Origin of the sequence: Chachezhania antarctica (assembly GCF_003646465.1) — a bacterium.
GTDB lineage: Bacteria > Pseudomonadota > Alphaproteobacteria > Rhodobacterales > Rhodobacteraceae > Chachezhania > Chachezhania antarctica.
Window position 1 is genome coordinate 1 of sequence record NZ_QZEX01000007.1, and the last position, 57671, is coordinate 57671.

The window sequence follows — 57671 nt, forward strand, 5'->3', positions numbered from 1 at the left end:
ATCGCGGCGCAGCGCGGCTTTGCCGAGACCGGGGTCGCGGTTCCGGGCGCGCTCGGGGTCGGCTTCACGGGCCGGGGCGATAGCCTCCTCTTTTGCCCCGCGCCTGACGAATGGGTGGCGAAATCGCGCCGCGGATATGCAGGCGGCTTCACGCCGGAAAGGGCATGGATATGGGAACCGCAGTAGCGGCCGCGCTGGTGACCGCCGGTGTCGGACAGGCCGCGGCCGCCGTGCTGGGTCCGGCGCTCGCGAACCTGGCCGGCGGGCTTCTCCTGAGTACCGCGTCGCGCGCGCTAGGCGCGGGCGGAAGCCGGACGCAATCGCCGATCGAAGTTCAGGAGCAGGAGCTGCGCCAACCGACAAGCCTGCCGGCAAAGCGGCACGTCTACGGCGAGACGGAAGCCGTTGGCACGCCGGCGCCGGTCAACGTGGTGAAGGACGGCAAGCTCTATGGCGTCTGGCTGGTCAACAGCCGGCCGTCTGCCGGTCCCTTCACGCTCCGGCTCGACAAGCGGCCGGTGGATCTGGACGGGGATCCCTACGATTTCGACGGGGCCGGCGCGACGGCGACGAACGAGCCTTTCGCGGGCTATATCCGGGTGTGGATCGGCCGGGGCGAGCAGACCGCGCCGCCGGCGGCCGTGACCGCGGCCGTTCCCTATTCCGAGGGCAACCCGACATGGTTCAAGGAAACGGACGCCTGGCGCGGCTGCACCGTGGTCTGGATGGAAATCGACGTGGGCAAAACGGCCGAGCGCGCGAACCGCTGGCCGTCTCTGCCGCCGGATCTCGCGCTGCGCGGGCCCTGGTCTTACGTCTGGGATCCGCGCGATCCGGCGCAAAGCCTGGACGATCCCGCAACTTGGCTCGCGAGCGACAATCAGGCGCTTTGCACGCTCGACGCGCTGACGCAGAGCCCGGTCGCGCCGCTGGTGCTGGATGATCTTATCCTCGATCTGTGCAAATGGGCCGCGGACGTGGCCGACGAGGACGCGGCGAAGAAAGGCGGCGATACGGAAAAACGCTACCGGGTGCAGGGGACGCTTGTCTATTCGGCCGATAGTGAGCTCGAGGATCAGATCGAGCCGCTTCTCGCCGCCGGCGCGACGGAGCTGGTGCAGATCGGCGGGCGGCGCGGTCTGCTGCCGGCCGCGCCGATCCCGGCGGCCTACACGCTGTCCGAGATCCTGGACAGTTACGAGTTCGAACGCTTCGCCGCGGGCGATGGCGGTTTCGGCCAGGTTCGCACGACCTATGTCTCGGCCGATCGGGATTATGAGACCGCGGATCTCGGCCCCTGGCCCGTGCCCGACGCGCCGGCCGCCGCAACCCGCGTGTTCGATCATCCGCTGACGATGGTGCAAAGTGGCACGCAAGCGCAGCGGCTGCGCTGGATCGAGGGCCAGCGCCTGTTGCTGCAAAAGCGGTTTTCCTCGGTCGGGCCGCCGGAGATGATCCAGCTCCTGCCCGGCGCCAGGGTGACGGGTGCCCTGCCGGACCGGCCGCGGTTCAACGGGTCATGGCAGGCGGTTTCGTTGCGATCGGCCGCGTCGCTGACAGGAGATGACGAGGGCGTGGCCCTGCGGACGCCGTTTGTCCTGCGGGAATATTCCGACGCGGTGTTCGCCTATGATGCGGAGCTGCATGAACAGGAGCTGACGACGCTGCCGACCGACTTCGCCTATCCGCAGGTCGAACCGCCGGGCGAGATCGAGATCACGGCCGGGCCGGGTGTGGATTTCGACGCGGGCAGCGCGATCGTCTCGCGCCTGCGGTTCGCCGCGCCGCCATCGCCTACGGCCTCAGTGACGCATTACGAGCTGCAGATGACCAACGTCACGGCCGATGAGCCCGGCGCCTGGATCTCGGGCGGGGTGATCGACGCGGATCTGCGCGACTCGAGCGGCAAGGTCTATGGCTGGATCCACAACCCGCCGATAGATCCCGAGTTCGATATGCGGTTGCGCGCCATGGTCGGAAGCTCTGCATCCGCCTGGGTGGTCAAGGAAAGCGTTTCTGTCGATTTCGAGATCACGGTCAACAGCGCGACGGCCGGCGCGGGCGAGGCCACTTTCAACGTGACCATGCCGGGAAGCCTGATCGGCCAGGGCGCGCGGATCTGGCGGGCCGAGACCGGCGACGGGTTCGGCGCGGCCGAGGATATCGGCGGCGTGCTGGCCGTGGGGCCGGGTGAAACGGCCGATATTGCCGCCGGGGCCGATCCTGGCGAGGCCGATTTCTTCGTCACGGCGGTTTCGCGCACCGGGTCCGATGGCCCGGCCGCCGGCCCGTTCACGCTGACCATTACCTGACATTGCCCCTGCGGGGGCATCGGCGGCCTGTCGATCGACGGGGCCGGCTAAACGCGCGCGCCTGGCGCGCCTTCTCAAGAGCGAGGTTTCTCATGAACGCGCCAACCGTCAAGATCCCGACGACCGCCGCTGCGGCCGGAACAAGACAAACCCGGAAGGACCTGGCCGAGGCGGCATTCAATGCGCCGCTCAAGATCCTGTCGGACAGGATCGCCGCCATGGGGCTCGGGGTCACTATTCAGGCCGAACCGTGGGATGCCTCGGGGGGCGCCTTCCCTGCCGGGGCGTCGAAGGGTGACGGCTGGTTTATCGGAACGGCCGGCGCGATCGACGGGGTGGCCCTGCGGCCCGGGGATCTGATCGTTGCCGCGGTGGGTGATGCGGCAACGGATGACGCCGGTGATTGGGCGTTCAACACGCTGAGCCAGTTTTTCCCGGCCGGGATCGCGCGGCGGTTCTGGGACAACTTCGCCGGTTTCGAAGTTGACGGCGCGGCCTACAACGATGGCGATGAGATCTTTGTGGAAGATTTCAAGCTGCAGGCGAAAGCGGTGCCTGGCGCGGATGAGCCGTTCGTCGCGAACGGCGGCGGGCAACCGTTCATTGTTCCGTCCTACATCAAGACGCCGACGCTGCGGGCCTTCAATCCGGTCGGCGACGGCGATCCGGGGAACATGGCGCAGGACACGGCGGCCTTCGTGAGCCTCTTCAAGTGGATGATCGCCAACCGGCCCGAGGGCGGGACCGTGGAAATCACGCCGAGCTGGCGCGGTGGCCCCTACGTGGTCGATGATCTGCCGGAGCTGTCGATGCGGGCCGGTTACGCCGGCGGTTACGCCGCGCCGCTCATGGGCAGCCTGCATATCGCGGCCGAGGGCGCGAAGGTTCTGCACGGGGGTGCGGGCACGTTTTTCACGTATCACGGGCAGACGGGCGGCCGCCGGCTGGTACTGCGGGGCGGTGAATGGTCCACCACGCAAACCGTTGCCCCGTTCTGGAAGATGCGGGACGCGGCGCAGCTCGGCTTTCATCCTGCCGGGATCGCGGGCGTCACGAACACGCCGATCCTGATCCTGATCCAGAATTGGCGCAACTGGTCGGAAAACGTGATGATCTCCGGCGGTGCCAACGGGAAACTGCGCCTGACAAGCGGGCTTGTGCAGGTCGAGCTGCAGAGCACGGCTCAAGCCATGATTTACGAGGGCGTGGTCGAAAATCCGGGCGGCACGTCAAGTTTCTCGCGCTTCCATTTCTCGAACATCTTCACGCAAGGATGCGGCGGCGACGAAACGGGGCACGGCATCGTCCTGAAAATGGACGGCGGCGCCTATGATAGCCTCGCGACCAAGATCGACGGCAACAAGAGGTCTGATGGCCCCGTGGTGGTCGGCCTGGGCGTGCATGCCGACATGGTGATCCATGCGATCAAGATGGAGGGCGCCAGCGACCTTCCCGATCAGTACGCGATCGACATGAGCGATGCCGTCACGATCGCCTCTTGCTTCGGGAACAGTTGGGGCGGCTCCAAGGGCGAGTTTGCGCCTGGTTCGGGCACGACCGGGCGCAGGGTGCGGTTCAACACGGTCGTTCAGGCCGAGCAATTCGTCTCGGATCGGTTCGAGCTGACGGACNATCAGCGCCGAGCAGCTCTCGGAATGGGGCGGCAACACGACGATTATCGTCAGTTGCTCGGGCGTCGCGAACGAGATCGACGGCACCTGCAAGATCAAGCGCAAGCAGGGCGAGAGCGGGCTCATACTGGATACCCTGGGAACGCCTTTGAACCTGGCGTTCTCGGTCGTGTCCGGCGGCCTGACCGTGACCCAGACCTCCGGCGCTGACGTTGCCGCGCAGGTGTCCGGCGTCTTCCTGAACGGCTGATAGCCGGCTTCACTCCTCAACCGCCAGAAAGGAATTTCCCATGGCAAGTCTTGCCCAACTCTGCACCTTCGACATGAATGAATGGATCAACCATATCCGGACGGACATGAATGTCGTCCTGGACGACCGCACACGGCTTTGCATGTTCTACTCGCAGGATCCGCGCGAAATCGGCCTGTTCGTGGATGGTCACCGGGTGGCAACCTTTCGCGAAGAGGGCGCGCCGATCCGCCATGAGCCGAACATTGCCGCGGGCGTGCCCGAGTATCCCGATCATGCGGAGGTGTCCGAGGCCAGGATCGCCGAAGCCTCGGCCAGTTTCGCGAGCTGAGCCTGTCGAGGTCGGCATGTCCCAACGCATAGCTTTCGCCATAATCGAGCACGGCCGCGCGACCGAGTGGCTGACCAGCTGCGTGCTGCTGGTCTTCGCGATCACCCTGATGGTGCCCGGCGACACGATGGGACGGGCCGGGTTCGCGCCCTTCCGCAGCATGGGGTTCGACGAGGCCATGCTGTCGACGCCATTGGCGCTGATAGCTTCGGCTCGGCTTGCGGCGCTCTACATCAATGGGCAGTGGCGTCGTTCGCCTGTCATGAGAGCCACGGGTGCTGTCGTGGGGGCCACGGTGTTCACGATGCTGGCGGTCACCTTCGGCTGGGCCTGGCTAACGGCCGGCGCCGTCTTCCAGAACGCGGTGGCTTTGACCACGGGGTTCGGCACGTACCTGGTCCTGGCAGCCTTCGATGTACTTGCAGCATACAGGAGCGGCGCTGATGTCCGAATTGCTCGGCCTCGGGCCTGAAGAAGTTGCGATCGTCGGGGCAGGGCTGGGCGCCTTTATCGGAACGATCGTCGTCACGATCCGTGGCGTGAAGAAGGGCAAACCGACCAGCGCCGCGGTGGCCGCCGCGGTCTCGGGGGCGTCCTGCCGGGCCGGCGACATCGCACCGGCCCTGGCTGTCATCCAGCGCGACCTGCAGGAAATGAGCGAAAAGCAAGACGAGCACGGCCGCGTCCTTGCGGTCCTGGAAGATCGCACCCGATCGCGTTGAAACCCGATCGGATCAGAACAACAGGCGAGCGTACCACAGAGCCTTGTCCACGCTGATCGCCAATCCGATTGCGCAGGCCAGTATGTCGAAGGTCATCGAGCGGATCTTGGGTCCCATCGGTCATGTTTGGCATCGAGACCCTGAATAAGGGTTAAGAGTCCAACCCTTAGCCCGCTCGCACCAGAAAACCCGTACCAAATGCCCCGCTTTCACGCGGGGTTTTCTGCATTGGAGAACCATCATGCCTATCTGGAAAGGAGCCGCCGCGCCGATGTCGGCCGGTGCATTCGCTTCGGCCGCGATGCTGCTGAACTGCGAGGAAGCCGCGATCCGCGCGCTGTGGGATGTCGAAAGCGCCGGGAGGGGCTTCCGCGCCGACGGCAGCCTGACACGCCGGTTCGAGCCGCATCACATGCCACGCTCTCTCTGGCCCAAGATCGGGTTCCGGCCCGGCGCGCTGGCGCCGTGGAAGGCATCGTACCGGCTCAAGACCTCCGCACGCGAGGCGATGTTCGGCAAGGCAGAGGCGCTGGACGCCGAAGCCGCGTATCAGGCGACCAGCTGGGGCGGGCCGCAGATCATGGGCTTCAACTGCGAAGCGGCCGGGTTCGACACCGCGACCGCCATGGTCAAGGCCATGGCCGCGTCCGAAGGCGACCACCTGTCGGCCTTCGTGGCGCTGGTCACGTCCTGGGGGCTGGCATCGGCCATCCGGGCACACGACTGGCAGACAATCGAAACCCGCTACAACGGGGGCGGGCAGGGCGGCGCCTACGCCCGCAAGATGGAAGCGGCCTACCGACGCCACAGCGGCGGCGTGGCGTCGCCTGCCGTGCTTCGCCTCGGATCCTCGGGGCCAGCGGTCAAGCGGCTGCAGACCGCGCTTCAGATCGAGGCGGATGGCAGCTTTGGCCCTCAGACGGACACGGCTGTCCGCCGATTCCAGAGCGCGGCTGGCCTGCAGGTGGACGGCGTTGTCGGTCAAGTTACCTGGGCGGCCCTGGAAGCGCGGACATCGGCTGAGCCGGTCAAACAGGCCACGCCCGTCGACCGGGTGTCCGAGATGGTGGGGAAGGGCGCGGCGACGGTCGGCACGATCACCACGGCAGCCGCCGGGCTTCAGGCTGTCGTGCCGGAGCATGCCTATGACCTGATGATCTATGCCGCCATCGGCATGGCCGTGGTCGCCGGTGGGATCATCCTGTCACGCCGGGTGCTGGCATGAGGCTGGCGCTTGTCGGCATCGGGGCGGCGATCATCGTCGCTGCCTTCACGGCCGGGGCGGTGTTCTGGGCCCGGGGTGACCGGGTCCAGGACCTGCAAGACCGTATCGACACCAGAGAGAGGATAGACAATGCGCTGGATCGCCCTGTCGGCTGCGCTTGGTATGAGCGCCTGCACGACTCCTGTTGAGACATCGGGCCTGTGTGACGGCCTGCAGCGCCCTGTCGCCGCCCTGCGGTCCGCTTTGGCCTACGAAACATCCACCACGCCGCAATCCGTCGGGGAAGCCGGCACAGACGTTGTGCTGGCGTCGGAAGCCGGTTGCGCGTGGTGAACGGAGATCCGTCCGGCTGCGCGTTCGCACGCGTCCCGGGCGGTCAGCCGGAGGGCATGACAGTCCTCCGCCGAACGGCCTCAACGGTCCCAGGCGTCTTCCCGCGTCGGGCCCTTGCGGCACCCGCCACACGGGCGGGGGCGGTGATTGCTCACCGCCACGCAGCCCTGCTTCCAACACAGCTGCGCCGACATGAAGTCAGATAATGTCGCCCGACTCCCGCGAGAGTGGCGCGACTAAATCTGGACCAACTCCCCATGACAATGACGAAAGTTGCCGCTGCAGCACCCGTGGCCCCGTGGATGGGCGGCAAGAAGGCCCTTCACCAGGCCATCATCGCGCGGATCGAGCGCATCGACCATTCCACCTATGTCGAGCCGTTCGCCGGGATGGGAGGCGTGTTCCTCCGCCGGAAATGGCGCCCCAGGCTCGAGGTCATGAACGACCTGAACGGCGAGATCGTGAACCTTTTCCGGATCCTGCAACGCCACTATCCGCAATTCCTGGAAATCCTGCGCTTCCAGGTCGCTTCGCGAAAGGAGTTCGAACGCTTGCGGAAAACCGATCCGGCCACATTGACCGATCTCGAGCGCGCCGCCCGGTTCCTCTACCTGCAGCGCCTGGCGTTCGGCGGGCAGGTGTCGGGTGTCTTCGGGGTCGCGAAAGATCGATCCCGATTCCGGCTGTCCGCGCTGGAGCCGCTTCTCGATGCCGCGCATTCGCGGCTCGAAGCCGTCGTGTTCGAAAACCTCGACTGGGCAGACGTCGTACGCCGCTATGACGGGCCGGGGACGCTCTTCTACCTGGATCCGCCGTACTACGGCGGCGAGAGCGACTATGGGAAAGGTCTGTTCGATCGCAACCAATTCGAAGCGATCAGGGCTGCCCTGGACGATGCGGCCGGCGCCTTTATCCTCTCGATCAACGACACGCCGAAAACCCGGGAACTGTTCGGCGCGTTCCACCTGAGCGAAGTCGAGCTGAAGTATACTGTGGCCAAGGACGGTGCGACCGTGGCGAATGAATTGTTGGTGTCGAACCGGCAGGTGGAGGCAACGTTGCTTTGAACGGTTAGTGTTGAATGGGCGGGGGCGACCGATGGAGGTCCTCCCCAACCTTCTCGCGGCAGGGAGCGTACGGCGGAAGAACATTTTCTTGCTTCGAAGCGTTCACGCCAACTTGGGCGACGCGGAGGGCGGTGAGCGGACTTGCGGCGGTGCGGCACGGCAGCTGCAGCAAGCTGGAAAAGCAGACGATCAGGCACACCGCGTGGGAAACTCGCTGGATCAGTTGGAAGACCGCGTAAAGACGGATCGCCGTGATGCCTCACTGCGGGCGAAGTTGCATCGGACCGGGGAATTGACGGCCGTTTAGGATGGTCCTGTCTGTGGATAGAACCTCAGCGCAACGAGAAAAGGAGTGTGCGCAATTTAGGACTATGCGGACGATACCTCGAGCCCCTAGCCTAAGGTTCATTATATTTTACGTCGAACATCGTGGCTTTAGCTAGTCTTTGAGGAGCAATCGGGTAGAGGAAGAAATGGTATCCAGGCGAGATAAGCTGGCGAAAATCGACGGCAGGGTGAATTCGAAATGGCAGAGATAGCTGTTGCTAGCGAAAGACAGACAGCCATTCGCTTGCTTGCCTGCATTCAGGCGGCAGGAGATAAAAATAATGCGATCCGTTGGGGGGACGATGTTGTTTCCGTCCTGCACTCCCAGTCGCGCTTGCAGGCGCTGGACTTCTGGATGCGCAATCCCGACTATCTCGCCAACGAACTCCTAACTGAGTTCGAGGCGTCCGGCGAACGTGATCTGGTGATGATCGCTCAGGGCATATTCGATGATCGCGAACCCGATCTCCGGCGCTTACCGATGGTCCGCTATCTGTTCGGGGCGTTTGAACCGCTCGACAACGCGCTGGCGATCCTGCGGGCAGCTGACCTCATTCGGATCAAGCGCGACGGTGTTCCCGGCGGCAAGATCCGCGAACATCTCTATCTTTTGACCACCGCAGGCGAAGACGCGCTGGTGCGGATCACCGCCGCAGCATCCGAACTTGGCTGGTATCGCGACCGTGCTGGTATCGTGGCTCGGGTGGCAGGCGCACAGGGTGGCAAGGCACTGAAGGACCGACAGTATCTACAGGCCGAATATGCTGGAACAGAACTTAGCCATGTAATCCAGCCGATCACCGATCAGGTGCTGGCACGGCTCGCAGCAATCTTGGAAAGGCTGGACAAATGACCGGTAGCTGGCTGGAGATGGTCGCGGAAAAGGCAGGTATGAGCCCCACAGTAGCGGAACTGGCTCTGCGCAAGAGAGGAATTGTGGCAGACCGGCCGTTGCGACCCGCGCCCACGTTGACGATACGCCGTATCGCGTTCAGGGGTGAAAAGCGCGGAACCGCTCAGGGTGCGATCGACTTTGACTGGTCGGAACTGACCGCCGGCGTCTGGGCAGTGACGAGCCAGAGGAACCTCCGGGGCAAATCAACAGTGCTGGAAATCCTGCTGTGGGCGCTGCGAGGCAGGCCGAAGGGCCTGCAGGACGACGTGCGCCGGTGGTTGTCCTCGGTGTGCGTCGAATTTGATGTCGATGATCAGCGTTACGTGGTGGAGTTCGCGGTCGACGAGCGTGTTCCGCGCGGCAGCTTGGCGCGCCGCCGCCCGTCAGGAGAGACGGACGAACTCGATCGCTTCATGTCGGACGAGGGCTTCGAGGCCGCGATGTCGCGCTTCATGATGAATACACTCGATCTCGACCCGGTCACGGCGATGCAGGGCAAAGAGGACGAGCGCAAAGTTGTTGAGCATGGCTGGGCCGCGCTTTCGGGCGGCCTCTACTTCGGCGGCGACCACAAGCAGTTACTAGGTGACGTCCAGATGGGGGGTCTGCCAGCACGCATGTTGCAGATGTATATTGGTATACCTTGGGCGACAACGGTGATGCAGGCGAGCACCGTCAAGCGCGAGCTTGAACAAGAAGCCGAGAAAGCGTCCAAGGCTGCGACGGCAGCGGCGAAGGACGCGGAGATTGCCCGCACGCGGATCGACGGTGAACTTCAGGCGGCGAAGAAGATTCTGGACGGCTTCGCACAAGTGACCGGAACAGCCTCCGAAATCGAGCGCTTGGCCGGCGAAGTCGCTCGCCTTTCGCCAATTGCGCTCGATCTCGCGCAGCGCCTAGCCCGTGCCGAGGCCGAAACGACCGAACTGGAACGCCTCGCGACCGGGGACGAGCGTGCTGTGCGTGATCTGCGCGAGAACATCGTTGCGACGCAGTTCTTCAACGGCCTGAAACCTGTTTGTTGCCCGCGCTGCGAGACGCGGGTGTCGAGCGAACGGCTGAAGCGCGAAAGTGCTGATCTGAGTTGTTCGCTCTGCGCTGAGGAGATCCCGATCGATGAGATGGAGGGCGCGGACGACGGGTTGGACGCGATCGAACAGCGTTTCGCGGCCGCCAAAGCTGCCGCCGATCGTGCGCGCGCCAACACCAATGCGCTGAGTGTGAAGACGAAGTCGAGCAGCGACGAGCTCGAGCATGCACGGCGGGAACTGACCAAGGCGGCAACGAGTGCCACATTCGAAGAGCGTCGAAAGGCAGAACTTGAAGTTGCGCGACTGGAGGGCGCACTGAAGGAGCGCCAGACACCGGCGACACCCGTTATTGTTTCTTCCGATGTTACGCTTATCAACGCGGCTCATGCCGAGGCAGATAAAGCCTACAACGCTGGTCGCGGCGACATACTCGAGCGCTTGAACACGGAGATTCTCGCGCTGGGGCAACGGCTCGGTGTGCAGATGCTCGAGGAGGTAAAGCTCAATACCAACGCCTCTCTCCGGCTTACCAAGGGTGGCGAGTCGACCAGCTTCAGCAAGGTGACTGCAGGCGAGCGGCTGCGGCTACGGATCGCGACTGCGGTGGCTTTGATTCGGGTTGGACAAGAACGGGGCCTCGGTCGTCATCCCGGCCTCCTCATAGTTGACTCTCCTGCCGCTGAAGAAGTGAGCCCCGATGATCTGACCGCCGTATTGAGCGAGCTTCAGGCGATTTCGTGTGAAACCGTGGGACTGCAGATCATCATCGGGAGCGCCAATGCCAGTGCGATTGTCGATCAGCTTGGCGAGCAATGGTGCCGCTCCGCGACGGGAGACGATTATCTATGGTAGCGCAGCCGCCAGCGCATTCTTCAGCATGAGCGCGCTTGATCTTCTCGAGTCGCGTCTGGCTAGCAACCAGCCGATCACGATCGACGATCTCGGCGGCGTGGATGAAATCCTCGCTGACGCTGATCGACTCTATGCGGCACCTTTCCTCGACATTCTCGCCGACATGATCAGTGCGGCCCCGCCCACGGAAGGTGCGCGCCTGCATAATTTCTTGGTTGACGGCTTTGATGCGGCACGCGACCCGCAATCGTTTCGCGACGCGATTGACCAACTCATTAGGAGTGCAACGCTGCGTGCTGCCATGGCGCAGGCGGTCGCCGCGATATTCACGCGACGGATTCGGGAACACGCTACCGAGCGCGAGGCGCTGATCGCTGCCTATTCGTTCGAAGGCCTTTTCCGTCTCGCGCTGGAAGGCGATGTGAGCCGTCACCGGCCCCTGCTCGAACTCGCCGAAGTCGCACCCAATGCGCCAGGTCCCTTCGCCCAGCATGTCGCGAAGATTGGCGGAGCTGCCTTCCATGCATGGGGCGATGACGATCTGCTGACTATGCTCCACCGGCTGCTCGACAATGAGGAAGCAGAAGGCGAGGCGGCGTTCGAACTCGGCCTCGCGCATCTGGCGCGCGCGTTCGATGGCAGAGATGTAGTAACAGTCCTTGCCGGCTTGGATACGGCGAGGCTGCTTTTCGAACGGGCGTGCGAGGCCGATGATGATAGGTCGGACGCGCGCGCCTATCGGTTGGCGATTGATCTCGTTCTTGGCTTTGCGGCGAACCGAAGTGCCGCTGATATGCAAGATACGTTGGCTGATCTGGTCACCGCGGCGCGGGATCGTGCCACAGTGCTGCGCACTGGCTGCGTGACGCCATGGCTCGCGCCGCGTCAGGACGTGGATGTTGAATGGTTCGAACTCGCGCGCACGGTCCAGCGTGCGGCCAACGATCTTTCCCGTCCGAGCTGGATCAATGCCGCCACGACCATGGATCGCATCTTCGCCGTCTATGACGCAAGTTGCACAATCGCGCACGGCGACGGCCTGCGGTTCGTGCTGCGCCCCCGGGTCGAGGCTTCATTCCTACGCGAACGCGGCCTCGCCGCCCATCTCGACGATCTACTTAGCGACGGCCAATGGCCCGATGTACAGCGAATGATCGCGCAGAATCTCCGCACCAGATTGGATGAGGCTTACCGCGCCGGTGCCGGACCGGGAAAAGCTGGGGAGAATGAGCAATATCCGCTGCTCGCGCGCATTCTCCCTGAGGGCACCTCGACCGAGCAGATTCCCTCCGATATGGCACGATCTCTCGAGGCCGGTCTCGCCAGCCGTGTCGCGCATGACCGCGAGCTTGCCAACCCGGTCCTGCAACGTGTGCTGGCGTCGCTGCGTGATCAGTTGTCCGCCAGCAGCGAGTATACAGGCGAGGTCCAGCAGGCGTTCGACGCCGTCCTCCAACAGATATTGATTTTCTGTAGTGACCGGCAAAATGCTGGGAGACGCGATCTCGGTTCGCGAGGTGCCTATCTGCGCGCTCACGATCCGAGCGAGGCCGACCTCCAGTCAGACCTCCGCGACTTCCTTAAGGGCAATCTGGTGGGCGCCGAGGTCCTGTCCGAGGTGAGCGGTATAGCGACCGGAAGGACAGATCTCTACATCAGCCTAGGCGGCCCGTCTTTCGTTATCGAACTCAAAAAGCATGAGGGCGCGTTCTCACCTGACGCTGCCAATCGCTATCGGGCGCAGGCAATCAGTTATCAGGCGGCCAATGTCCGGATCGGATTTCTCGGTGCGCTCGAACTTGTTGATCGGCTTGGGCCGGTGCCAAGCATCGAGGAATGTCTATGGCACAGTGCCTATGTTCCTGAAGGCGGCTCGCTCGCCCGACACCTTATCGTCTTCAGGGTTCCCGGCCGCCTCAAATCCCCGTCTGCGCTCCGCTAGAGCGCCTAAATCCCAAGACGGCGACAGTTAGTCCCTGATGATCTTCGATAGTGCGTGCGCCTCGAACCGCTCTCCGAACGTCTGCATCACGCGTCTCCAGCCCTGTATCGAATTGAGGGTGAGCGCATAGGGCTGCCCATCAACCAAGATATCCTGACCGTGAGCAATTTTGTTTCTGACCTGATTGATGGTCTTCAGCTTCTTCTTCAACGCTGTGGTTGACTGTCCTTGCCAAGACAGGCCGTTGAACACGTCATTTATACCGAGACGCCTGAAAAGAGCGATGATATTTTCATCGCTTGGGTTTCCCCATCTCGACCACGTCTTGGCGTAGTCCTTCCGCTCATCTTCGGTCAGCTGCCGGCCGAACGCCTTCTCGGAACATGCAAGGAACACATCGCCGACGTAGGCCTGCAACGTGGAGGTCAGCATCACAACGCAAGCTCGGTTCAATGCACGCCCCTCGTGATTTCCGTCTTCGAGCCTCCTTGGGGCTCCCCTCCCACCGCCGTGAAGGTTTCTTCTGGCAGCAATAAGTTCATCGACAAGTCCAAGTTCTAAAGGCAAATCCGCTTCCTCATTGCAATAATATCAAAACAGAAGCGCACAATGCCGCTCCGAAGCAAGTTCCTTTGATTAGCCCAGTGAAACTTAGTCAATCTCGTCCTTGAACAACCCTAAGCGTCGATCTTTTTTCCGATCATCGTGTCACGCGTATCCCCATCACCATCAAATCGTCTCAACGTCAGCAGCACCCGTAGCGCGTAGGGCGTGAGGATCCGACGATCAGCGCCCGCGCCGTTCGTCTATGATCCGATCAATCTCAGCTTCAACTTGACCCGCCGTCTCCTGCATGATGTCGCGAAGTGTTTCCGTTTCCTTCATGAAGTTCACGTAGCTAGACAGAGCTGAATGGGGGTTTCTACCGGAGCGGACCTTCTTGGCTCTGGACTCCCAGGACCCAACAGGATCGGAGCGAACCTTCATGGGGAAGTGAGCTTCCATCCATTTTTCCAAGTCTGCCATATTATTTACGCTCGTCGGCCTGACATGTTTCTTGATGAACGCTCGGCCTTCATCCGAGAAGATCGCCCTCCAAGCCTGGGCGCTGATGATCGACTGGTCGCGACTTACCTTTGAATCGTTGTATGGTCCATTAGCAGCCGTTTGCACGCAGTAATCAAACATCTCGATGATCTCATCGAGATAGTCGGCAATCGAGGCTATCATGGCAACATGGTCGAAGTCCAACCGATTTCGGATATCGCTACACCCACGATTGAAATCCTTACCGTTCGGTATGAGCCTGCCGGTCTTTGACGAGGTCGAGATGTATTTTCGAGCCCTGTACGGGACACTTGTTTTTGATCCGTGTGACCAGTGGCTTACGCGATAATCGGCGAGGATCCGACAAACCACATCCAGGTAGAATGCAGACAGGCTAGGCAGAACCTGCTCGTGATGCAGGCCAGCGTGGTGAAGCTGGTTGCGGAACCCGTGGAGACTAAGGACCGTCGCCTTGTCTTCAGTCGAGATCATCCCCTCCGTGTGGGCGAACTTGACCTTCCGATCGAAGTGCTGGCCCTGCGCTGCCAGCAGCTCATCCTTGTGCGGATAGGCGTCCCACTTTCGATCCCAAGCCTTCAGCTCACCAAGTTTGTCGCGAGCGAAGCGATGAAGGGTCAGCTCAAGGGCATTGTCCGTCATCATTAGGCTGAAGCGAGCGTTGTGAACGTCTCCCTTTGAGATGTGCTCTAGAGCGACGTCCAGTTGCTCCAGAACGCCCGCGATGAATTTGACCACCTCAGTCCCCCTTGATGATAGGCTTGCGGGGTGTCTATAGCTTGGCTTTCACCGTATCAACGCGCCTGTGGACTTTGAAGTGCGCCTCAAGCTAGCAAGGGGTTCCACGGTTATCCGGCGTCACTACCTTCGCATTTCCGCACAACAGTCAGACCGCTTCCTGCCCGCAAATCGGTCGTGGGGTAATGTCGCGCGCCTGCAAACGGCGGCTTCGTCCCGCATCACTACCAGCCCCCCGCGTGTTTTGCGACGTCGTTCCTCGAAGGGCGGCTTTGGAGGATGCGGCAATGCAGCATCCCCGGAAGCTGAGTGGCGGCAAAGGGCCGACTCCGGCGGGCAGGCCAACTCCCCTAGACGAGGAGACTGCCGCGCTGCCGCAGGTCGACCTGAGCCCTTCCGTCCTACCCATGCAAGTGCAGCATCTCAGGGACGTAGCGTAGCGATGCCGTCAAGGACGGCCCACACCGGACCTTCGAGCCTGGCGCAGCGGAGGGCCGGTCTCAGCCCGAAACTGCCAAGCAGTCCAAGTCCAGCGGAGCAGCCCAAATAGGTATCACCTGCAGCTAATTCTCGAAGCGCCTGAAAAATGGCCCATACCTGGCCTACTTGGAAATCCCTGAAGCACATTGCCTTGCCGACCGTACAGTTACCTCACCCTTCTTGACTCAACCTCAGCAAAACATCGGTTTCATTCGTCATGGTGCGTTCCGCGCAACGCGCTGGTGCGGAAAATCTGGAGCGTCGATTGGCTTCTCAACAGCTTTGCGCTTAAATGTCTCATGGACCGGCTATCAGGTCAGACAAGTCGAATCGCGAAGTGTATTGGCGCATAAAAGGTTGAAATTCATTGGCTAGCATCTCAGATGAAGAAATTCATATCCGTATCAATGCCTTAAGCGCTACTAGGTTTGAAAATCTGACTCTGGACCTGGTTCGGGCGGTGGGGTTTCGCAATGTCGTTTGGCGCACCCCAGGTGCGGACGGAGGGCGCGACATTCAAGCGGAGCAGACTTTTTCGGACTTAACTAATTCTGATGTCAAGCACAAGTGGTACATAGAATGTAAGCATTATGCGACGTCAATAGATTGGGCGACACTCTGGAAAAAGATTGCCTTCGCTGATGTTCAGGGCGCTGACTATCTGCTGTTGGCGACAAACTCGCAGCCTTCACCCCAATGTGAAACGGAAATTGAAAGATGGAACGCAGAGAGGCGGCGTCCAGGAATTCGAATCTGGCGAGGTTACGATCTACCCATGTACATGAGGATTCATCAAGAAGTTGCATTTGCGCATGGCATTTTCGATTTCACCAATGAAATTTCATCTCCCGGTGTCGAGATCGCGTTAACACTGTCGAAACTAGTTCAGTCAGCTTACGGCGCGTGGTGCTTTGAAGGCAAATCTGAATTCCCGCTGACAGCAGCTTCAGCGCTATCAGAGTTGTTAAACAAGAGAATGGATGATCTTCAAACTTACGGATTCTTTTCCAAAGGCGACCCAATGATTAGTGCTTCAGATTGGCCATGGCTAAGTCTAAATGGTGACCCGAGTGGGGCTGAAGAAGTTGGCTTTCGCGCCATAGTGTCGATTATCCGGCATCTATTACAGGCGGAGGTAGTCGAGTGCCATTTCGCGGAAGACCAAATTCAGGTTCACTCATCGTGCGCAGGTTTAAAGTTTGACGAACAAGCCTATAAATTTCTTGAGCCTGTTCTTCTTCTCGCTAGATGCGACGCTTTTGAAGCAAAGAGCGATTCATTTTTTTCATTCCAGTTAAGAGGGTAGTATGAGCGAAGAAGATGAGTCCCAATATGAAATCGACCTAACCCTGCTTGCAAACTTCACGCACCAAGTCATCAATCCTCTGAACGGTGTTGCCGGAACGCTAGACAACCTAGTTGATGGAACAATCGGTGAGAATCGGCGGGAACAGCGCATGAAAGCTGCACGAGCTCAGCTTGAGGGCGTAATTACTCTGGTGAGAAATCTTGCTTATCTTTCTTCCGCGCAATACGAGGCAGGCCAGCCGAATAGGAGGATCGCTCTCCCTCAAGTTATCATTGAAGCTGCAATGTACTATCAGGAGGAGGGTAGTGCCAAGAGGGTTTCAATCGACTTGTTGGATAAGCGAGCGAACAATCGTGTTCCAGGACACCCAGAAGCCTTAAGGCAAGTTCTCATGAACTTGTTCGATAACGCGGTTAAATACAGTGCGACGGATAGTCAAATAGTGGTCAGGCAGTGGATACAGACCAGTACTGGTGATGCTGTAATTACCGTGAGAAATACCCCCAGAAATTTGATCTCAGGAGCCGAAATTAGAAAGGTCTTCGATCTTGGATTTCGAGGAGAGAACGCTCGAAGAAGCATCGCTTCCGGAACCGGTTTAGGTCTATACATTTGCAAACTCCTTATGGAGGATCGCCTGCATGGATCAATTTCCGTTCAGCGGGATGGTGACGGAATACTATTTACCTTGAAGATACCAAACGGGGAGGCCGACAATGGCCGCAACAACTAAAGAGAAAACAATTCTCCTGATGGATGATGAAGTCTTCAATATCCAATGGCTCATTGATTTCCTTGAGGCCAAAGGATTTGACGTCATCGCACTACCCGACGCCGAAGGCGCGATACAAGAGATCTCTAAGGAGATTTATCGAGCTTTAGTCTTGGATCTCAACGTGCCCATCTCATCTTCACTAACGAATGGCCCCGGCGTCAAGAAGGCCGTCTATCAAAAATACCCTGGTCTACAGGTCGCTTGGCATGCCCGCAATGCAGGCTACAGAGGTCGACAGGTAATTATCTACACAGTTCATCGCGATCCTGAAGTGGAGCATGAAGCACGGATTATGGATTGCACCTACATTCTGAAAGGCAGACCAAAAGATCTGAAAGAAGAGATAATGGCAGTCATCTCCTTTGATCCAACTACGCCCCCTAGTAACTGACTCGCAGAGGCCACAAGTCTTGGTCTTGCAGTGCCAATGTGGCGATCAGTGCTTCAAGTTCCGGGTTCTGCGTCGCACGACGCTGAATAACGCGATCTTTGAGGCGACAGGTTGGCCACCGTGATTGATCAAGCCGTGGCTAACTGCGACTTGCGGTAGTCCCAGCTGGCTTCAGATGGCCGCTTCGTTGCGCCCAGCTGCCGTTTGTCCAGGACTCAGCGAACGACCGCTCCCCGCTCTCCCTGCCCATGAACCTCATGTCAGTGTCTACTAAATGTAGGTAGCACACGGGCTGCTCGGAACCGTTGGGCAACGCGGAAATCGCGACTGTTTTAGCACAGGTCGTCTCCGAGCTGAGAACATCGTATCAACGTGCGGCAAAGGAGTGGGCAAAACTGCGAAGTGCGCCGTGGTTCATTGAACCTGACTGAACCGGAAAAGGTGGGTGAATGGCGCATCTGGTCGCTTTTAAGAACAGTGCCTTGGCCAAAAGATCAGTAGCTTGGCGACCTGTCGCTTCGTTCACATCGAAGATGTCAGGAGTTCAAATCTCTTATCACCCACCATTCTTCTACCGCAGGCCGTTGCCGGGCACCAAGTTGCCCCTCGCCCGCGGTACCCTGTTCCCGGCCCTATTGAACGAATGACCCGCCCAGGAGGCTCTGCCCCCGTCCGGGCCTGCAGCCCGGTCTCCCCCGGAGTATTTCCGAAAAGAAGAAATGGAAGAGTTCCCGGCTTCTTCTTTCTTCAAATTCTCCTGCCGGAGGCATCCGACAGTGAAGCCGGGCGCATGCAGTCGCAGTTGCAATGGCGGTGGGACGCGGGGGCCGGGTGTGGCGGAGCCATGCGCAGGCATCATGGCCGGTTTCCGCAACTGACTTCTCAAGATTTGGTGCAGGCTCTTCCGTATGCCGACTATCCGTGCGATAGGCTACGCGCCAAACGCTATTCTGCCTGCGGAGACCAATATGCAGATTCGTGAGGCTCTCACATTCGATGATGTCCTGCTCGTTCCGGCCGCCTCTTCGGTGCTGCCATCCGATGCAGATGTGCGCACCCAGGTGACCCGTGACATCGCCATGAACATCCCCCTTCTGTCCAGCGCGATGGATACGGTGACGGAATCCCAGATGGCGATCACCATGGCCCAGGCCGGGGGGATCGGGGTGATCCACCGCAATCTGGATATCGAGGCCCAGGCGCAGGAAGTGCGTCGGGTCAAGCGGTTCGAAAGCGGGATCGTCTACAACCCGATCACGCTGCATCCCGACCAGACGCTGGCCGACGCGCAGGCGCTGCGCGAACGCTACAAGGTCACGGGTTTTCCCGTGGTCGACGATCACAACCGCGTCGTGGGCATCGTGACCAACCGCGACATGCGCTTCGCCTCGGACGAACGGACGCCGGTGCGGGTGATGATGTCGTCGACCGACCTCGCGATCCTGCACGAACCCGCCGACCGGGACGAGGCGATCAGCCTGATGAAATCCCGCCGGATCGAGAAGCTGCTGGTCACCGACGGCAAGGGCAAGCTGACGGGGCTTCTGACGCTGAAGGATACCGAACAGGCCGTGCTGAACCCGACCGCCTGCAAGGACGCGCTTGGCCGTCTGCGGGTCGCCGCGGCCTCGACCGTGGGCGATGCCGGCTTCGAGCGGGCCCAAGCGCTGGTGGATGCCGGTGTCGACCTGATCGTGATCGACACGGCGCATGGCCATTCCGAAGGTGTGGCGCGGGCCGTGGAGCGCGCGAAGCGGCTGTCGAACGAGGTCCAGGTGATCGCGGGCAATGTCGCCACGGGCGAGGCCACGCGCGCACTTATCGGTGCGGGCGCCGATGCGATCAAGGTGGGGATCGGGCCCGGCTCGATCTGCACGACGCGGGTCGTGGCAGGCGTGGGCGTGCCGCAACTGACCGCGATCATGGATTGTGCGGCCGCGGCCGGTGACGTGCCGGTGATCGCGGATGGCGGCATCAAGTTTTCAGGCGATTTCGCCAAGGCCATCGCGGCGGGCGCATCCTGTGCGATGGTGGGGTCGATGATCGCGGGCACCGATGAAAGCCCGGGCGAGGTGATCCTGTACCAGGGCCGCAGCTTCAAGAGCTACCGCGGCATGGGCAGCCTTGGCGCGATGGCACGCGGGTCGGCCGACCGGTATTTCCAGAAAGACGCGGCGTCGGACAAGCTCGTGCCCGAAGGGATCGAAGGCCAGGTGCCCTACAAGGGCGCGGCCAGCGCGGTGATCCACCAGCTGGTGGGCGGTCTGCGCGCGGCGATGGGCTATACCGGCTGCGCCACGGTGGAAGAGATGCGCCGAAACTGCGAATTCGTGCGGATCTCGAACGCCGGGCTGAGCGAAAGCCATGTGCACGACGTGCAGATCACCCGCGAAAGCCCCAACTACCGGGCGATGTAGGCCGCTTATGACCCCTGGCGCGCGGGCCCAGACGGCAATCGAGATCCTCGACCAGGTGCTGACAGGGGCGCCAGCGGAACAATCGCTGACCGCTTGGGCGCGCCGCAGCCGCTTTGCAGGCTCGGGCGACCGGGCGGCCGTCCGCGATCATGTGTTCGACGCGCTGCGCTGCCTGCGATCCTGCGCGGCGGCGGGCGGGCAACCGACCTCCGGGCTGGCAGAAGATCCGGCAACGTCCGGACGCGCGCTGATCCTTGGGCTGATGCGACTGTCGGGGGAGGATCCTGATCGGATCTTCACCGGGGAAGGCTATGCCCCGCCGCCCCTGACGGATGCCGAGAGGGCAGGGGGCGCTTCAACGCTGGATGCCCTGTCGCCCGAGGATCAACGGGATCTTCCCGACTGGCTCTGGCCCCTGTTCCGCGACAGCCTGGGCGACGATGCCGAAGCGGCGGCGCGGGCCTTGCGGCAGCGCGCCCAGGTCCATCTGCGGGTCAACACGCGCAAGACGGACCGCGCCGGGGCCATTGCCCGTCTGGCCGGCGACGGGATTGAGGCCGAACCTCACCCGGCCGCAGACACCGCGCTGCGGGTGACCGAAGGCGCGAGGCGGATCCGCAATGCAGCCGCGTTCACCGACGGGCTGGTCGAACTGCAGGACGCCGCCAGCCAGGCGGTCTGCGCCGCCTTGCCATTGAGCGACGGACTGCGCGTGCTGGACTATTGCGCCGGCGGCGGGGGCAAGACGCTGGCGATGGCGGGGCGCGCCAATCTGAAGCTCTTTGCCCATGACGCCGATCCTCGACGCATGCGCGACCTGCCAAAACGCGCGGCGCGCGCGGGGGTGGAGGTGACGTGTCTTGAAAGCGCGGACCTTGCCGCTGCGGGACCGTTCGATCTTGTGCTGTGCGATGCGCCCTGTTCGGGCAGCGGGGCGTGGCGGCGATCGCCCGAAGCGAAGTGGCGGCTGACGCCGGACCGGTTGGAAAAGCTGCAAGCGACCCAGTCGGAGATTCTCTGCGACGCCGCGAATCTGGTCGCAAGGGGCGGCCATCTGGCCTATGCGACCTGCTCCGTTCTTTCAGCGGAGAATAATAATAAAGTTCATGAATTTGTCGAAGAAAATTTTGACTGGAAGATCAATTTTTCCAGATCTTGGGGTTTGATTGCTTCTGATGGCACCCCGGATTCCGCAAGTGCCGACGGATTTCATCTTTCTACAGTTGAGTACTGTTGACGCACCCAGCGGAAACGAAGACATTTCAATGACAGAATATGATGTCGAGTTGCCGCGCTGCTCCAAGCGTAGTTCACCACCCCTTAACGGGTGATGCGCGAAATGTCCGTAAATCCTCATCGGACGGAGGAAATGGTGTACAACGATGCTGCCTTAACGGTTCCGGACTTGCGGGTGGACACGCCATCGCTTGCGCGGGTTGCGCTTGCGGCGATCGTGTCGCTTTCGTGCATCATTGCCGGTTTTCTGGGAGCGCTTCCGCCCTTTCTGGCCTTCGCCCTGTTTGCCGTCGGTGCGACGGGGCTGCTGACCGTCGCCCTTGTCGCGATTCGATTGCGTATACGATTGCGCGAACAGCAGGTCGCCCTTGGCGCGCTGAGCGGGTTCATCGAACGGGACACCGCACCGGCCTTCATCACCGACGATGACGGGGTGATCTTCGCCCAGAACGAAGCAGCCACCCGCCAGTTCGACAGCGCCGACGAAGACGCGATGTCGGCGGTCCTGCGCGGATTGTTCGCCAATCCCTCGGCCGTGCTTTTCCGGTTAAGGACCCGCGCCGGCGCCGAAGGCATGGCGTACGAGGACCTTATGACCCGCCGCGGCCACATGCGCCTGACCGCCCACGCGATCGGGCAGGGCGGTTTCCTGTGGCGGTTGCAGGATGTCGCGTCCTCGGGGCAGGCGGTGGGGCTGGAACATTACCCGTTCCCTGCGCTGACGCTCAGCCGCTCGGGCCGGATCCTGGGGCTGAACCTGCCCGCGCAGAAGATCCTGGGATCGGAATCCGACAGGGTCGATCACGTGTTCCGGAAATGGCCGCCGCGCAGCGGTTCGCTGAACCGGATCGACGGAATCAACGGCCCGATGGACGTGGCCATTGCCTATCTGGGCGGATCGGCCGGGCGCGAGAACTGGATGCTGGTGCCCGTGGGCGAAGGTGCGCCGGGCGCGGGGAACATCGATTCGCTGCCGGTGCCGCTGGTGGAAATTGCCGCCGACGGACGCATCCTGCAGTCCAACTGGGCCGCCGCGTCGCTTCTGATGATCGAACCGGGAGAAGAGCTGCGCGCCGAGGACCTGATGCAGGGGCTGGGCCGCCCGGTCAGCGAATGGGTGCGTGATGCGGCCTCCGGGCTGACCGGCAAGAATTCCGAATTCCTTAAGCTGCGCCGTCCGGAGCGCGAGGTCTTCGTCCAGGCATCGCTGAACCGCGTGGGCGAGGGCGACGACATCCACCTGATGGCGGTCCTGAACGACGCGACCGAGCTGAAGACCCTGGAAGCGCAGTTCGTGCAAAGCCAGAAGATGCAGGCGATCGGGCAGCTCGCGGGCGGCGTGGCGCACGATTTCAACAACCTGCTCACGGCGATCTCCGGCCATTGTGACCTGCTGCTGTTGCGTCATGACCCGGGCGATCAGGATTACGGCGATCTTGTGCAGATCGTTCAGAACGCGAACCGCGCCGCCTCGCTTGTCGGGCAGTTGCTGGCGTTCTCGCGCAAGCAGACGCTGCGGCCCGAACTGCTGGATCTGCGCGACACGCTGGCCGATCTGACCCATCTGCTGAACCGGCTGGTGGGAGAGCGGGTGACGCTGACGCTCAGCCACGATCCGGTGCTGAAATCGATCCGCGCCGACAAACGGCAGCTGGAACAGGTGCTGATGAACCTTGTCGTCAACGCCCGCGACGCGATGCCCGACGGGGGCGAGATCCGGATAGAAACCGAAGTCGTGATGCTGACCGAACCGCTGAAACGAGACCGGGCCACCGTGCCGCCGGGCGAATTCGTGATGCTGCGCGTGGCCGACGAAGGCAAGGGCATCCCGTCGGACAAGCTGACCAAGGTGTTCGAGCCATTCTACACCACCAAGCGCACGGGCGAGGGCACCGGCCTGGGCCTGTCGACGGCCTACGGGATCGTCAAGCAGTCGGGCGCGTTCATCTTCGTCGACAGTGTCGAGGGCAAGGGCACCGTCTTCACGCTGTACTTCCCGGCCTTCGATGCCAATGCCGACATGCCAGAGGTGCCCGATCAGGAAGAAGTGAAGGCCCCGGCGCGGCAGGGCGAAGGCGTCGTCCTGCTGGTGGAAGACGAACCGCCCGTGCGCGCCTTCGCCTCGCGCGCCCTGCGCCTGCGCGGCTACACGGTGCTGGAGGCCGAGTCGGGCGAAGACGCGCTGCGACAGCTGGAGGACCTGTCGCTGAACGTCGATATCTTCGTGACCGACGTTGTCATGCCGGGGCTCGACGGGCCAAGCTGGGTGCGCAAGGCGCTGGAGGAGCGTCCCGACGTCCGCGTCGTCTTCGTGTCGGGCTACGCCGAGGATGCGTTCGGGGACAGCGGGCCCACGGTGCCCAATTCCGTTTTCCTGCCGAAACCGTTCTCGCTCAACCAGCTGACCGAAACGGTCTACCAGCAGCTCGCCTGAACTGGCGCGCTGCAGCGGTACGGTAACCTTACATTAACCAATATCTTCAAAAGTGAATCGCAGGGCCGGGGTTCAGCCCCCGGACCTCACGGTCCCCCAGCCGTGCTTGGTGCACATGGCGCCAGATCGCGACCGGCTCGCCCCCCTCTGAGCCGGCGCGATCAGCGCCGTGGTGTTCAACGGTTCGGCTTGGGGAGGCAGATGATCGGGTGGGTTTCGCGCGAGTTCTCCACGGCGCTGTTGGCGCTTTGTGGATAATTCGATTGAAATGTTCTCCTTTTGGTCTTATTTAGAACAAGAGGTGAACGAAGCATCAATTGTCGCCCCCTTGCGAGTGTGACAATAAGGAAAGGACCGAAACAGGCTATGGCGGATCTCCTGACAATGGGCAGCAAAACGAACCCTGACAAGCAGAAGGCGCTCGACAGCGCGCTGGCACAGATCGAACGGCAGTTCGGCAAGGGCTCGATCATGAAGCTGGGCGGCGACAATCCGGTAAAGGAGATCGCGTCGTCTTCGACCGGGTCGCTTGGGCTCGACATCGCACTGGGAATCGGCGGCTTGCCGATGGGCCGGATCATCGAAATTTACGGGCCGGAAAGCTCGGGCAAGACGACTCTGACGCTGCACTGCATCGCCGAACAGCAGAAAAGCGGCGGCATCTGCGCCTTTGTCGATGCGGAACATGCGCTCGACCCGCAATATGCCCGCAAGCTGGGCGTCGACCTGGACGAGCTTCTGATCTCCCAGCCCGACACCGGCGAACAGGCGCTCGAGATCACCGACACGCTGGTCCGTTCGGGCGCGGTGAACATGGTGGTGGTCGATTCCGTGGCCGCGCTGACGCCAAAATCCGAACTTGAAGGCGACATGGGCGATTCGAGCGTCGGCGTGCAGGCCCGCCTGATGAGCCAGGCGATGCGCAAGCTGACCGGCTCGATCAGCCGGTCGAAATGCATGGTGATCTTCATCAACCAGATCCGGATGAAGATCGGCGTCATGTTCGGGTCGCCGGAAACGACGACCGGCGGCAACGCGCTGAAATTCTATTCCTCGGTCCGGCTCGACATCCGCCGCATCGGCGCGGTCAAGGATCGCGACGAGATCGTGGGCAATGCCACGCGCGTGAAGGTCGTCAAGAACAAGGTCGCGCCGCCGTTCAAGCAGGTGGAATTCGACATCATGTATGGCGAAGGCATTTCCAAGACCGGCGAATTGCTGGATCTGGGGGTGCTGGCCGGCGTAGTGCAGAAATCGGGTGCCTGGTTCAGTTACGGCGACGAACGGATCGGGCAGGGGCGCGAGAACGCCAAGCAATACCTGAAGGACAACAAGCGCATCGCCTTCGAGATCGAGGACAAGATCCGTGCCGCGCATGGGCTTGAATTCGACATGCCCGAAGGCGGCGGCGACAGCGACGACGGCGATATCCTGGAGGCCTAACCGGCCTTGCGGGGGCCGGCCTCTTCGGTCGGCTCCCACCCCATGTCATGCGACAGCCAGCTTTCGAGCGATTCAGGCTTGATGAATTCGTGCAGGACTCCCGATCCCGCAAGATCCGCCATGAACGTGCCGGCCGCATCGGCCGTTCGGAAGTCGTGGAGCACCATGATCTCGTTCCGGTCGGCCACGCCGTAGTGGACGGATTCCGACAACACGCCCCAGTTCTGACGAAACTCGGCATTTGCGCCATACTCTCTGCGGAATGCATCGAAATCCGTGGTGGTGAAACGAATGAAAAGACGGGCCATGATGTCCCCTGTGTGCGGTGATGAAGCGGCCTGTTAGCCGATGCTCTGCGTGATCCAGACGTCCGATGCCTCCGGCACGGTGACTTCGGAGGCCACGCCCGAGGCTTTCAGATCGGCCAGAAAGATGCCCGCAGCGTCCATTGTGTCGAAGTCGTGGAACATCGTGATGTCCTGCGGATCCACGCAATGGCGATAGGCCCCGTGATCACGCACGCCCCAGGTCTGCCGGAATTCGGCGTTTTCCTGGTACAGGTTCTGCCACTGGACCGGGTCGGCCACCCTGAAACGAAAATAGACGCGGATCATCCTATCTCTCCGATATGGGACGAGCCTAGGCGGAACCCCTTAGAAACCGGTAAACGGGCGGCTGCGAGACGCCCCCGGTGGACAGGCTTCGCGCAGGTGGGTATGTGGAACGGCACCCTGAATTCCGCGTCGAAGGCCCGCCCCCATGCCCACCGTTAACGATATCCGGTCTACCTTTCTGAACTACTTCCAGAAGAACGGCCACGCGGTCGTCCAATCCAGCCCGCTTGTCCCGCGGAACGATCCCACGCTGATGTTCGTCAACTCGGGCATGGTGCAGTTCAAGAACGTCTTCACCGGTGTCGAGCACCGCGATTATTCGCGCGCCACGACGGCGCAGAAATGCGTCCGCGCCGGGGGCAAGCACAACGATCTTGATAACGTGGGCTATACCGCCCGCCATCATACCTTCTTCGAAATGATGGGGAATTTTTCGTTCGGGGATTACTTCAAGGAACAGGCCATTCCCTTCGCGTGGGAGATGGTGACCAAGGAACTCGACATCCCCGCCGACAAACTGCTGGTCACGGTCTACCACACCGATGACGAAGCCGCCGATCTTTGGAAGAAGGTCGCGGGCCTGCCCGACGACCGCATCATCCGCATCGCGACGGATGACAATTTCTGGATGATGGGCCCGACCGGCCCCTGCGGCCCGTCGTCGGAGATCTTCTTCGATCACGGCGATCACATCTGGGGTGGGCCTCCGGGCAGTCCGGACGAAGACGGCGACCGTTTCGTCGAGATCTGGAACATCGTCTTCATGCAGCACGAACGGTTCGAGGACGGTTCCCAATCCGACCTCCCGCACCCGTCGATTGATACCGGCATGGGGATCGAGCGCGTGGCGGCGCTACTGCAGGGGACCAACGACAACTACGCGACCGACCTGATGCGTTCGCTGATCCTGGCGAGCGCGGAGGCCACGAGTTCCGACCCCGACGGCCCGGGCAGCGTGCATCACCGGGTGATCGCGGATCACCTGCGGTCGACATCTTTCCTTATGGCCGATGGCGTGATGCCATCGAACGATGGCCGCGGCTACGTGCTGCGCCGGATCATGCGGCGCGCGATGCGTCATGCGCATCTGCTGGGGGCCAAGGATCCGGTGATGTACCGGCTGGTGCCCGCGCTGGTCCGCCAGATGGGCGCGGCCTACCCGGAGCTCGGCCGCGCCCAGGCGCTGATCGAGGAAACCCTCCGGCTGGAAGAAACCCGCTTCAAGCAGACGCTCGACCGCGGGCTGAAACTGCTGGACGATGAACTGGCCGGCCTGCCCGGGGACGCGAACCTGCCGGGCGAGGCGGCGTTCAAGCTTTACGATACCTACGGCTTCCCGCTCGACCTCACGCAGGACGCGCTGCGCGAAAAGGGCAGGGCGGTCGATACCGATGGCTTCGACAAGGCCATGGCCGAACAGAAGGCCAAGGCCCGCGCGGCGTGGTCCGGTTCGGGCGAGACGGCGGATGCGACCGTCTGGTTCGACGTGGCCGACGAACACGGCGCCACCGATTTCCTGGGGTACGAGACCGAGACGGCCGAGGGCCAGATCGTGGCCATCGTGGAAGGCGGCGCGCTGATCGACAAGGCGGGCAAGGGCGCCACGGTCCAGATCGCCCTGAACCAGACGCCGTTTTACGGTGAATCCGGCGGGCAGGTCGGCGATACCGGCGTGCTGAAGACCGATACCGGCACGGCCACGATCACCGACACCAAGAAGACGGCGGGCGTTTTCATCCACATGGCCGAAGTGACCGAGGGCGAAATTGCCAGCGGCGAACCGGCCATGCTGGAGGTCGATCACACCCGCCGTACCGCCATCCGCGCCAACCATTCGGCCACGCACCTGCTGCACGAAGCGCTTCGCGAAACGCTGGGCGATCACGTGGCGCAGCGCGGCTCGCTGAATGCGCAGGACCGTCTGCGGTTCGATTTCTCCCACGCCAAGGCGCTGACGGTCGAGGAGATGGCCAAGGTCGAACGCGACGTGAATGCCTTCATCCGGCAGAACGCCCCTGTCGAGACGCGGATCATGGCGCCCGACGACGCGCGTGAGATCGGCGCGCAGGCTCTGTTCGGAGAGAAGTACGGGGACGAGGTCCGCGTGGTGTCGATGGGCATGCAGCCGGGCTCGGGCAAGGGCGCAGACAAGGCGACCTATTCGCTGGAACTGTGTGGCGGCACCCATGTGAAACAGACGGGCGATATCGGCGCCTTCGTGACGGTGGCCGACAGCGCGTCCTCCGCCGGTGTGCGCCGGATCGAGGCGCTGACCGGGCAGGCGGCCCTGGATTACCTGGCCGGTCAGGGCGAGAGGCTGGCCGAAGCGGCATCGGTCCTGAAATCCGGCGTGGCCGAGGTGCCCGAGCGTGTGAAGGCCCTGCTGGAGGAACGCAAAGCGCTGCAGGCCGAGGTCGCGCAATTGCGTCGCGAGGTGGCGATGTCGGGCGGCGGTCAGGCCGCGCCCGAAGCGAAGGACGTGAACGGCGTGCCGTTCCTCGCCCAGGTGCTGACCGGCGTCACGGGCAAGGACCTTCCGCCGCTCGTCGACGAACACAAGACGCGGTTGGGCACGGGCGCGGTGCTGCTGATCGCCGATACCGGCGGCAAGGCGGCTGTTGCGGCGGGCGTCACGGATGACCTGAAAGACAGGATCTCGGCCGTCGACCTCGTCCGTGCGGCGGTCGAAAAGCTGGGCGGCAAGGGCGGCGGTGGCCGGCCCGACATGGCGCAGGGCGGCGGGCCGGATGCAACGGCCGCCGATGCGGCGATCGCGGCCGCGGAAATAGTACTGGGAGAGAAATGATGGGCGCTCTTTGGATCACCAATGTCCACGTGACGGACGAAGAAAGCTACGGCAAATACGCGAAACTGGCGGGCCCCGCCATCGCCAAGCATGGCGGGACGTTCCTTGTCCGCGGCGGGCGCTACGTGCAGCTTGAGGGTCGCGAGCGCGCCCGCAATGTCGTGGCGCAGTTCCCCAGTGTCGAGGCGGCGGTGGATTGCTACAACTCCCCCGAATACCAGGAGGCTCTTTCGCACGCGAAGAACGCCTCCGAACGCGACCTCGTGGTCGTGGAAATGGTCGAATAAGTCAGTACGGGTTCTTCGGGGCCCGGTCTTCCGACAACGACCCTTGCCGGCGCAGAACCAGCAGTTCGATCGCGTCGGCGAGGTGGCTTTCCTGAATGTTGTAATCGCCGGCCTCCACCCGCTTGCGGTGCGCCTCGATCATGACATCGGCATGGGTGCAGCCCACGGGCGGCTCGAACCGGTAGCTGGCCAGTTCGATCAAGAGGCCCATCGGGTCCTTGAAGTAGATCGAATCCATGAAACCGCGGTCTTTCACGCCGGAATGCCCGATCCCGCGTTCGTCGAGCCGCGTTACGGCCTGGCTGAACGTGGCCTTCGAGACGTTGAAGGCCAGGTGGTGGACACAGCCCGGATCGGTCGGCGTGCGGCGCTTGTCGGGCGTCCGGGTCTCGTTCGTGAAGACGGTGATCAGCCGCCCGTCGCCCGGGTCGAAATACAGGTGCCCCTCGTCGGGATTGTCGAGGTTGGGCTGGTCGAAGATGAAGGGCATGCCCAGAAGGCCTTCCCAGAAATCGATGCTCGTCTGACGGTCGGCCCCGGTCAGCGTGATGTGATGGACGCCTTGTGCCTGCAATTTTCGCATGTCTGTTCCTCCCGTTTGGCCCTTGGAAGGTAGCACGAAGCGCTGTCCGAGAAACCGATCGTCGCGCGCAGGTAACGTGCGTGGCAGAACAGCTCGGGTTCACCACAGAGATGGGCCCGCCATCCCTGCAGACCCACCATCGTCTGGTTTGGGCCTGAGCGCTCACGCCCCTCCCGTCAAGGGCAAGCCGCGCTGGCGCGCGGGGCTGCGCCGCCTTGACGGGAGGGCCGCGACCGCTCCTGCTGGCCCCAGGCGACGGTGGCTCCGCAGGGATGGCTTTGGGTGATCCATGTGGACCGGGCAGGCGCGCGCCCCTGTTCTTCTTTTCCCAAATACTCCCGCCGGAGGCATCCGCCCATGGGCCGCGTCCGACCGGCCCGGAACAATTGCCGTAGGGTGCGTGGTCCCCACGCACCGCCACTGGCCTTCAGGGGCGCACGATCCGGTTGATGAGCGTGCCGATCTTCTCGATCTCCAGTTCGAACGTGTCGCCCGGTGCCAGTTTGCGGCCCTGTTCCAGCCCGCAGCCGGTGCCGACGGTGCCGGAGCCGATGACCTCGCCGGGGTAGAGCGTCTCGGACGCTGAGATATGCGCAAGGATCGCGCCGAAATCGTGCTGCATCGCGCGGGAATTGCCGCCGCCCCAGCGCTCGCCGTTCACCCGCAGGTCCATGTCGAGCGCTATCGGATGGTCGACCTCGTCTGCCGTCAGGATGTAGGGGCCCAGGATGTTGCCGGTGTCGAAATCCTTGCCCTTGGCGGGGCCCAGCTGGCCCGGCATCTCCTTCGATTGCGCGTCGCGGGCCGAGACGTCGTTCAGGATGGTGTAGCCGAAGATGTGGCGGGCGGCGTCGTTTTCCGGGATGTCCTTGCCCTGTTTCCCCAGCACGATGGCCAGCTCCAGTTCGACGTCCAGGAACTCGGCGTAGGCGGGCCAGATCACGTCCTGTCCGTGGCCGATGAAGGACATGCGGTTGCCCTTGTAATAGATCGGCTGATCGTACCAGACGGGCGGGATCGCGCCCTTGGGGCCGCCCATCGTCTCGAACGCGGCCAGGCAATTGGCGAGGTGCTCTTCGAAGACCAGGCAATCGCGGTACTGGACGGGAAGTATCGGCGGCAGGTAGCGGACGGCGTTGGGGTCCAGCAGATCGCTTTGCGGGGCGTCCTCCAGCAGGCCCCGGGCTTGGTCCAGCCCGACATCGCCGGTTTCGATCAGGGTCAGCATGTCCTTGAACGCCGCAGCCCCTTCGCCGCGGGCGTGGGCCTCGGCCGTGAGGTCCAGAAGCCAGTTGTCGGCGGTCAGGGCGATCAGGCGGGGCACGCCCGCGACCTCTACTGTTCCAAGGCGCATGGGGTCACTCCTCGATGATGGCGACGGCGCGGACGAATCCGGCCGAGGCGCCCTTGATCTTGAACGGGAAGCACGAGACGGTGAAGCCCGTGTCGGGCAGCTGGTCGAGGTTCGTCAGCTTCTCGATGTGGCTGTACCCGATCTCCATCGAGGCGCGGTGGCCTTCCCAGATGATCGACGGGTCCTTTTCCTCCGCGAACTTCTGGGCGGTGTGGAGGAAGGGGGCATCCCAGCTCCATGCGTCCGTGCCGGTCACGCGGACCCCGCGTTCCAGCAGGTAGAGCGTCGCCTCGCGCCCCATCCCGCATCCGCGGGCGACGTAATCGTCATGGCCGTACCGGGCGCCGGCGGCGGTGTTGACGACGACGATGTCGAGCGGCTGCAGCTCGTGCCCGATGCGCTTCAGCTCGGCTTCGACATCGGCGGCGGTGCAGACATATCCGTCGGCCAGGTGGCGGAAATCCAGCTTCACGCCGGGGTTGAAGCACCATTCCAGCGGCACCTCGTCGATGGTCCAGGCGCGTTCACCGCCATTCATGGTGGAATGATGGTGATAGGGCGCGTCCAGATGCGTGCCGTTGTGGGTCGAGACGCGCAGTTGTTCTACCGCCCAGCCTTCGCCTCCCGGCAGGTCGTCGCGGGTCAGCCCCGGGAAGAAGGACAGGATCTGGTCGGCGGACTGGTCGTGGGCGATGTAGTCGATCTCGGGCAGGGCCATCGGCGGGTCCGAGGCGATGCCAGACTCGAGCGCGACAGAGATGTCGATGAATTTACGGGGCATTGGGAACCCTCCTACAGAAGACCGGTGGCAATAACGGGGAACGCGAGGACGAGGCCCAGGACCATGAGCATCATCAGCGCGAAGGGGGCGGCGCCGGCGAAGATATCGCCGAGCGTGATCGTGGGGTCGTCGAGCGTCGACTTGATGACATAGACCGAGAGGCCGAACGGGGGCGTCAGCAGGCCGATCTCGATCGCGATGACGGTGACGATGCCGAACCAGATCAGGTCGACATTCATGGGCGCCAGCACCGGCAGCATGATCGGCACGAGGATCAGCATGATCGAGGAGCTGTCGAGGATCATTCCCAGCGCCACGACGATCAGGATATAAAGCAGCATCAGCCCCATCAGCCCAAGGTCGGCATGGGCGGCGAGTTCGCCGAACCCCGCGGGGATGCCGGAGAACGCGAGCATGCGGGCATACATCTGGGCCGCGATGATCAGGAAGCAGACGGCGGCGGTGACAAGGCCGGTTTCGACCAGCACGCGCCAGAGGCCCGCGAGCGTCAGGGACCGTTTGGCGAAGCCTATGACCAGAGCGCCGATGGCGCCCATGGCACCGGCTTCGACCGGGGTGAACCAGCCGCCGTAGATGCCGCCCAACACGTAGACGATCAGGATGGCGATGGGCAGGCCCTTCACCAGCATCTGGCGTGCGGTGAGGCCGGGGATTTCGTCCCCCGCCTCGCGATTGGGCTGCACGTGGCCCGGCAGGAAGATCGCGCCCAGCACCACGCCGATGCCGAAGACGCAGGCCAAAAGCAGGCCTGGGCCGATGCCGGCAAGGAAAAGGTGGCCGATGCTCTGTTCCGTGATGACGCCGTAGAGGATCAGCAGGAGCGACGGCGGGATCAGCATGCCCAGCACGCTTGAACCTGCAACCACGCCCACGGCGAAGCGCGCGGTGTAGCCGTGGCGCAGCATCTGCGGCACGGCGATGCGGGTGAAAACGGCGGCCGACGCGATGGAGATTCCCGTGATCGCGGCAAAGATCGCGTTGGCGCCCACGGTGCCCACGCCCAGCCCGCCGCGCAGCCGTCGGAAGAGCGTGTTGGCCACGTCATAGGCATCGCGCCCCATGCCGGATTCCGAGACCACGAAGCCCATCAGCACGAAGAGCGGCACGACCCCGAAATAATAGCTTTGCAGCGTGTCATTGGCCGACAGCGCCAGCAGCTTTCCGGCCAGTTCGGGTGAGCCCTTGATCGCCCAGACGCCGCCGAAGGAACAGGCCATCAGCGCGATGGGCACCCAGAGGCCGAACAGCACAAGGACCCCCATGGCGGCAAGTGCGATCAGTCCGATCTCGAACGGGGTCATGCCTGCGCCTCCGCGGGCGCCAGGAATCGGCGGAGAATACGCACCACGAATTGCAGGATCAGGACGGAACAGCCCACCATGATGATGCCCTTCACCGGCCACGTGGGCGCGGTAAAATCACCGATGGCGCCCACGAAATCGCCTCGGCGCCACGAGCGTTCGAAAAGCGGCCAGGTGGACGACACGATCATCCAGATGATGAAGATGGCGATCAGGTCGAATACGGTCTCCAGCCACCGCGCGACGCCGGGCCAGCGCGCGGTGATGCGGTCCAGCACGGCGTCCGACCGGGTCAGGCGCCCGGCGCGCATCGCGGCCGGGATCTGCAGGAAGACGATGGCCACGATGGACAGGCTCACCATTTCCGGCACGCCGGGCAGGGGCGCGCCCAGAAGGCCGCGCCCCGCCACGTCGGCACCGATCATCACCATCAGCCCGACGATCAGGATCGAGCCTGCGATGTTCAAGCCTTGCGTGACGACGTCGAGGAGTTTCCCCGCTGCCGTCATTCCTTGTCCCAGTCGCGCAGCGGGACAGCCCCGGCGGCGCGCATTTCTTCCATGTAGAGGCTCAGCATCTCGGTCGCTGGAAGTCCCTGGCCGTCAAGCTGGGTGGCCCAGGCCTTGGCGACGTTGTCCATGTTGTCGGCCCATTGCTGGCGCATCTCGGGCGGTGCGTCCTGGATCGTGGCACCGGCTTCGCCCATCTTGTCGAAGGCTATGGCCACGAATTTCTCAAGATCCGAAATGTACCATTCGGCCGCCGCATCCGCGCCTTCATGCAAAGCTTGCTGGACCTCGGTCGGCAGGCCCTCGTACCAGTCCAGGTTGGCCCCCAGGACGCCCGCGAATTGTGCGCCAAGGCCCAGCTTGGTGATGTGTGGCGCGACCTCGTGCAGCTTGCCGGGCAGGGCGGCGGAGGCGAAGACCAGCACGCCGTCATACACGCCGGTCTGGATCTCGTTGTAATAGGTCGTCAGGTTGCCCGACACGCCCACCGCGCCCGTGCCCGACAGCCAGTTGACGGCAGCGCCGGGCGCGGCGATCCGGCGGCCTTCCAGATCGGCCATGGAATTGACCGGAAAATTCGTCATCAGCAGGTAATCGTCGATGACGGTGGGCGAGCCCAGGTAGACGATGTTCTCGTCCTCGTAGGCTTGCTGCATGCCTTCTTCCTCGGTGTGCAGTTTGGCCATCAGCGTCTGGATCGCGCGCGGGTCGTCGGTGACGAAAGGCGTGTAGTAGGTGACGTTCTGCACCGCCAGCTTCGCGGGATCGAAGAGCGACTGGATCGTCCCGATTTCGGCCAGCCCTTCGCCCACGGTCTCCAGTTCCTCTCCCACCTTGGCGATGGAGCCGCCGAACTGGTTGTCGAAGTCGACCGTGTAGTCGGTGCCTTCAAGGGCCGCGTTGACGGCGGGCTCGAACACCTCGGGCAGAACACGGACCCAGCGGAAGACGGGCGGATGGCCCGCGACGACGGTGGCAGTGATGGTTTCGGCCATGGCCGATACGGGGGCAAGCGCCATGGCGCCGGCCAGAAGGCAGTGTTTCAACACGGGGTATCCCCTCCCAATTGGCGGCCGGATGAAGGTCCGGCCTGATCTTCGCGCATCGCGGCCCCCCGGCACGTGCGGCCGGTTCAAGGCGGAGAGGCGGGTACATCGATTTGCGGACTCCTCTTCCCGCGGATCGACTCAGGACCGTTGCCTACCAGCGAAACGCCCGGCAACGATACAGACGCCGGTGGCCCGATCAAGCGTCGGAGTCGGAGTGCTCCGTCGCGTCACGGGTTCGCGGCGTGTCGTCTTTCTGCGGATCTTCGGCCAGGATATCGGTGACCGTGGTCTGCAGTTTTTCGCGCAGGTCGGGGTCGACTTCCGTCAGGTTGATCACCAGCCGCGTGCCGCCGTCGGTCAGGTCATAGGGGGCGCGCTTGACGTGCAACAGGTCCATCTCCACCCGGTAGGGCCGGACCTTGCGGGTGATGCCCTTGATGTCGAATTCCGCCATCGACGCGGCGGGCACGAAATCGCGGACATGGCCGTAGGTTTCCGAACTCATCACGATGCCGCCGGGCTCGGCCAGGCTTTCCAGCCGCGCGGCCAGGTTCACCTCGGCCCCGATGATGGTGTAATCCATCCGGTCGTTGGATCCGAAATTGCCCACGTTGCAATAGCCCGTATTGATCCCGATGCGGATCCGGAAGGGCCGGGTGAAGCCGGCATCGTGCCACTTATGCTCCAGTTCCAGCATGCGGGCCTGCATCTCCAGCCCCATGCGCACGCAGGCGCGGGCGTCTTCCGCCACGCCCATCGTCGTGGGATCGCCGAAGAAGGCCACGATGGCGTCGCCGATGAACTTGTCGATGGTCGCCCCGTGCTTTGCCGCGATCCGGGTCATTTCCGTGAAGTATTCGTTCAGGACCTGCGTCAGATCCTCGGGCTGCATGCCTTCGGTGGTCGAGGTGAAATCCTTGATGTCCGAGAAGAAGACCGTCAGCTTCTTCCGCTCGGTCGAGATCGAGGCATCCCGTTCGCCCGCGAAGATCGACCGGTAGACCTGCGGCGGCAGGTATTTCGAGATGCTGGTCGAGATCTGCGCAAGGAACGCGTTCTTGTCGGCCAGCTGCGCGTTCATGCCGGAATAGGTCTTGGCCAGCCGGTATTGCAGCGTGGCCACGATGGCGCCCAGGGTGCCGGCGACAAGGATGTAGATCAGGATGAACCGGAACGACCATATGCCCAGCGTCACGGGCTGAGTGACCGAGATCACCTGAAGCCCCCTTACATCGCCAACCTTCCAGTCGTGCTTGGGGCTTTCGGGGTGGCTGTTGTGGCAGGTAACGCACGGCCCTTCCATCAGGACCGGGGTCGCCATGACGACGCCATGGTCCAGCAGGTTACCGGTATGTTCGACCATCACGACATGGTCTTCCGGGTCTTCGCGGAAATGCGCCAGCGCGCGTTCCTCGAAATCGGTCAGCTTGTGCGAGGTCCGGTGGCCGAAATGTTCGTCCGACACGAAGCGGAAATCGGCGCCGCCTTCCATCGCGCTGATGATCTTGCCCAGTTCGATCGCCATGGTCTGCGGGATGGGGATCGCGTTGGGGACATCGCGGAAATTATGGACGGACAGGACCTGCCCGGTGGCGGTGTCGACGCGGGAGATCACGTTGTCGGTGTAGTACTCCTGCATCGCGTCCACGATGCGGTGAATGCCCTGCGCCTGATGGTAGAGCGAGGTTTCGGACATCTCCTCGAGATCGAGCCAGACGACCAGCGGCAGCCCCAGAACCGAAACGATGACGACGGCGGCCAGCCAGAGCGGCCGCTCGAGCAGGGCCCGTCCGATGTTGTCCAGTTTGCTCATGTACCGACTGCCCCTGAACCTTCTACGCATCGACGAAAAATACCGCCGACGTGCTGCGCAGTTTACGCAGTTCCGCCGACGCCGCCAATGGGTGTCGGCGCGCGCGGGGCTTCCGTGGATATCCAGGGACCGGAGAGGCCCACTGCCGTAGGGTGCGTGGTCTCCACACACCGTAACCCGGCCTCCGATCCTCCACGTCTTGACGGCGTCCGTCCCCCGATGCCTTCTGACGCCATCGCCGCCGGGCTCCGGTGCGGACACATTTGGTGCAGGCCAGTACGGGAGACGGGACCATGACGACAGCAACCGGGCCGAAACCGCTGCCGCCTGTGCCGTCGTTCAGGATGGACGGAAAAGTGGCGATGGTGACCGGCGCGTCGTCGGGCATAGGCGAGGGCGCGGCCGTGGCGCTCGCCGCCGCCGGGGCCCATGTCGTCTGCCTTGCCCGGCGGAAGGACACGCTGGAGGAGACCGTGACCGCGCTGAAAGCAGCTGGCGGGTCGGCCGAGGCGCTGGCCGTGGACATGGCCGATCTGGATGCGCTGGAGGCGGCCTTGCAAGGCCGGGTTTTCGACGTTGTGGTCAATTCGGCCGGCACCGCGCGGCTGGGCCCGGCAGAGACGATGTCGGCCGCGGATTTCGATGCGGTCATCGGGCTGAACCTGCGGGCGGCGTTCTTCCTGTCGACGCTCTGCGCGCGCGCCCTGATGGCCGCGGGGCGGCCGGGATCGATCGTGCATGTCTCGAGCCAGATGGGCCATGTCGGCGGCGTGGATCGCGCGGTCTACTGCGCGTCGAAATGGGGGCTGGAAGGCATGATCCGCGCTATGGCGCTGGACTGGGGCGCGAAGGGCATCCGGGTGAACGCGGTGGCGCCGACCTTCGTGCGGACCCCGCTGACCGAGCCGACCTTCCGCGACCCGGCGAAACGCGCCTGGATCGACGCCAACATCCGGCTGGACCGGGTGGCCGAGGTCGGCGACGTCGCGGCGGCGATCCTGTACCTCGCCTCGGACGCGGCGACGATGGTGACGGGCACCTCGCTGCTGGTGGATGGCGGTTGGACCGCGGGGTAGGGGAGTGTTCCGCAATCGGGGACGGCTCGGCGGGGCATCGAACCCTGCCGCCCCGTGCCGCGGTGCCCGCGGCGGCCCCGGGTTGGCGGGTGTTTCGATCGTATCGCCGCCGGGACCCGCGTGCTGCAGGCGCAGGATATCGCAGACGTCACGCCGGACCGCAGGTCCGGGCGGGGGCAGAGCCCCCACACGCCGGGGCGGCCGGAGAATCCGTTGCAGGGATGAAGACGCGTCGGGCCCGCGTGCTGCCCGTCATGCCAACCGTCTTGACCTGCGCATTCCGCCCTTGGCAGTGTCGTGGCCATGCGTCCGGAAAGGGCGATGTGGTATAAACGGGGGAATGGTATGGACACGCGGATCTCGGGCGGGGAACGTCGCCGGGCATTGATGCTGAGCAGTCTGGGCGGCGGGCTGGAATTCTATGATTTCGTGATCTACGCCGTCTTTGCCGACGTGATCGGGCAGACGTTCTTTCCCAGCGGCAACGCGGTCGCGAACCTCCTGGCGGCCTTTACCGTCTTTGCCATCGGCTACCTGGCGCGGCCCTTCGGCGGCATCGTGTTCTCGCATTTCGGGGACCGGTTCGGGCGCAAGAACATGCTGCGGATCTCGATCGCCGGGATGGCGGGGGCCACGATTCTTATGGGGCTGATGCCGGGCTATGCCCAGATCGGGATCGCGGCGAGTATCCTGTTCGTGCTGCTGCGGATCGTCCAGGGCCTGTCGCTGGGAGGCGAGATCCCCGGCGCGATGGTCCTGATCACCGAGACCATGCCCGAACGCCGCGGGCTGGCCTGTGGCGTGCTGTTCCTGATGATCAATATCGGGCTTCTGTTGGCCCATGTCGTCCAATGGGCGCTGGTGTCAACCCTCGATCCAGCGCAGATCCTGTCCTACGGCTGGCGGATCGGTTTTCTTGTCGGTGGCGCCATCGCCTTCCTGGGATTCGTGATGCGGGCGCAGCTGTCGGAATCGCCGGCCTTTGCCGAGATGGAGTCCGACGCCCACAAGGTTCCTCTGGCCATGCTTTTGCAGAACAACATGCGCGGCGTGATCGCGGGCGTCTTCATCACCGGGATGGGGGCGGTCATCGTGTCGATGTTCTATCTCTATTTCGACACCTACGTGACGACGCTGCTGAAATACCCCCATGCCTCTGTCGCGGCGGCGAGCATCGTGGGGATCATCATCTTTTCCCTGCCGATGCCGCTGGCGGGGTGGCTTGCCGACCGGACGGGACGTCTGCGGCTGCCGACCTTCATCGGCGCGGGCCTGCTGTTGGTGACCTGCCTGCCGCTTTATATCTGGCTGGGCAAGGGGCCGGGCAACGTGATGGCGGTGATGGCGATCCTGTCGATCCTCGCGGCTTTCGCCTGGGGGCCGACGCCGGCGGTGCTGACCGCGATCTTTCCCACCGACGTGCGGTTTTCCGGCGTGGCCTTCACCTACAACATCGGCTTCGCGGTGATCGGAGGCCTGACGCCTTTGGTCTCGACCGCGCTCATTCACTGGAGCGGGAACATGCTCTGGCCGGCCTATATCCTCCTGGTCTTCCTGGCGCTGGGGCTGGTGGCGACGGCGGTCGTGAAGCTTAAGGGGCGGTGAGGGGTTTGCTGTGAGATTGAGGCTTTGCCCCGTCCGGACCTGCGGTCCGGCCTCGCCTGAGGTATTTGAAGACCAAAGAAGGTCCGGGATGTCGATTGGCCCGTCACCACAAAGGCCATCCGTCACCGTGAACAGGGTGAGGAGCGTCTGCGGAAGCGGTGCGCTGCGGCGGTGGCTTTGATCGTGGCGCCCGTTGCCGGTCGGACCGTCTGGTCACGTTCTGCGGCCACTCTTGGCGACACGTGCTGTCGGCTGGCAGGCGATCATGTCGATTGGTGGCCCCGGTCGTCTCTCCCGGGTTCGGCCAGATCGCTGGAGAACAGTGCGATCTTGTTGCCTTGAGGGTCGCGCAGGTAGCCGACAAAGAAATGAGGCCCGTAGGACGGGCGGAACCCCGGTTTGCCTTCGTCGGAGCCGCCTGCGGCGAGGGCTTCGGCATGAAGGATGCGGACCTGGCTCTGGCTGCCGGCCTCGAACGCGACCATGGCGCCGTTGCCGGCCGAGGCACCCCGGCCATCGAAGGGTGCCTTGACGTAGAAATCCGGCAGCACCGGAGACTGGCCCGATTCAACGGGCAGCGCGTAGCTCAGGCCTTCGGGACCTTCCGTAAGCCGGTAGCCCAACGCGGGCAGGAAGGCGGAATAGAACCGCTTCGCGCGAGCCATGTCATCTGCACCGACGGTGACGTAGGCAATCATGCTGCGGAATCCCTAATGCTGAGCCCGGGCCTTGCAGCACGCGGTGCGGCCGGTCGACATGGAGTGTGCCCTGCCATCCGCGGCGCGCAAGGGCATTCGGTCGATCATCCGCGTATGACGTCAGGGATCTTGCGCGTTGTCGCGGAGACGCGCGGTTGCCTCGCATGCGCGCCGCCGGGGGCGACGCGACAGTCTACGGCGTCCGCGCCTGTTCCGCGATGCGGGCGAAGACAATGTCGAGTTCGCGGGCCAGCGCCTGCAACGCCTCGCCGCCCTCATCCATGTAGGGCGCGAAGACGTGGCTGGGCGTCTTGTAGGACAGCGTTCCGGTCCCGTCGGCGTTCTCGGTCAGGTAAAAGCGGATCGGAGCCTCGATACCGGCGGCAAGGCTGGCCTTCAGCATGCGCCGCGCGTAATCGTTGCGGTAGACGCCGATGACGCGGTTACCGGGGATCTCGATCCCCTGCATCCGCGCCCCGTCCGAAGCGCTGGCCTGCGTGACAAGACCCATCTTCCGGGCCGCGATCGCCTCTTTCAGCGACTGGTAGAGCGTCGCGAACGGCATGTCGGTCGGATGCACCTTCCATCCGGGGCGTTCGGCCATATTTCCGGCGGCGAGCGGCCCGCCCAGGGCCAGCGAGAGCAGCAGGGTGGAGAACAGTCGGGTCATCGGAACACCTTTCGCGATTACGGCCATTATCGCAAGGCACAGGTCCCGGCGCAATCCGGGCGCGATCCCCTGCGCGCGAGGCTACCGCGGGGGATGTCTCGCAATAAGGGTGCGGGAAGGCCTTTCCAACCGGCGCGGGACTGAATAGCCTCGCGCGCATAAACACCAAAAGGGAGTCTGAAATGAAAAAGTTCCTGACAGCCACGGCTGCGGCGGCGCTGATGACGGCGGCCGGTAGCGTTGCGGCCGAAGACGTCAAGATCGGTGTGCTGCTGGGCTATACCGGCCCCATCGAAAGCCTTGCCGGCAACATGGCCCAGGGCGCCGAACTGGCGATGGAAGAAATAAATTCCGCCGGCGGCATCCTCGACGGCGACATGCTGGTCCCGGTGCGCGCCGACACGGGCTGCATCGACAACGGCCTGGCCACGTCGAACGCGGAACGCCTGATCGCCGAGGGCGTGAAGGGCATCGTGGGCGGTGACTGTTCCGGCGTGACCGGCGCTATCCTGCAGAACGTGGCGCGTGCCAACGGCATGGTCATGATCTCGCCCTCCGCCACGTCGCCGGCGCTGTCGACGGCCGAAGACGATGACCTGTTCTTCCGCACCGCGCCGTCGGACGCGCGCGAAGGCGAAGTGATGGCCGAGATCCTGAAGGAACGCGGGATCGAAAGCATCGCGCTGACCTACACCAACAACGACTACGGCAAGGGCCTGGCCGACGCGATCGAAAGCTCGTTCAAGGCAGCCGGCGGCGAAGTGACCATCGTGGCGGCCCACGAAGACGGGCGCGGCGATTATTCGTCGGAAGTGGCGGCACTGGCAGCGGCTGGCGGCGATATCCTCGTCGTGGCGGGCTATCTTGACCAGGGCGGCCTGGGCGTCATCCGGTCGGCCATGGATGCAGGTGCATGGGACACGTTCGGCATGCCGGGCGGCATGATCGGCGATTCGATCACCGAGGCCCTGGGCGATGACCTGAACGGGTCCTTCGGCCAGATCGCGGGCTCGGGCGGCGAAGGCACCACGCTGATCGCCGACATGAGCGAGAAGAAGGGCTTCGACGGCACCTCGGCCTATGCGCCGGAAAGCTATGACGCCGCGGCGCTCTTCGCGCTGGCGATGCAGGCAGCCGGCTCGACCGAGCCGTCCGAGTACGGCCCGAAGATCTTCGAGGTAGCCAACGCGCCGGGCGAGGAAATCATGCCGGGTGAACTGGCCAAGGCGATCGAGATCCTGAAATCGGGCGGCGACATCGACTATGTCGGCGCGTCGGCGGTCGAACTGATCGGTGGCGGCGAGAACGCCGGCAGCTACCGCGAAGTCGAGGTCAAGGACGGCAAGTACGAGACGGTCGGCTACCGCTGATCCGGACCGGACGTGGAGAATGGAAAGGGCGTGCTTTGCGCGCCCCTTTTTTCGTGGGTCGATGATCGCAAGGGCAGCTCGGGTTCACCACAGAGATGGGCCCGCCATCCCTGCAGATCCACCGCCGCCTGATTGGGGCCTGGGCGCTCACGCCCGTCCCGTCAAGGGCGAGCCGCGCGGTGCGCGGGCCTGCGGCCCCTTGACGGGAAGGCCGCGACCGCTCCTGCCGGCCCCAGGCGACGGTGGCTCCGCAGAGATGGCCTGGAGGGTACATGTTCACCGGGGAAGGGCCGCGCCCCTTGTTCTTCTTTTCCGAAATACTCCGGGGGAGGCGCGGCGACAGCCGCGGCGGGGGCAGAGCCCCCATGCCTGCGGTCCGGCGGTATCGACCCCCAGTCTTGGGCGTAGGGTGCGTGGTCTCCACGTACCGCACCGCCCATCAGAGCGGGCGGACCTTCAGCCCGGTCACGCGGTTGCCCTCTCGGTCCGTGACCTCGAACCGGAAGCCGTGGAACGAGAACACCTGGCCCTTGGTCGGGATCGCCTGCGCTTCGTGGATCACGAGGCCAGCCACCGTATTCGCCTCGTCATCCGGCAGGTTCCAGTCCATCGCGCGGTTCAGGTCGCGGATCGTCATGGCGCCTTCGACTAGGTAGTGGCCGTCCTCCGACTTGGTCAGCGGGGGCGGCGCGGCGCGGTCGAATTCATCGGTGATCTCGCCCACGATTTCTTCAAGGATGTCTTCCAGCGTGATCAGGCCGCGGAGCGAGCCGTATTCGTCCACCACCAGCGCGAAATGGGTGCGCAAGCGCAGGAATTCGCGCATCTGGTCGTCGAGCGTCGTGGTTTCCGGCACAAAATAGGGCGGCGTCGCGACATCGCGGATGTCGAAGTTGCGCAGGACGCTCGCGTCACCATCGGGGCCGCCGATGAGCTTGTACATCGCGCGGAGCAGGTCCTTGGCATGGACCACGCCGATGATGTTCTCGGGGTCTTCCCGGTAGACCGGCAGCCGCGTATGCGGGCTGTCGAGGCATTGCGCCAGGATCGTGTCGGCGTCCTGGTCGCCGTCGATCATCTCGATGCCTGAGCGGTGGAGCATGATCTCTTCCACGAAGCGGTCGCCGAGGTCGAGCGCGCCCAGGATCCGGTCGCGGTCTTCCTTGTGGACGACGCCTTCGGAATGGCCCAGCTGCAGCGCGCCGGCGATTTCCTCGCGCACCGCCAGGACGTTGCTGTCGGGGTCGATCTTGACGCCGAACACACCCAGTATGAAGCGCACCATTAGCCGGACAGCTCCGACGATGGGAGAGAAGACGCGCACGACGATCGAGATCGGCGGGGCGACGAAGGCCGCGGCCTTTTCGGCGTTGGTGATGGCATAGGTCTTGGGCATCACCTCGGCGAAGATCAGGACGAGGAAGGTCATCACCAGCGTTGCCAGCGCCACGCCGCCTTCGCCGAACGAACGGGTGAAGAGCGCCGTTGTCAGCGATGTGGCCAGGATGTTCACCAGGTTGTTGCCCAGAAGAACCGACCCGATCAGACGTTCGTTGTCCTCGGTCACCTTCAGCGCGGATTCCGCGCCGCGGGATCCCTTGTCGGCCTGCGTGCGCAGCTTGCCGCGGGACGCCGCGGTCAGCGCGGTTTCCGAGCCCGAGAAAAAGGCCGAGAACACGATCAGAAGAAGGATCCCGCCACCGGTGACCCAGAAAGCCGTATCGAATACAGAGGCGTCCATCGAAAACTCCTAAACCGCCGCGGTTATGCGCTGCGGGCGGGGGGACGATCAAGGGGGAGCGGGATCAGTCTTCGGTCTTGTCGGCCAGCGGGTGCCGCGTCAGCACCAGTTCCGACAGGCGCGCATCCAGCACGTGGGTGTATATTTCCGTGGTGGCGACATCGGCATGGCCCAGCAGCGTCTGGATCGACCGCAGATCGGCGCCGTTGGCCAGAAGGTGTGTGGCGAAGGCATGGCGCAGCGTGTGGGGCGTGACCCGGTCCGGCGGGACGCCGGCCGCCACCGCGAAATCCTTGATCAGCAGGTAGAAGCCGTGCCGGGTGAGGTGCCCGGACTTGCCGCGTGACGGGAACAGGAACCGCGCCTCGGGCGGAAGCGGCGCCGAAGCGGCGACGGAGGCACGCTTGGCCTCGAACATCGCGTCGCGGGCGATCAGCCATTCGGTGAGCGCGTCACGGGCGGGCGGGGACAGGGGCACCATGCGTTCCTTGCCGCCTTTTCCCACCACCAGCAGCATCCGCGGATCGCCCCGAGCGGAGGAAACAGGCAGCGACACCAGTTCGCTGACGCGCATACCCGTGGCATAGAGCAGTTCCATCAGGCAGGCATTGCGCAGCCGGTCGGTTTCGGTCCGGCCCGTGGCGCGGGCGGCGTCGAGCAGGCTGTCGACCTCTTCTTCGGCCAGCGTGCCGGGCAGGCGGCGCGGGCGGCCGGGGCCGCGGATCTCGATCGCCGGGTTGTCGGCGCGCCAGCCTTCCTCGAACGCGAAGCGGTAGATCTGGCGGATGGCCGAGAGCCGCCGCGCGCGCGTGGCCTGGCTGAGCCCGTCGGCGTCGCAGGACACGAGGTAGGCCTCCACGTCCTCGCGCGTGGCGCGCTCGAAAGCCGAACCCTTGCCGGCCAGCCACGCGGCGACGTCTTTCAGGTCACGCCCGTAGGCCAGTTGCGTGTTGCGGGCCGCGCCCTGTTCCGCCGCGCAGGCATCCAGGAACGCGGAAATCCAGTCGTGGTCCTGCGCGGGCCCGCCCATTCAGCCGCGCTCCATCAGCAGGGCCTGAAGCGCCGCGCGCCGGGCGGCGTCTTCCTGACCGACCGAACGGAGGATGGCCAGCGCTTCGGTCAGGGCGGCGTCGTTGCCCTGCAGCCCGCTGGCGAAGCGGGTCATGGCCTTCAGGATCGTCTCGCCCAGCCGGCCGTCGGACACGCGGCCCGACATGCTGGCGGGCACCAGAAGGCTGGGCACCGCGCCGTCGGCGGTGAACCCGTCGGCAATGGCCTGCGCGCGTGCGTCGGGGGCGGGCACAGATTGCGGCACGCCCCGGGCAAGGGCCGCCAGGAACTGGGTGCGCGGGCTGTCATCGGGCGGCGTCGCCGCGGCGGCGGCGTAATCCGGCGACAAGAGGCGGATCTTCCACGCGAGCCACCGGGCCTCGCCCACGTCGGGCAGCCGGATCGCGGCCAGCCTGTGGGCAAAGAGCGTGGCGAAGGTGGGGCCCAGGCCCTCGTCGGTCATGGCCTGCCAGACCTCGGGCAGAAGCTCGGCCACCAATGCGCCGTTCCCGTCCGCCAGAGCGCCGTCGAAACGCTGGATCGCATCCACGCGGTCCCACACCCCGCCCGAGGCCGAGGGCCGCCGGTCGGTATAGAGGCCCAGCAGCCGGTTCGGGCTGACGGCGCCGGAGCGGGTCAGCCGCTCGGCCGCCTCGATCTGGGCTTTCCAGCCGGCAAGATCCTGAAGATCGGCATTGGCGAAGACCCGGGGCAGGCGGCCCGTGGGCAGGCGTTCCCCGATGGCGGAATACAGGATGAAGGTCAGCGCATCGGGCTGCATCGGCGGGGGCAGAAGATCGGCGTCCTCGCTCAGGTCGGGATGCAGGAAGCGGGCCAGAAGGTTCAGGTCGGCCGCGCCGATCAGGTCCAGCGTTTCGGCCATGTCGAACAGGAGCGTTGCCGTGTGCCAATCGCCCAGCCGCGCGTTGCAGAAGATCTGCGCGCGGTAATCCTGGGTGAGTTCGGGCATCGCGATCAGCTGCTGACAGACGGCGTCGGCCTCTCCCGTCAGAAGCGCCGCATCGAAGCGCAGCGCGAAGCGGTCCCGCACGCCCCTGAGCGCGTCCGAGCCGCCGCCGGGCACGACCAGATGCTGTTCGGGTTCGGACAGGTCGGCCAGCGCACGCACCGGATCGGCGGCGCCCAGGTCCATAAGCCGGGTCAGGCGGGCGGTCAGCAGGATGTCTTCGGCGCCGGACCGCTGGGGGGCGTAGGCTTCGGTCAGCAGCAGGGTGTAAAGCAGCCGTTGCATCGCCGGGTTGTCGGCGACGGGCACGCCGGATATCAGGCGGACGAGGTCTTCGGGCTGGCTTCCGGCCCACAGATCCCGCGGCAGGCCCGAGACGTCGGGCGGCACAAGCCCCGCCGCGCGTTCCTCGGTTCCCAGGGGCCGCACATCGACTGTGGGCACCGAGATGCCTTCGGTCACGGGCGGTTCATCCAGCGCGGTGTCGGGGGCGGTTCCGCGCGGTTTCAGCACTTGCGGCTGGCCCGGGGTCCATTCGATGCTGGGTTGTGACAGCCAGTCGATCGCCGACATCGGTGCCCGCGAATCGCGGCCCTGTTGCTGCGCCGCACCCGTCCCGGCACCGGCCGCGATCAGGATCGCGGCAAGCGTCGCACCGGCGCAAAGCCCGTGACAGGTCTGCTTGAAGGGCATTCTCAGTCCACCTGCAACGTGATCGCGGCGGTTTGCGGTTCAACCGGGGCCGAGAAATCGACCCCCACGAACGGCCCTACAGCCGCGTAGATGACAACGCCCACGGCGCCGATGATGCACAGCACCACCGCCAGCCCGAACGCGTATTTCAACAATGCTCCGAATACCTGCGCCATAGTGCCGGCCTTTCTGCCAGTTCCTTGTTACGGCAGTTTATATATGGCCTTTTCGCGCAGATCACGTCATTCACACGGTCATGAGCGGAATTGAACCGCCCCGACCGCGGCCGCAGGTCCGTATCGGCCGCCGGGGCATCGGGAAACTGGGAAAACCCATCGTTCTGGTGGGCATGATGGGCGCAGGCAAGACAGCCGTCGGGCGTGCTCTGGCCGCGCGACTCAGGGTTCCGTTCCACGATTGCGATGTCGAGATCGAATCTGCCGCCAACATGACCATTGCCGAAATCTTCGCCCGCGATGGCGAGGCCTTCTTCCGCCGCAAGGAATCGCAGGTTCTGGGCCGGCTTCTGGACGGTCCGCCCGGCATCCTGTCGACGGGCGGGGGGGTCTTCGTGTCGGAAGACAACCGCGCGGCCGTGCGTGATCGCGGCGTGTCGGTCTGGCTGAACGTGCCGGTCGATGTCTTGTGGGCGCGCGTGCGCAACCGGACGACGCGGCCGCTTCTCAGCACCGCCAATCCCCGCGCCACGCTGCAGGAGATCCTCGACCGCCGGATGCCGCAATATGCCGAAGCCGATGTCGAGGTTCACGCCGATGCCAAGACGGGGATCGAGGACATGGTCGACAGGATACTGACCGCCCTGATCGACCGGGGCGACGTGTTCGGAGCGAAATCATGACCCAAACGGTACACGTACCATTGGACAGCCGCGCCTATGACGTGGTGATCGGCCCCGGCCTGCTGGACGCTGCCGGCACCCGCATCGCGCCGCTTCTGCACCGCCCCCGCGTCTGGATCGTGACGGAAGAGCGCGTGGCCCAAGCCCAGCTTGGCGCGCTGACGGCCGGGCTGGAGGCATCGGGCATCGCGTCGGAGACGCTGATCCTGCCGCCGGGCGAGGCGACCAAAAGCTGGCCGCATCTGACACGTGTCGTCGAATGGCTGCTGGACGAACGGGTGGAACGCCGCGACGTGGTCGTGGCGTTTGGTGGCGGCGTGATCGGCGATCTGGTGGGCTTTGCCGCCGCGATCCTGCGCCGCGGCGTGCGCTTCGTGCAGATCCCCACGACGCTTCTGGCGCAGGTCGACAGTTCCGTCGGCGGCAAGACCGGCATCAACACGTCCCACGGCAAGAACCTTGTCGGCGCGTTTCACCAGCCGTCGCTGGTGCTGGCCGACCTGAGTGTGCTGGAAAGCCTGCCGAAACGGGATTTCCTTGCGGGCTATGGGGAAGTCGCCAAGTACGGCCTTCTGGGTGACGCGGCATTCTTCGACTGGCTGGAAGACAACACGGCCCGGCTTCTGGCGCGCGAGACGGATGCGCTGGCCCATGCCGTCGCCCGCTCGGTCCAGATGAAGGCCGAGATCGTCGTCCGCGACGAGACCGAACAGGGCGACCGCGCGCTTCTGAATCTGGGCCATACCTTCGGCCACGCGCTGGAATCCGCGACGGGCTATTCCGACCGGCTGCTGCATGGCGAAGGCGTGGCCATCGGCTGCGCGCTGGCCTTTGCGCTGTCGGCCCGCATGGGGCTTTGTTCGCAGGAGGACCCCAGCCGCGTCCGCGCGCATCTGGCCGCGATGGAGATGAAGGCCGATCTGGCCGACATCCCCGGCGATCTGCCGGACGCCGACGGTCTGCTGGCGCTGATGGGGCAGGACAAGAAAGTGATCGACGGCAAGTTGCGCTTCATCCTGGCCCGAGGCATCGGCGACAGTTTCGTGACCTCTGAGGTCGACCGTGCCGACGTTCACGCCGTCCTGTCCGAGGCGCTGGCCGGACGATAGCACAACAGCTTGTTAAGCACGTCATTGAGGCGGGGCCGTGTGACCGATGCGGGTCGCGTTCCGGGTGCCTGGCCGGTGATTCTGATGGCGGCCTTGTGGCTGCCGGATGACTGCGCCGCGGATGTCGTCCGATGACGATGCGTCGGGCAGGTGGACCTGCGCCTTCCAGCGGCGGGGGCAGCCGCTGCGGGCCTGTATCGGTGCCCTGTCCCGGCACCCGGTTCGCCTTCGCGCATACCAGTTAACCTTAGGTAAACCATCGGGCCTGTATGAAGGGGCCATGCGACTGGGCCGCCGCCGCAAGGCAGGCGGTCCGCGTTCAGGCTGCAGGACATCCAGGGATGCCGGATCACGATCAGTTTTTCGACGTCCTGCTGGAAATGCAGGAACCGCTGACCCGCCAGGGTTCGCGTTTTCGGGGGCCATGCGCCCTGTTTGCCGTGCGGGGAGCGATGGTGCGCGGACCGATAGTCCGCAAGGAGCCGGGCACGTGTGCCGCCGCGACGGATGAAAATTGGCGCGTAATGGGCGGCGGCGGTATTGCCGCGGCCATGGCGGGCTCTGTCCCGGATCTGTCGGTTTTCGGGGTCTCGTCACTGCGCCCGGCGGCTAACGATAAACGGCTCGCGGCAGATAGCCTGACGCACCCGTTCGCGAGGCCCTTGAACCTGAGCGAGGACGACGCCGCGTTTTCGAAGGGTCTTGCCCGCGCGAGGCCCGACGCAAAGGACGTACCGTGATGAAAGTGCTGATTGCCGACGATCATGAACTGGTCCGCGACACGCTGGCCGCCTTCCTGGATCGCGAGCGGGACATCGAAACCGTGTCCGTGGCGGATCTGGACGCCGCCTGCGCGGCGGCGCAGGCGACGATGTTCGACCTGATCCTGCTGGATTACGCGATGCCGGGGATGGACGGGCTCGACGGTCTGGCCAAGGCGATCGAGGCGGGGGATGGACGCCCCGTGGCGATCATGTCGGGCACGGCGACGAAAGCCACGGCGCAGGCGGCGCTGGACGCGGGCGCGATCGGGTTCCTGCCCAAGACCATGGGCGCCAAGTCGCTGGTGAACGCGATCCGGTTCATGGCGTCGGGAGAGGTCTACGTGCCGGTGGCCTTCATGACCGCAGAGGAGCCGGAGAAGATCAATCCGCTGGCCCGGCGCCTGAGCCCGCGCGAGCTGGAGGTGCTGAGTGGGCTTTGCCAGGGGCTTGCCAACAAGGAAATCGCGCGGGAGTTGAACCTGCAGGAAGTGACAATCAAGCTGCACGTGAAGACCCTGTGCCGGAAGCTGCAGGTGAAGAACCGCACGCAGGCCGCTTTGAAGGCGAAGGAAGCGGGCGTTTTCTGACGCGGCTGCCCGCGGACCGCGCCCGTAGCCGGCCCGCCCGCCCACCCTCGTAGGATCCCGTGCCGGGATCCTCCTTGCCGTCTCCGGGCGCGGGGCGGCGGCGCGTCGACGGCGTGGTGACGATGAAGGTCAGTGCAGGAAGCGCATCCTTGGCGCCTGCGCGGGATGGCTGGCCACGACGGTTGCATCGCCTGATCGGTTCCAGGTGAGCGGATCGGGAGCACGCTCGGCCGTGGCGGGCGCGCCGCCGGCAGCACCTGCCTGGGGGACGGGACGCGGGAATGGATGGTTCGCACCATGGCCGGCACGGTCGATCCGAAGCGGCACGACGTGAACCTTCGACAGGGGCGCAAGCAGGATATCTTCAAGCGATGTCATCTCGATTTCGGCAAAACTGCCGGCGTCGAGCAATGTGGCGCCATTGACCGGTAACGACCGGTCCAGCGCACGGGCGCAGTGATCCAACCGTCGGGGCGCCCGGGCCGCGAATGCATCGATCAGGCAATCGACCCGGACAAGGTAGACCTGGCTGTGCCCCAGGTGGTCGGACCGGGTCGCAAGCTGCGCGGCTTCGGCCCGGCCCGGCGGGGCGAGATACTCCGTCAGGGTTGCGCCATCCTCCGCGACCCTGAGGCACCCGAAATCGAAGGCCCTTTTGCCCGCGGGTAGACCGAAGGTCACTGGTGTGCCGGATCCGGCCAGATCGCAGGCGGGCGCGCTGCCCCCGGTCACCCGGGCGAGATCGCCCGGAAGGCGCAGGGCGGTGCAGATCAGCAGCAGATCCTGCGACGTCCGGCCCAGCCGCATCGCAGCGGCAAGGATGGCTGGGGCCGACCCGCGGGGACAGGGCGTGACCAGAACGTCGGCATCGTTCAGACCCAGCGCCCGCAACTGGCGAAGGACTTCGTCGCGGTCGGCGGGCGCGGTTATGACGATGGGCTCGGTACAGCCGGAATGGCAAAGGTGGGCGGCTGCCTCGGCAAAGGGCGTGGCCGTCAGGGCGCAGCGCGCCGCGTTTTTCTGAAGGACCGGCCGGAGCGACAAGCCATTGTCACCGGCCAGCAGAACCGGAGTGATCATTGCACCATCTCCCACGGCAGTCGGTTTCACAGGATCTTGAAACCGACTGTACCGCGGCGCATCGCCCCGGCGCGGACCGGAAAGGTAGAGGGAGGGGAGATTTCGAGCGCGCACCTATACGATGGTAGAGATGCGCGCGATCCCGTCGGATCAGAACGGGATTTCGTCGTCCATGTCGCGGCTGGACGGTCCGCTGCCGCTGCTTCCGCCGCCGCGGCCGGCATAGGGGTCGTCATCGGGCGCGCGGTCATAGCCGCCCGAGGAGCCGCCGCCATAGCTGTCGCCGCCGCCCATCTGATCGCCCGAGCGGGGATCGAGGAACGTCATCTCGCCCGAGAACGGACGCAGCACGACTTCGGTGCTGTAGCGGTCGGCGCCGGCCTGGTCCTGCCACTTGCGGGTTTCCAGCTTGCCTTCGACATAGACCTTGGAGCCCTTGCGCAGGTATTGTTCTGCCAGCCGGATGAGGTGTTCGTTGAAGATGGCCACGGTGTGCCATTCGGTCTTTTCGCGCCGCTCGCCCGTCGCGCGGTCCTTCCAGGTGTCCGAGGTGGCGATGCGCAGGTTGCAGACCTTGCCACCATTCGAGAAGCTGCGCACCTCGGGGTCGCGGCCAAGGTTGCCGATGAGAATGACTTTGTTGATGGATCCGGCCATGGCCTTCGTGTCCTTCGCCTGTAGAGGTCGTTTCAGTTCGTTTGTCGTCGAATCCGCGCTTCACCGCGTTGAATGACCCTATACCGAAGTTCCGCCCGCGCAAAGATGCCGAAGGCAGGCTGCCGCCGTCCCCGGCACGGAAAGTCTGGCGCTTGGCGGTCATTTCAGTATAGTGGCGGCGCAAACAATCCGCTGTGGATAGGGTTCGAAATCCGGACGGGCCGTCCCCGAGCAAACGCAACTCTCCGATCACGCCTGACCGATACGCACAGTCCGGTGCCGGGTCGTGACTGGCAAACGGAGAGAGACAAGGCGCCGGGGCGTGTGGAATGGGAGACATGAACTTGCAAGAATTGGATGCTGGGCCGTCGCGGACGGCGGTTGGAGATCGGGTTTTACGCAGGCTTGCGCGTGTCACGCTGCTTCTGACGGGGCTGATGATCGTTCTGCCCGCGGCGTCGGCCGCGGATATGTTCGCCAGTACCAAGTCGCGCAGCGACGTGTTCAAGTCGCGGACCAAGGTTCTCGATACGCGCTCAGCCTCGCAATACGACTATTCCGTCCGCCTGACGCCCAATGCCCAACCGCTTCTGAAGGACAACGGCACCATCGGTCTGGCGCGGGTCTATTCGGGCAAGTATCGCGGTCAGTACCTGTCGATGGCCCGGCAGGCGGCGCGTCGGAATTCGATCCCCGAGGACCTGTTCCTGCGCCTCGTGCAGCAGGAGTCCGGCTGGAACCCGAAGGCGGTATCGCACAAGGGCGCGGTGGGTCTGGCGCAGCTGATGCCGACAACGGCAGAACGGCTGGGCGTCGATCCGCACGATCCCCGCCAGAACCTCGACGGCGGCGCGCGGTACCTGGCCAAGCAGTACCGTCGGTTCAAATCGTGGCGCCTCGCGCTGGCGGCCTACAATGCGGGCCCCGAGGCGGTGCAGAAGCACGGCGGCATCCCGCCCTACAAGGAAACCCGGAACTACGTGAAGGTGATCTGGGGCAGCTAGGCCGGTTTCGTCACGAGGAAGCTGAAGCGCGTCGTGGACATGAAGTAGTCCCCGCGCGCCGACAGGGCCCTCAGGTCGGACAGCCACGCGTCGATCTCGGCCTCCGGCAGGGTGCCGGAATTGCGCACATATCCCGCGATGAAGCCCGCCATGCCGCGGCTGTAGGTGCCGTCGGACATATCCAGATTGACTATGGGAAAGGCGCTGACCTCGTCCACCACCAGCCCGGCCTTGCGGAGGTGTGGGGCCAGCGTGCGGGGCAGGCGGGGATTGGCGCAATGTGGCTCGAACGCCTCCAGCACGCGGGCCATCCGCTCCGGGTCCGAGGACTGCCAGACCACGCCGCCCCAGTCCGTCGCCATCACCAGCCCGCGTCCGCCCGGTTTCAGAACGCGGGCCATTTCGGTGCAGAGCGCGGCGATGTCGGGGACATATTCGGCGACCTGCGTGCTGACGGCGATGTCAAAGGACGCGTCGTCAAAGGGCAGCGCGGTGGCGTCGCCTTCGACATAGCTCAGCCAAGAGGCCTCCGCCCGCGCCGTGGCCCGACGGATCAGGGCCGGCGACAGGTCCACGCCCACGACACGGCCTCCGTCGCCCGTCAGATGCGCCATGCCCTGCGCCAGAAACCCGGGGCCGGAGCCTATGTCGACCACATGCTCCCCCGGCGCGATGTCCAGAAGCGCCAGCGTATCGGTGCGCTGCTGGATCACGTCGTGGCCCAGATAGGTCGCCTCCAGCCGTTCGGCAGCGGCGTCGTCGAAGTCCATGCTGCCCAAGGTGCTATTCCGCGGCGATCTTGATGACGGGGGACATGCGGGCAAGGATGTCGTCGGCCAGGTGGCACTTCACCTGGTGCCCTTCGGCCATCTGGCGCATCGGCGGGACCTCGCGTTCGCACAGGTTGTCCGGCACGTCCTTCTTCCAGCGGCAGCGGGTCTGGAACGGGCAGCCCGGCGGCGGGTTCATGGCCGACGGGATGTCGCCTTCCAGAACGATATGTTCCTTTTCCACCGAGGTGTCGGCGATGGGCACGGCCGACAGCAACGCCTCGGTGTAAGGGTGATAGGGGGGAGAGAAGACCTGATCGGTCGTGCCCAGTTCCACCACGTGGCCCAGGTACATGACCATCACGCGGTCGGACAGGTAGCGCACGATGGACAGGTCGTGGGAGATGAACAGGAGCGTCGTCTTGTGTTCGCGCTGGATCTCCATCAGCAGATCGGTGACGGCGGCCTGCACGGATACGTCGAGCGCCGAGACGGGTTCATCCGCCACCACGATCCGCGCGTCCCCGGCAAAGGCCCGGGCGATGCCCACGCGCTGTTTCTGTCCGCCCGACAATTGCCGCGGCATCCGGTCGGCGAATTCGCGGGGGAGCTTCACAAGGTCCAGCAGTTGCAGCATCCGCTCGCGGCGCTCGGCTTCGTTCTTGCCGATGCCGAACACCTCCAGCGCGCGGATGATCTGGCGGCCGACGGTCATCGACGGGTTCAGCGTGTCGAACGGGTTCTGGAAGACCATCTGCACTTCGCCGATGGTCTTGGCATCGCGCTTTTCGATGGGCACGTCGCCGATGCTGCGATTATCCAGCATGATCGTCCCGTCGGTGGCCGTTTCCAGCCCCATCAGCACCTTGGCGAAGGTGGACTTGCCGCAACCGGATTCGCCCACGATGGCCAGCGTTTCGCTTTCATGCGCCTCGAAAGTCAGGGTTTCGTTGGCCTTCACGACCTTCTTCTGCCCGCCACCAAACAGGGCATTCGCCGCGACTTCGTAGTATTTCTTCAGGTTGTCCATCTTCAGGACGACAGGCCCGATCTCACCCTTGGTCTTGGTCTCCATCAGCTGCATGGGCGCGTTCCAGTCGATCTCCTCGAAGCGCAGGCAGCGGGTGCCGTGGCGGTCGTCGCCCGCGACCTCGAACATCGGGATCTCGGCGGCGTTGCAGCGGCCCTCTTCGAAGTAGTCGCAGCGGGGGCCGAAATTGCAGCCCGGCGGGCGTTCGTGGGGCAGGGGGAAGTTGCCCGGGATCGCCTTCAGCGGCCGGTCGTTCTTGTTCGCGCCCGGCAGCGGGATCGACCGGAACAGCGCCTGCGTATAGGGGTGCTGCATCTTGTCGAAGACGTCCTCGATGGAGCCCGTCTCGACCGCCTCGCCCGAATACATCACGCAGATCCGGTCGCAGGTTTCCAGCACAAGGCCAAGGTTGTGCGAGATGAACAGCATCGAGGTGCCGTATTTCTTGCCCAGCTCCTTCACCAGTTCGACGACCGCCGCCTCGACCGTCACGTCGAGCGCGGTCGTGGGCTCGTCAAGGATCAGAAGCGACGGTTCGGCCATCAGCGCCATTGCGATGACGATCCGCTGCTGCTGCCCGCCCGAAAGCTGGTGCGGAAAGCTGTCGAGGATGCGCGCCGGATCCGGCAGCTTGACGTCGGTGACCACCTGCAGCGCACGCTCGCGCGCCTTTTCGGCGTTCATGCCCTGGTGGATCATGGGCACTTCCATCAGCTGCTTGCCGATCTTCATGGCCGGGTTCAGCGATGCCATGGGCTCCTGGTAGATCATGGCGACTTCGGATCCGCGGATCTCGCGCAGCTCCTCGTCCGACATGTCGCCCATGTCGCGGCCCTTGAACTTGACCGTGCCGCCGACGATGCGGCCGTTCTTGCCCAGATCCCGCATCACGCCAAGCGCCACGGTGGACTTGCCACAGCCGCTTTCGCCCACCAGCCCTACGGCCTCGCCCGGTTGCACGGTGACCGAGAAATCCATCACCGCCGGGATCTCGCGCAGGCGGGTGAAGAACGAAATGGACAGGTTGTCGATTTCCAGAATGGGGCCTTCGTAATCGTCCCGTGACATGTCCGTCTTCTCCATCCTGTTGCGTGGCGGGGCGGCGTGGCGCGCCGTCATCCCTGGCATTGGGTAAAGTCGAAATCCTTGGACGGAGATTTCGATGCTTCCAGCGATGCCTCCAGCCCGAACGTCTCGATGCAGGAATTCAGGCGCCGCACCTCGCGGTTCCAGATCTTCGACGGGGCAGTGGTGCCCAGCTGTGCCGTGTAGCCCTTGACCTGTTTCTCCCCGCGCCCCAGCGCCTCCAGCAGGGGCCTGGCGGCCTTGCATTGCAGGTCGTCCACCGTCATCGCGATCCAGCCGTCCCGCAGGGTGTGAAGCTGTTCCAGCTGATGGTCCGGCACCGGCGCGCCGTTGTCCTGCAGGACCCGGGCGAAGGCGATCATGGCCGATGCCTTGGCGATGCAGTCCCGCGCCTTGTATGGCGAAATTTCTGCCGCAGCGGCGGGCGCGCCGAGCGCCACGCCCAGAAGCGCGAGCGTGGCAAGATGTGAGCGGAGGTGTCCCATCAATCCTTCAGGCTTTCTTCGCGCAGGCCGTCGGCCAGAAGGTTCAGGCCAAGGACCAGCGACAGGAGGGCAAGGGCCGGCGGCAGGGCCGGATGCAGGTAGATCGACAGCAGCTTCCGCCCGTCATTGATCGTGGCGCCCCAGTTCGGGCTTTCGGGGGAAAGGCCAAGGCCGAAGAAGCCCAGGGTCCCCAGAAGGATCGTGGTGTAGCCGATCCGCAGGCAGAAATCGACGATCAGCGGTCCCCGTGCATTGGGCAGGATCTCCCACAACATGATGTACCACGGGCCCTCTCCACGGGTCTGGGCCGCGGCCACGTAATCGCGGGTCTTGATGTCCATCGCAAGGCCCCGGACGATCCGGTAGACGGTGGGCGAGTTCACGAAGACCACGGCGACGAACACCACGAGGAAACCGCTGGAGGTGTTTATAAAATCCAGCGCCTGCGGCAGCAGGGGGATCGCATAGGTTTCCGTCTGCACAAGGTAGCCTTCGGACGAAATCAGCGCGAGATACCCCCACAGCAGCGCGCCCACCACGACGATCAGCAGCGGCGTGCGGATCTTCGGTTGCGAATGGTAGCGCGAGTTCAGGAGCACCGTGAAGAACACGATGGGGAAGAAGAACAGCACCATCGCCATGAAGCTTGGAACGCCGGCGGCAATGATCTCGGGCGTGACCAGCAGGAAGAAGAGCAGGATCACCGGGAAGGCCAGGATCAGGTTGGCAAGGAACGACAGGACCGTGTCCAGCCGCCCGCCATAGTAGCCCGCGGGCAGGCCCATGGTGATGCCGACCATGAACGCGAAGATCGTGGCCAGCGGTGCGATGCCGATCACGATCGACGATCCTTTCACCATCCGGCTGAAGACGTCGCGCGCAAGGTTGTCGCCGCCCAGCAGGTACCACGGGTATTCGCCCGGACCGGGATCGCGCAGGGCCGATCCCGGCGGCTCGTTCTTCAGGCCCGAGATTTGCGCCAGCGGATCGTGGGTGATGATCATGTCGAACGCGGCGTAGAAGCCGGTGAAGATCCAGAACATCACGAAGCCGAAGCCGATCATCCCGATGGGGCTGTCGAAGAGCTTGCCGTAAAGCCCCAGCCGCCGCTTGAAATGCAGCGACAGGGCAAAAACGACGATGAGCGAGATCCAGACCGGCAGGAACTGCCAGAGGATGCGGCCGGTTATTTCGAGACCGTTGAGCGGTTCCATGTGCGGCGCTCCCTATGACAGCCGGATGCGCGGGTTCAGGTAGACATAGCCGATATCCGATATCAGCTGCGTCACCAGAACCACGGCGACCGAGACGACCGAAACGGCCAGGAGGAGATCAATGTCGTTGTTGCCCGCGGCCTGCACCAGCGTCCAGCCGAACCCCTTGTAGTTGAACAGCGTCTCGACGATCACGACCCCGTTCAGAAGCCACGGGAACTGCAGCATGATCACCGTGAACGGCGCGATCAGCGCGTTCCTGAGCGCGTGTTTCAGGACGATGTTGTGAAAGCTCACGCCCTTCAGCCGGGCCGTGCGGATGTACTGCGCCGTCATGACTTCCGTCATCGAGGCGCGTGTCATCCGGGCGATGTAGCCCATGCCGTAAAGGGAAATCGTCAGCACCGGCAGGAAGAAGTTCTCGAAGGTGGGCTGGTCCATCGCTTGCGTCGCGGTGCCCTTGAACCATTTCAGCCCCACGGCGGATGATGCGAAGACGGCGATGAAGATCACGCCCGACACGTATTCCGGCGTGGCCGTGGTGAGGATGGAAAAGGTCGACAGCCCGCGGTCAAGGACCGTCCCTTCCCGCATCCCCGCTAAAATGCCCACGATCAGCGCCAGCGGGATCATCAGCAGCAGCACCCAGAACATCAGCACGCCCGTCAGCGCCAGCTTGCCGCCGATGATGGCCGACACGGGTTCGCGGAAGACGGTGGAATAACCCCAGTTGCCCTGGATCACGCCGCAGTAGGTGGGGGCTTCGGCCGCGACCTCGGGGGTGACATCGCCATCGATGCACTTGCCGCGGACGGTGCCGTCGGGCCGCTCA

52 protein-coding genes and 1 tRNA gene (1 of these 53 running past the window's edge) are annotated in these 57671 nt (G+C 64.0%); 29 read left to right on the forward strand and 24 right to left on the reverse strand.

What is annotated here, in order from left to right; all coding sequences use genetic code 11:
* From D4754_RS24245 to D4754_RS14515, 11 genes are all read left to right on the forward strand, one after another.
* A partial coding sequence (locus tag D4754_RS24245; RefSeq protein WP_205589641.1) for a hypothetical protein occupies positions 1-186 on the forward strand: 186 nt, incomplete at its 5' end.
* Positions 165-2312, forward strand: coding sequence for a hypothetical protein (locus tag D4754_RS14460; RefSeq protein ID WP_163025923.1), 2148 nt, complete (start codon positions 165-167; stop codon positions 2310-2312). The genes D4754_RS24245 and D4754_RS14460, both read left to right, overlap by 22 nt.
* Before the next feature lie 1921 nt (positions 2313-4233).
* Positions 4234-4524, forward strand: coding sequence for a hypothetical protein (locus tag D4754_RS14470; protein WP_121064820.1), 291 nt, complete (start codon positions 4234-4236; stop codon positions 4522-4524).
* A gap of 16 nt (positions 4525-4540) precedes the next feature.
* Positions 4541-4996, forward strand: coding sequence for a hypothetical protein (locus D4754_RS14475; RefSeq protein WP_121064822.1), 456 nt, complete (start codon positions 4541-4543; stop codon positions 4994-4996).
* The gene (locus tag D4754_RS14480) at positions 4968-5246 is read left to right on the forward strand and encodes a hypothetical protein (protein WP_121064824.1); all 279 of its coding nucleotides are present in this window, start codon (positions 4968-4970) and stop codon (positions 5244-5246) included. Before D4754_RS14475 ends, D4754_RS14480 begins: the two co-directional genes overlap by 29 nt.
* Before the next feature lie 241 nt (positions 5247-5487).
* Positions 5488-6471, forward strand: coding sequence for an N-acetylmuramidase domain-containing protein (locus tag D4754_RS14485; protein WP_121064826.1), 984 nt, complete (start codon positions 5488-5490; stop codon positions 6469-6471).
* A gap of 129 nt (positions 6472-6600) precedes the next feature.
* Positions 6601-6804 carry a hypothetical protein gene (locus D4754_RS24015; protein WP_163025925.1) on the forward strand — a complete coding sequence of 68 codons (204 nt, stop codon included), beginning with the start codon at positions 6601-6603 and terminating at the stop codon, positions 6802-6804.
* A gap of 263 nt (positions 6805-7067) precedes the next feature.
* The gene (locus D4754_RS14495) at positions 7068-7871 is read left to right on the forward strand and encodes a DNA adenine methylase (protein ID WP_121065316.1); all 804 of its coding nucleotides are present in this window, start codon (positions 7068-7070) and stop codon (positions 7869-7871) included.
* A 526-nt stretch (positions 7872-8397) separates the two neighbouring features.
* Entirely contained in the window at positions 8398-9051 is a 654-nt protein-coding gene (locus tag D4754_RS14505) for a hypothetical protein (RefSeq protein ID WP_240453891.1), read from the forward strand.
* Positions 9048-10976: a coiled-coil domain-containing protein gene (locus D4754_RS14510; RefSeq protein ID WP_205589642.1), complete on the forward strand. Its 1929-nt coding sequence runs from the start codon at positions 9048-9050 to the stop codon at positions 10974-10976. Before D4754_RS14505 ends, D4754_RS14510 begins: the two co-directional genes overlap by 4 nt.
* A gap of 25 nt (positions 10977-11001) precedes the next feature.
* Positions 11002-12918 (forward strand): hypothetical protein, encoded by a 1917-nt coding sequence (locus D4754_RS14515; protein WP_121064832.1) that lies wholly within the window; start codon positions 11002-11004, stop codon positions 12916-12918.
* Between the two features lie 27 nt (positions 12919-12945).
* On the opposite strand, the gene D4754_RS14520 is transcribed toward D4754_RS14515, so the two are convergent.
* A complete protein-coding gene (locus D4754_RS14520) occupies positions 12946-13485 on the reverse strand; it encodes a HEPN domain-containing protein (RefSeq protein WP_476727331.1) in 540 nt (179 codons plus the stop codon).
* A gap of 219 nt (positions 13486-13704) precedes the next feature.
* Entirely contained in the window at positions 13705-14721 is a 1017-nt protein-coding gene (locus D4754_RS14525) for a hypothetical protein (protein WP_121064836.1), read from the reverse strand.
* An 847-nt stretch (positions 14722-15568) separates the two neighbouring features.
* Between D4754_RS14525 and D4754_RS14530 the strand changes: the two genes are divergently transcribed.
* From D4754_RS14530 to recA, 8 genes are all read left to right on the forward strand, one after another.
* Positions 15569-16507 (forward strand): restriction endonuclease, encoded by a 939-nt coding sequence (locus D4754_RS14530; protein ID WP_121064838.1) that lies wholly within the window; start codon positions 15569-15571, stop codon positions 16505-16507.
* Between the two features lies 1 nt (position 16508).
* Positions 16509-17243 (forward strand): sensor histidine kinase, encoded by a 735-nt coding sequence (locus D4754_RS14535; protein ID WP_121064840.1) that lies wholly within the window; start codon positions 16509-16511, stop codon positions 17241-17243.
* Positions 17227-17676, forward strand: a complete 450-nt coding sequence (locus tag D4754_RS24020) for a response regulator (RefSeq protein WP_163025926.1) — start codon at positions 17227-17229, stop codon at positions 17674-17676. Before D4754_RS14535 ends, D4754_RS24020 begins: the two co-directional genes overlap by 17 nt.
* A gap of 443 nt (positions 17677-18119) precedes the next feature.
* Positions 18120-18242: transfer RNA gene (locus D4754_RS24025), tRNA-Val, on the forward strand.
* Between the two features lie 402 nt (positions 18243-18644).
* A complete protein-coding gene (gene guaB, locus D4754_RS14545; RefSeq protein ID WP_121064842.1) occupies positions 18645-20093 on the forward strand; it encodes an IMP dehydrogenase in 1449 nt (482 codons plus the stop codon).
* Positions 20094-20100: 7 nt separating this feature from the next.
* Positions 20101-21330, forward strand: a complete 1230-nt coding sequence (locus D4754_RS14550; protein ID WP_121064844.1) for an RsmB/NOP family class I SAM-dependent RNA methyltransferase — start codon at positions 20101-20103, stop codon at positions 21328-21330.
* Between the two features lie 132 nt (positions 21331-21462).
* The gene (locus tag D4754_RS14555) at positions 21463-23763 is read left to right on the forward strand and encodes a hybrid sensor histidine kinase/response regulator (RefSeq protein WP_121064846.1); all 2301 of its coding nucleotides are present in this window, start codon (positions 21463-21465) and stop codon (positions 23761-23763) included.
* Between the two features lie 366 nt (positions 23764-24129).
* Positions 24130-25206, forward strand: a complete 1077-nt coding sequence (gene recA, locus D4754_RS14560) for a recombinase RecA (RefSeq protein WP_121064849.1) — start codon at positions 24130-24132, stop codon at positions 25204-25206.
* Here the strand turns inward: recA and D4754_RS14565 are convergent.
* Positions 25203-25514, reverse strand: a complete 312-nt coding sequence (locus D4754_RS14565) for a hypothetical protein (RefSeq protein ID WP_121064851.1) — start codon at positions 25512-25514, stop codon at positions 25203-25205. The genes recA and D4754_RS14565 overlap by 4 nt on opposite strands.
* Positions 25515-25547: 33 nt before the next feature.
* Positions 25548-25820 carry a hypothetical protein gene (locus tag D4754_RS14570; protein WP_121064853.1) on the reverse strand — a complete coding sequence of 91 codons (273 nt, stop codon included), beginning with the start codon at positions 25818-25820 and terminating at the stop codon, positions 25548-25550.
* Positions 25821-25965: 145 nt separating this feature from the next.
* Between D4754_RS14570 and alaS the strand changes: the two genes are divergently transcribed.
* Together alaS and D4754_RS14580 are read left to right on the forward strand one after the other, a co-directional pair.
* Positions 25966-28626, forward strand: coding sequence for an alanine--tRNA ligase (gene alaS, locus D4754_RS14575; RefSeq protein ID WP_121064855.1), 2661 nt, complete (start codon positions 25966-25968; stop codon positions 28624-28626).
* The gene (locus D4754_RS14580) at positions 28626-28913 is read left to right on the forward strand and encodes a DUF1330 domain-containing protein (RefSeq protein WP_163025927.1); all 288 of its coding nucleotides are present in this window, start codon (positions 28626-28628) and stop codon (positions 28911-28913) included. The genes alaS and D4754_RS14580 overlap by 1 nt, the downstream gene beginning before the upstream one ends.
* Position 28914: 1 nt before the next feature.
* Here D4754_RS14580 and D4754_RS14585 read toward each other — a convergent pair whose 3' ends face one another.
* From D4754_RS14585 to D4754_RS14615, 7 genes are all read right to left on the reverse strand, one after another.
* Positions 28915-29496, reverse strand: coding sequence for a VOC family protein (locus D4754_RS14585; protein WP_121064859.1), 582 nt, complete (start codon positions 29494-29496; stop codon positions 28915-28917).
* Between the two features lie 427 nt (positions 29497-29923).
* Positions 29924-30850 (reverse strand): fumarylacetoacetate hydrolase family protein, encoded by a 927-nt coding sequence (locus D4754_RS14590; RefSeq protein WP_121064861.1) that lies wholly within the window; start codon positions 30848-30850, stop codon positions 29924-29926.
* A gap of 4 nt (positions 30851-30854) precedes the next feature.
* Positions 30855-31631: a cyclase family protein gene (locus D4754_RS14595; protein ID WP_121064863.1), complete on the reverse strand. Its 777-nt coding sequence runs from the start codon at positions 31629-31631 to the stop codon at positions 30855-30857.
* An 11-nt stretch (positions 31632-31642) separates the two neighbouring features.
* A complete protein-coding gene (locus D4754_RS14600; protein ID WP_121064865.1) occupies positions 31643-32953 on the reverse strand; it encodes a TRAP transporter large permease in 1311 nt (436 codons plus the stop codon).
* The gene (locus D4754_RS14605) at positions 32950-33462 is read right to left on the reverse strand and encodes a TRAP transporter small permease subunit (protein ID WP_121064866.1); all 513 of its coding nucleotides are present in this window, start codon (positions 33460-33462) and stop codon (positions 32950-32952) included. The genes D4754_RS14600 and D4754_RS14605 overlap by 4 nt, the downstream gene beginning before the upstream one ends.
* Positions 33459-34511, reverse strand: a complete 1053-nt coding sequence (locus D4754_RS14610) for a C4-dicarboxylate TRAP transporter substrate-binding protein (RefSeq protein WP_240453892.1) — start codon at positions 34509-34511, stop codon at positions 33459-33461. Before D4754_RS14610 ends, D4754_RS14605 begins: the two co-directional genes overlap by 4 nt.
* A 196-nt stretch (positions 34512-34707) precedes the next feature.
* Positions 34708-36324 carry an adenylate/guanylate cyclase domain-containing protein gene (locus tag D4754_RS14615; RefSeq protein ID WP_163025928.1) on the reverse strand — a complete coding sequence of 539 codons (1617 nt, stop codon included), beginning with the start codon at positions 36322-36324 and terminating at the stop codon, positions 34708-34710.
* Between the two features lie 293 nt (positions 36325-36617).
* Between D4754_RS14615 and D4754_RS14620 the strand changes: the two genes are divergently transcribed.
* A complete protein-coding gene (locus tag D4754_RS14620; protein ID WP_121064870.1) occupies positions 36618-37400 on the forward strand; it encodes an SDR family NAD(P)-dependent oxidoreductase in 783 nt (260 codons plus the stop codon).
* A 345-nt stretch (positions 37401-37745) separates the two neighbouring features.
* The gene (locus D4754_RS14625; protein ID WP_121064872.1) at positions 37746-39005 is read left to right on the forward strand and encodes an MFS transporter; all 1260 of its coding nucleotides are present in this window, start codon (positions 37746-37748) and stop codon (positions 39003-39005) included.
* 263 nt (positions 39006-39268) lie between these two features.
* Here the strand turns inward: D4754_RS14625 and D4754_RS14630 are convergent, their stop codons facing one another.
* Both D4754_RS14630 and D4754_RS14635 read right to left on the reverse strand, forming a co-directional pair.
* The gene (locus D4754_RS14630) at positions 39269-39703 is read right to left on the reverse strand and encodes a VOC family protein (RefSeq protein WP_121064874.1); all 435 of its coding nucleotides are present in this window, start codon (positions 39701-39703) and stop codon (positions 39269-39271) included.
* A 193-nt stretch (positions 39704-39896) separates the two neighbouring features.
* Complete coding sequence (locus D4754_RS14635) at positions 39897-40373, reverse strand: DUF302 domain-containing protein (protein ID WP_240453893.1); 477 nt, start codon at positions 40371-40373, stop codon at positions 39897-39899.
* A gap of 182 nt (positions 40374-40555) precedes the next feature.
* Here D4754_RS14635 and D4754_RS14640 point away from each other — a divergent pair, with 182 nt between their 5' ends.
* Positions 40556-41743 (forward strand): ABC transporter substrate-binding protein, encoded by a 1188-nt coding sequence (locus D4754_RS14640; protein WP_121064878.1) that lies wholly within the window; start codon positions 40556-40558, stop codon positions 41741-41743.
* Between the two features lie 439 nt (positions 41744-42182).
* On the opposite strand, the gene D4754_RS14645 is transcribed toward D4754_RS14640, so the two are convergent.
* The 4 genes from D4754_RS14645 to D4754_RS24030 all read right to left on the reverse strand — a co-directional run bounded on the left by D4754_RS14645 (position 42183) and on the right by D4754_RS24030 (position 46370).
* Positions 42183-43484: an HlyC/CorC family transporter gene (locus D4754_RS14645; RefSeq protein ID WP_121064880.1), complete on the reverse strand. Its 1302-nt coding sequence runs from the start codon at positions 43482-43484 to the stop codon at positions 42183-42185.
* 64 nt (positions 43485-43548) lie between these two features.
* The gene (locus D4754_RS14650; protein WP_121064882.1) at positions 43549-44514 is read right to left on the reverse strand and encodes a site-specific tyrosine recombinase XerD; all 966 of its coding nucleotides are present in this window, start codon (positions 44512-44514) and stop codon (positions 43549-43551) included.
* The gene (locus tag D4754_RS14655; protein WP_240453894.1) at positions 44515-46194 is read right to left on the reverse strand and encodes a hypothetical protein; all 1680 of its coding nucleotides are present in this window, start codon (positions 46192-46194) and stop codon (positions 44515-44517) included. It abuts the gene before it with no gap.
* Positions 46195-46196: 2 nt separating this feature from the next.
* Positions 46197-46370, reverse strand: a complete 174-nt coding sequence (locus D4754_RS24030) for a hypothetical protein (protein WP_163025929.1) — start codon at positions 46368-46370, stop codon at positions 46197-46199.
* An 80-nt stretch (positions 46371-46450) separates the two neighbouring features.
* Here D4754_RS24030 and D4754_RS14660 point away from each other — a divergent pair, with 80 nt between their 5' ends.
* The 4 genes from D4754_RS14660 (at position 46451) to D4754_RS14675 (ending at position 49513) form a co-directional block, all read left to right on the forward strand.
* Positions 46451-47053, forward strand: a complete 603-nt coding sequence (locus D4754_RS14660) for a shikimate kinase (RefSeq protein ID WP_121064884.1) — start codon at positions 46451-46453, stop codon at positions 47051-47053.
* Positions 47050-48162 (forward strand): 3-dehydroquinate synthase, encoded by a 1113-nt coding sequence (gene aroB, locus D4754_RS14665; protein ID WP_121064886.1) that lies wholly within the window; start codon positions 47050-47052, stop codon positions 48160-48162. Before D4754_RS14660 ends, aroB begins: the two co-directional genes overlap by 4 nt.
* A 341-nt stretch (positions 48163-48503) precedes the next feature.
* Positions 48504-48902, forward strand: coding sequence for a hypothetical protein (locus D4754_RS14670; protein ID WP_121064888.1), 399 nt, complete (start codon positions 48504-48506; stop codon positions 48900-48902).
* Complete coding sequence (locus D4754_RS14675) at positions 48902-49513, forward strand: response regulator transcription factor (RefSeq protein WP_121064890.1); 612 nt, start codon at positions 48902-48904, stop codon at positions 49511-49513. The genes D4754_RS14670 and D4754_RS14675 overlap by 1 nt, the downstream gene beginning before the upstream one ends.
* Before the next feature lie 129 nt (positions 49514-49642).
* On the opposite strand, the gene D4754_RS14680 is transcribed toward D4754_RS14675, so the two are convergent.
* Together D4754_RS14680 and ssb are read right to left on the reverse strand one after the other, a co-directional pair.
* Positions 49643-50593 carry a sugar phosphate nucleotidyltransferase gene (locus tag D4754_RS14680; RefSeq protein WP_121064892.1) on the reverse strand — a complete coding sequence of 317 codons (951 nt, stop codon included), beginning with the start codon at positions 50591-50593 and terminating at the stop codon, positions 49643-49645.
* A gap of 150 nt (positions 50594-50743) precedes the next feature.
* Positions 50744-51250 carry a single-stranded DNA-binding protein gene (ssb, locus tag D4754_RS14685; RefSeq protein ID WP_121064894.1) on the reverse strand — a complete coding sequence of 169 codons (507 nt, stop codon included), beginning with the start codon at positions 51248-51250 and terminating at the stop codon, positions 50744-50746.
* A gap of 437 nt (positions 51251-51687) precedes the next feature.
* Between ssb and D4754_RS14690 the strand changes: the two genes are divergently transcribed.
* The gene (locus D4754_RS14690; protein WP_121065326.1) at positions 51688-52254 is read left to right on the forward strand and encodes a lytic transglycosylase domain-containing protein; all 567 of its coding nucleotides are present in this window, start codon (positions 51688-51690) and stop codon (positions 52252-52254) included.
* Here the strand turns inward: D4754_RS14690 and D4754_RS14695 are convergent.
* The 5 genes in view from D4754_RS14695 to D4754_RS14715 are tightly spaced (at most 47 nt apart) and all read right to left on the reverse strand, a layout consistent with a single transcriptional unit that may run on beyond the window.
* A complete protein-coding gene (locus tag D4754_RS14695) occupies positions 52251-53024 on the reverse strand; it encodes a methyltransferase domain-containing protein (protein ID WP_121064896.1) in 774 nt (257 codons plus the stop codon). The two genes, D4754_RS14690 and D4754_RS14695, sit on opposite strands and share 4 nt — an antisense overlap.
* 13 nt (positions 53025-53037) lie before the next feature.
* A complete protein-coding gene (locus tag D4754_RS14700; RefSeq protein WP_121065328.1) occupies positions 53038-55122 on the reverse strand; it encodes a dipeptide ABC transporter ATP-binding protein in 2085 nt (694 codons plus the stop codon).
* A gap of 47 nt (positions 55123-55169) precedes the next feature.
* On the reverse strand, positions 55170-55625 hold the full coding sequence (locus tag D4754_RS14705; protein ID WP_121064898.1) for a hypothetical protein: 456 nt from the start codon (positions 55623-55625) through the stop codon (positions 55170-55172).
* Positions 55625-56839, reverse strand: coding sequence for an ABC transporter permease (locus D4754_RS14710; protein ID WP_121064900.1), 1215 nt, complete (start codon positions 56837-56839; stop codon positions 55625-55627). Before D4754_RS14710 ends, D4754_RS14705 begins: the two co-directional genes overlap by 1 nt.
* 12 nt (positions 56840-56851) lie before the next feature.
* A protein-coding gene (locus tag D4754_RS14715) for an ABC transporter permease (RefSeq protein WP_121064902.1) crosses the window boundary here: on the reverse strand, positions 56852-57671 show its 3' portion. It continues 236 nt past the right edge of the window; only the last 820 of its 1056 coding nucleotides appear in the window; the start codon falls outside the window, past its right edge; it ends in the stop codon at positions 56852-56854.

Excerpts from the sequence above, each read along its gene's own strand:
- D4754_RS14460 (WP_163025923.1), top strand. The coding sequence starts at position 165 with ATGGATATGGGAACCGCAGTAGCGGCCGCGCTGGTGACCGCCGGTGTC.
- D4754_RS14470 (WP_121064820.1), top strand. The coding sequence starts at position 4,234 with ATGGCAAGTCTTGCCCAACTCTGCACCTTCGACATGAATGAATGGATC.
- D4754_RS14475 (WP_121064822.1), top strand. The coding sequence starts at position 4,541 with ATGTCCCAACGCATAGCTTTCGCCATAATCGAGCACGGCCGCGCGACC.
- D4754_RS14480 (WP_121064824.1), top strand. The coding sequence starts at position 4,968 with ATGTCCGAATTGCTCGGCCTCGGGCCTGAAGAAGTTGCGATCGTCGGG.
- D4754_RS14485 (WP_121064826.1), top strand. The coding sequence starts at position 5,488 with ATGCCTATCTGGAAAGGAGCCGCCGCGCCGATGTCGGCCGGTGCATTC.
- D4754_RS24015 (WP_163025925.1), top strand. The coding sequence starts at position 6,601 with ATGCGCTGGATCGCCCTGTCGGCTGCGCTTGGTATGAGCGCCTGCACG.
- D4754_RS14495 (WP_121065316.1), top strand. The coding sequence starts at position 7,068 with ATGACGAAAGTTGCCGCTGCAGCACCCGTGGCCCCGTGGATGGGCGGC.
- D4754_RS14505 (WP_240453891.1), top strand. The coding sequence starts at position 8,398 with ATGGCAGAGATAGCTGTTGCTAGCGAAAGACAGACAGCCATTCGCTTG.
- D4754_RS14510 (WP_205589642.1), top strand. The coding sequence starts at position 9,048 with ATGACCGGTAGCTGGCTGGAGATGGTCGCGGAAAAGGCAGGTATGAGC.
- D4754_RS14515 (WP_121064832.1), top strand. The coding sequence starts at position 11,002 with ATGAGCGCGCTTGATCTTCTCGAGTCGCGTCTGGCTAGCAACCAGCCG.
- D4754_RS14535 (WP_121064840.1), top strand. The coding sequence starts at position 16,509 with ATGAGCGAAGAAGATGAGTCCCAATATGAAATCGACCTAACCCTGCTT.
- D4754_RS24020 (WP_163025926.1), top strand. The coding sequence starts at position 17,227 with ATGGCCGCAACAACTAAAGAGAAAACAATTCTCCTGATGGATGATGAA.
- guaB (WP_121064842.1), top strand. The coding sequence starts at position 18,645 with ATGCAGATTCGTGAGGCTCTCACATTCGATGATGTCCTGCTCGTTCCG.
- D4754_RS14550 (WP_121064844.1), top strand. The coding sequence starts at position 20,101 with ATGACCCCTGGCGCGCGGGCCCAGACGGCAATCGAGATCCTCGACCAG.
- D4754_RS14555 (WP_121064846.1), top strand. The coding sequence starts at position 21,463 with ATGGTGTACAACGATGCTGCCTTAACGGTTCCGGACTTGCGGGTGGAC.
- recA (WP_121064849.1), top strand. The coding sequence starts at position 24,130 with ATGGCGGATCTCCTGACAATGGGCAGCAAAACGAACCCTGACAAGCAG.
- D4754_RS14565 (WP_121064851.1), bottom strand. The coding sequence starts at position 25,514 with ATGGCCCGTCTTTTCATTCGTTTCACCACCACGGATTTCGATGCATTC.
- D4754_RS14570 (WP_121064853.1), bottom strand. The coding sequence starts at position 25,820 with ATGATCCGCGTCTATTTTCGTTTCAGGGTGGCCGACCCGGTCCAGTGG.
- alaS (WP_121064855.1), top strand. The coding sequence starts at position 25,966 with ATGCCCACCGTTAACGATATCCGGTCTACCTTTCTGAACTACTTCCAG.
- D4754_RS14580 (WP_163025927.1), top strand. The coding sequence starts at position 28,626 with ATGGGCGCTCTTTGGATCACCAATGTCCACGTGACGGACGAAGAAAGC.
- D4754_RS14585 (WP_121064859.1), bottom strand. The coding sequence starts at position 29,496 with ATGCGAAAATTGCAGGCACAAGGCGTCCATCACATCACGCTGACCGGG.
- D4754_RS14590 (WP_121064861.1), bottom strand. The coding sequence starts at position 30,850 with ATGCGCCTTGGAACAGTAGAGGTCGCGGGCGTGCCCCGCCTGATCGCC.
- D4754_RS14595 (WP_121064863.1), bottom strand. The coding sequence starts at position 31,631 with ATGCCCCGTAAATTCATCGACATCTCTGTCGCGCTCGAGTCTGGCATC.
- D4754_RS14600 (WP_121064865.1), bottom strand. The coding sequence starts at position 32,953 with ATGACCCCGTTCGAGATCGGACTGATCGCACTTGCCGCCATGGGGGTC.
- D4754_RS14605 (WP_121064866.1), bottom strand. The coding sequence starts at position 33,462 with ATGACGGCAGCGGGGAAACTCCTCGACGTCGTCACGCAAGGCTTGAAC.
- D4754_RS14615 (WP_163025928.1), bottom strand. The coding sequence starts at position 36,324 with ATGAGCAAACTGGACAACATCGGACGGGCCCTGCTCGAGCGGCCGCTC.
- D4754_RS14620 (WP_121064870.1), top strand. The coding sequence starts at position 36,618 with ATGACGACAGCAACCGGGCCGAAACCGCTGCCGCCTGTGCCGTCGTTC.
- D4754_RS14625 (WP_121064872.1), top strand. The coding sequence starts at position 37,746 with ATGGACACGCGGATCTCGGGCGGGGAACGTCGCCGGGCATTGATGCTG.
- D4754_RS14630 (WP_121064874.1), bottom strand. The coding sequence starts at position 39,703 with ATGATTGCCTACGTCACCGTCGGTGCAGATGACATGGCTCGCGCGAAG.
- D4754_RS14635 (WP_240453893.1), bottom strand. The coding sequence starts at position 40,373 with ATGACCCGACTGTTCTCCACCCTGCTGCTCTCGCTGGCCCTGGGCGGG.
- D4754_RS14640 (WP_121064878.1), top strand. The coding sequence starts at position 40,556 with ATGAAAAAGTTCCTGACAGCCACGGCTGCGGCGGCGCTGATGACGGCG.
- D4754_RS14645 (WP_121064880.1), bottom strand. The coding sequence starts at position 43,484 with ATGGACGCCTCTGTATTCGATACGGCTTTCTGGGTCACCGGTGGCGGG.
- D4754_RS14650 (WP_121064882.1), bottom strand. The coding sequence starts at position 44,514 with ATGGGCGGGCCCGCGCAGGACCACGACTGGATTTCCGCGTTCCTGGAT.
- D4754_RS14655 (WP_240453894.1), bottom strand. The coding sequence starts at position 46,194 with ATGCCCTTCAAGCAGACCTGTCACGGGCTTTGCGCCGGTGCGACGCTT.
- D4754_RS24030 (WP_163025929.1), bottom strand. The coding sequence starts at position 46,370 with ATGGCGCAGGTATTCGGAGCATTGTTGAAATACGCGTTCGGGCTGGCG.
- D4754_RS14660 (WP_121064884.1), top strand. The coding sequence starts at position 46,451 with ATGAGCGGAATTGAACCGCCCCGACCGCGGCCGCAGGTCCGTATCGGC.
- aroB (WP_121064886.1), top strand. The coding sequence starts at position 47,050 with ATGACCCAAACGGTACACGTACCATTGGACAGCCGCGCCTATGACGTG.
- D4754_RS14670 (WP_121064888.1), top strand. The coding sequence starts at position 48,504 with ATGCCGGATCACGATCAGTTTTTCGACGTCCTGCTGGAAATGCAGGAA.
- D4754_RS14675 (WP_121064890.1), top strand. The coding sequence starts at position 48,902 with ATGAAAGTGCTGATTGCCGACGATCATGAACTGGTCCGCGACACGCTG.
- D4754_RS14680 (WP_121064892.1), bottom strand. The coding sequence starts at position 50,593 with ATGATCACTCCGGTTCTGCTGGCCGGTGACAATGGCTTGTCGCTCCGG.
- ssb (WP_121064894.1), bottom strand. The coding sequence starts at position 51,250 with ATGGCCGGATCCATCAACAAAGTCATTCTCATCGGCAACCTTGGCCGC.
- D4754_RS14690 (WP_121065326.1), top strand. The coding sequence starts at position 51,688 with ATGATCGTTCTGCCCGCGGCGTCGGCCGCGGATATGTTCGCCAGTACC.
- D4754_RS14695 (WP_121064896.1), bottom strand. The coding sequence starts at position 53,024 with ATGGACTTCGACGACGCCGCTGCCGAACGGCTGGAGGCGACCTATCTG.
- D4754_RS14700 (WP_121065328.1), bottom strand. The coding sequence starts at position 55,122 with ATGTCACGGGACGATTACGAAGGCCCCATTCTGGAAATCGACAACCTG.
- D4754_RS14705 (WP_121064898.1), bottom strand. The coding sequence starts at position 55,625 with ATGGGACACCTCCGCTCACATCTTGCCACGCTCGCGCTTCTGGGCGTG.
- D4754_RS14710 (WP_121064900.1), bottom strand. The coding sequence starts at position 56,839 with ATGGAACCGCTCAACGGTCTCGAAATAACCGGCCGCATCCTCTGGCAG.